Source organism: Robiginitalea marina (assembly GCF_024006985.1).
Classification (GTDB): Bacteria; Bacteroidota; Bacteroidia; order Flavobacteriales; family Flavobacteriaceae; genus Robiginitalea; species Robiginitalea marina.
In genome coordinates this window covers 226,927-272,794 of record NZ_JAMXIB010000005.1, presented here as the reverse complement: position 1 = coordinate 272,794, position 45,868 = coordinate 226,927, and the positions used below count along the sequence as shown (strand labels likewise).

General features: G+C 55.5%; 42 protein-coding genes, 5 tRNA genes and 1 pseudogene (1 of these 48 cut by a window edge). 17 read left to right on the top strand and 31 right to left on the bottom strand.

Annotation, left to right across the window (positions count from 1 at the left end):
• A pseudogene (locus NG653_RS08610) lies at window positions 1-1,172 on the bottom strand (hypothetical protein); the annotation flags it as partial.
• A 420-nt stretch (window positions 1,173-1,592) separates the two neighbouring features.
• Between NG653_RS08610 and NG653_RS08605 the strand changes: the two are divergent.
• Window positions 1,593-3,182 (top strand): peptide chain release factor 3, encoded by a 1,590-nt coding sequence (locus NG653_RS08605; RefSeq protein ID WP_252741284.1) that lies wholly within the window; start codon window positions 1,593-1,595, stop codon window positions 3,180-3,182.
• 136 nt (window positions 3,183-3,318) lie between these two features.
• Here the strand turns inward: NG653_RS08605 and NG653_RS08600 are convergent, their stop codons facing one another.
• The 25 genes from NG653_RS08600 to NG653_RS08480 form a co-directional block, all read right to left on the bottom strand.
• On the bottom strand, window positions 3,319-4,461 hold the full coding sequence (locus tag NG653_RS08600; protein ID WP_252741283.1) for a porin: 1,143 nt from the start codon (window positions 4,459-4,461) through the stop codon (window positions 3,319-3,321).
• A 244-nt stretch (window positions 4,462-4,705) separates the two neighbouring features.
• The gene (locus NG653_RS08595) at window positions 4,706-5,020 is read right to left on the bottom strand and encodes a DUF3467 domain-containing protein (RefSeq protein WP_252741282.1); all 315 of its coding nucleotides are present in this window, start codon (window positions 5,018-5,020) and stop codon (window positions 4,706-4,708) included.
• 57 nt (window positions 5,021-5,077) lie between these two features.
• Complete coding sequence (rpoC, locus tag NG653_RS08590; protein ID WP_252741281.1) at window positions 5,078-9,376, bottom strand: DNA-directed RNA polymerase subunit beta'; 4,299 nt, start codon at window positions 9,374-9,376, stop codon at window positions 5,078-5,080.
• A gap of 39 nt (window positions 9,377-9,415) precedes the next feature.
• Window positions 9,416-13,225 (bottom strand): DNA-directed RNA polymerase subunit beta, encoded by a 3,810-nt coding sequence (gene rpoB, locus NG653_RS08585; protein ID WP_252741280.1) that lies wholly within the window; start codon window positions 13,223-13,225, stop codon window positions 9,416-9,418.
• Window positions 13,226-13,354: 129 nt separating this feature from the next.
• The gene (rplL, locus tag NG653_RS08580; RefSeq protein ID WP_252741279.1) at window positions 13,355-13,735 is read right to left on the bottom strand and encodes a 50S ribosomal protein L7/L12; all 381 of its coding nucleotides are present in this window, start codon (window positions 13,733-13,735) and stop codon (window positions 13,355-13,357) included.
• Between the two features lie 59 nt (window positions 13,736-13,794).
• Window positions 13,795-14,310 (bottom strand): 50S ribosomal protein L10, encoded by a 516-nt coding sequence (gene rplJ / locus NG653_RS08575; RefSeq protein ID WP_252741278.1) that lies wholly within the window; start codon window positions 14,308-14,310, stop codon window positions 13,795-13,797.
• 15 nt (window positions 14,311-14,325) lie between these two features.
• Window positions 14,326-15,015 (bottom strand): 50S ribosomal protein L1, encoded by a 690-nt coding sequence (rplA, locus tag NG653_RS08570; protein WP_252741277.1) that lies wholly within the window; start codon window positions 15,013-15,015, stop codon window positions 14,326-14,328.
• 22 nt (window positions 15,016-15,037) lie between these two features.
• Complete coding sequence (rplK, locus tag NG653_RS08565) at window positions 15,038-15,475, bottom strand: 50S ribosomal protein L11 (protein WP_252741276.1); 438 nt, start codon at window positions 15,473-15,475, stop codon at window positions 15,038-15,040.
• A 138-nt stretch (window positions 15,476-15,613) separates the two neighbouring features.
• Window positions 15,614-16,165: a transcription termination/antitermination protein NusG gene (nusG, locus tag NG653_RS08560; protein ID WP_252741275.1), complete on the bottom strand. Its 552-nt coding sequence runs from the start codon at window positions 16,163-16,165 to the stop codon at window positions 15,614-15,616.
• A gap of 9 nt (window positions 16,166-16,174) precedes the next feature.
• On the bottom strand, window positions 16,175-16,363 hold the full coding sequence (secE, locus tag NG653_RS08555) for a preprotein translocase subunit SecE (protein WP_252741274.1): 189 nt from the start codon (window positions 16,361-16,363) through the stop codon (window positions 16,175-16,177).
• A 152-nt stretch (window positions 16,364-16,515) separates the two neighbouring features.
• Window positions 16,516-16,588 (bottom strand) — tRNA-Trp (locus NG653_RS08550).
• Between the two features lie 76 nt (window positions 16,589-16,664).
• Window positions 16,665-17,852, bottom strand: coding sequence for an elongation factor Tu (tuf, locus tag NG653_RS08545; RefSeq protein WP_252741273.1), 1,188 nt, complete (start codon window positions 17,850-17,852; stop codon window positions 16,665-16,667).
• A gap of 231 nt (window positions 17,853-18,083) precedes the next feature.
• Window positions 18,084-18,155: transfer RNA gene (locus NG653_RS08540), tRNA-Thr, on the bottom strand.
• Between the two features lie 88 nt (window positions 18,156-18,243).
• Window positions 18,244-18,316: transfer RNA gene (locus NG653_RS08535), tRNA-Gly, on the bottom strand.
• A gap of 407 nt (window positions 18,317-18,723) precedes the next feature.
• A tRNA-Tyr gene (locus NG653_RS08530) sits at window positions 18,724-18,806 on the bottom strand.
• 27 nt (window positions 18,807-18,833) lie between these two features.
• A tRNA-Thr gene (locus tag NG653_RS08525) sits at window positions 18,834-18,907 on the bottom strand.
• 86 nt (window positions 18,908-18,993) lie between these two features.
• Window positions 18,994-19,311 carry a ribosome hibernation-promoting factor, HPF/YfiA family gene (gene hpf, locus NG653_RS08520; RefSeq protein WP_252741272.1) on the bottom strand — a complete coding sequence of 106 codons (318 nt, stop codon included), beginning with the start codon at window positions 19,309-19,311 and terminating at the stop codon, window positions 18,994-18,996.
• A 22-nt stretch (window positions 19,312-19,333) separates the two neighbouring features.
• Entirely contained in the window at window positions 19,334-20,236 is a 903-nt protein-coding gene (locus NG653_RS08515; protein WP_252741271.1) for a tyrosine-type recombinase/integrase, read from the bottom strand.
• An 81-nt stretch (window positions 20,237-20,317) separates the two neighbouring features.
• Window positions 20,318-20,512, bottom strand: a complete 195-nt coding sequence (rpsU, locus tag NG653_RS08510; protein WP_252741270.1) for a 30S ribosomal protein S21 — start codon at window positions 20,510-20,512, stop codon at window positions 20,318-20,320.
• A gap of 64 nt (window positions 20,513-20,576) precedes the next feature.
• Window positions 20,577-21,743 carry an acyl-CoA dehydrogenase family protein gene (locus NG653_RS08505; RefSeq protein WP_252741269.1) on the bottom strand — a complete coding sequence of 389 codons (1,167 nt, stop codon included), beginning with the start codon at window positions 21,741-21,743 and terminating at the stop codon, window positions 20,577-20,579.
• A gap of 10 nt (window positions 21,744-21,753) precedes the next feature.
• Window positions 21,754-22,593 (bottom strand): ComEA family DNA-binding protein, encoded by an 840-nt coding sequence (locus tag NG653_RS08500; protein ID WP_252741268.1) that lies wholly within the window; start codon window positions 22,591-22,593, stop codon window positions 21,754-21,756.
• Window positions 22,594-22,621: 28 nt separating this feature from the next.
• The gene (locus NG653_RS08495; protein WP_252741267.1) at window positions 22,622-24,688 is read right to left on the bottom strand and encodes an amino acid carrier protein; all 2,067 of its coding nucleotides are present in this window, start codon (window positions 24,686-24,688) and stop codon (window positions 22,622-22,624) included.
• A gap of 178 nt (window positions 24,689-24,866) precedes the next feature.
• The gene (locus NG653_RS08490) at window positions 24,867-25,874 is read right to left on the bottom strand and encodes a potassium channel family protein (protein ID WP_252741266.1); all 1,008 of its coding nucleotides are present in this window, start codon (window positions 25,872-25,874) and stop codon (window positions 24,867-24,869) included.
• 3 nt (window positions 25,875-25,877) lie between these two features.
• On the bottom strand, window positions 25,878-26,099 hold the full coding sequence (locus NG653_RS08485) for a PspC domain-containing protein (protein ID WP_252741293.1): 222 nt from the start codon (window positions 26,097-26,099) through the stop codon (window positions 25,878-25,880).
• Window positions 26,100-26,154: 55 nt separating this feature from the next.
• A complete protein-coding gene (locus NG653_RS08480) occupies window positions 26,155-26,466 on the bottom strand; it encodes a rhodanese-like domain-containing protein (RefSeq protein ID WP_252741265.1) in 312 nt (103 codons plus the stop codon).
• A gap of 219 nt (window positions 26,467-26,685) precedes the next feature.
• Here NG653_RS08480 and NG653_RS08475 point away from each other — a divergent pair, with 219 nt between their 5' ends.
• The 12 genes from NG653_RS08475 to NG653_RS08420 all read left to right on the top strand — a co-directional run bounded on the left by NG653_RS08475 (window position 26,686) and on the right by NG653_RS08420 (window position 36,834).
• A complete protein-coding gene (locus NG653_RS08475; RefSeq protein ID WP_252741264.1) occupies window positions 26,686-27,135 on the top strand; it encodes a MarR family winged helix-turn-helix transcriptional regulator in 450 nt (149 codons plus the stop codon).
• Between the two features lie 8 nt (window positions 27,136-27,143).
• The gene (locus NG653_RS08470; protein ID WP_252741263.1) at window positions 27,144-27,791 is read left to right on the top strand and encodes an NAD(P)H-dependent oxidoreductase; all 648 of its coding nucleotides are present in this window, start codon (window positions 27,144-27,146) and stop codon (window positions 27,789-27,791) included.
• Between the two features lie 41 nt (window positions 27,792-27,832).
• Window positions 27,833-28,408 (top strand): YceI family protein, encoded by a 576-nt coding sequence (locus NG653_RS08465; RefSeq protein WP_252741262.1) that lies wholly within the window; start codon window positions 27,833-27,835, stop codon window positions 28,406-28,408.
• 228 nt (window positions 28,409-28,636) lie between these two features.
• Entirely contained in the window at window positions 28,637-30,034 is a 1,398-nt protein-coding gene (locus NG653_RS08460) for an anthranilate synthase component I family protein (protein ID WP_252741261.1), read from the top strand.
• Window positions 30,035-30,036: 2 nt separating this feature from the next.
• Entirely contained in the window at window positions 30,037-30,606 is a 570-nt protein-coding gene (locus NG653_RS08455; protein ID WP_252741260.1) for an anthranilate synthase component II, read from the top strand.
• On the top strand, window positions 30,603-31,604 hold the full coding sequence (trpD, locus tag NG653_RS08450; RefSeq protein ID WP_252741259.1) for an anthranilate phosphoribosyltransferase: 1,002 nt from the start codon (window positions 30,603-30,605) through the stop codon (window positions 31,602-31,604). The genes NG653_RS08455 and trpD overlap by 4 nt, the downstream gene beginning before the upstream one ends.
• A 10-nt stretch (window positions 31,605-31,614) precedes the next feature.
• Window positions 31,615-32,400, top strand: coding sequence for an indole-3-glycerol phosphate synthase TrpC (gene trpC, locus NG653_RS08445; RefSeq protein ID WP_252741258.1), 786 nt, complete (start codon window positions 31,615-31,617; stop codon window positions 32,398-32,400).
• Complete coding sequence (locus NG653_RS08440) at window positions 32,397-33,068, top strand: phosphoribosylanthranilate isomerase (RefSeq protein ID WP_252741257.1); 672 nt, start codon at window positions 32,397-32,399, stop codon at window positions 33,066-33,068. Before trpC ends, NG653_RS08440 begins: the two co-directional genes overlap by 4 nt.
• Window positions 33,065-34,249 (top strand): tryptophan synthase subunit beta, encoded by a 1,185-nt coding sequence (trpB, locus tag NG653_RS08435; protein WP_252741256.1) that lies wholly within the window; start codon window positions 33,065-33,067, stop codon window positions 34,247-34,249. The genes NG653_RS08440 and trpB overlap by 4 nt, the downstream gene beginning before the upstream one ends.
• 3 nt (window positions 34,250-34,252) lie before the next feature.
• Window positions 34,253-35,044, top strand: a complete 792-nt coding sequence (gene trpA, locus NG653_RS08430) for a tryptophan synthase subunit alpha (RefSeq protein WP_252741255.1) — start codon at window positions 34,253-34,255, stop codon at window positions 35,042-35,044.
• A complete protein-coding gene (locus NG653_RS08425; protein WP_252741254.1) occupies window positions 35,041-35,262 on the top strand; it encodes a hypothetical protein in 222 nt (73 codons plus the stop codon). Before trpA ends, NG653_RS08425 begins: the two co-directional genes overlap by 4 nt.
• Window positions 35,263-35,334: 72 nt before the next feature.
• Entirely contained in the window at window positions 35,335-36,834 is a 1,500-nt protein-coding gene (locus NG653_RS08420) for a M20/M25/M40 family metallo-hydrolase (protein WP_252741253.1), read from the top strand.
• Between the two features lie 66 nt (window positions 36,835-36,900).
• On the opposite strand, the gene NG653_RS08415 is transcribed toward NG653_RS08420, so the two are convergent.
• A complete protein-coding gene (locus NG653_RS08415; RefSeq protein ID WP_252741252.1) occupies window positions 36,901-39,447 on the bottom strand; it encodes a phosphoenolpyruvate carboxylase in 2,547 nt (848 codons plus the stop codon).
• A gap of 136 nt (window positions 39,448-39,583) precedes the next feature.
• A complete protein-coding gene (locus NG653_RS08410) occupies window positions 39,584-40,255 on the bottom strand; it encodes a uracil-DNA glycosylase family protein (RefSeq protein WP_252741251.1) in 672 nt (223 codons plus the stop codon).
• 301 nt (window positions 40,256-40,556) lie between these two features.
• Between NG653_RS08410 and NG653_RS08405 the strand changes: the two genes are divergently transcribed.
• Window positions 40,557-40,685 (top strand): 30S ribosomal protein THX, encoded by a 129-nt coding sequence (locus NG653_RS08405; RefSeq protein ID WP_252741250.1) that lies wholly within the window; start codon window positions 40,557-40,559, stop codon window positions 40,683-40,685.
• A 53-nt stretch (window positions 40,686-40,738) separates the two neighbouring features.
• Here the strand turns inward: NG653_RS08405 and yaaA are convergent, their stop codons facing one another.
• The 3 genes from yaaA to NG653_RS08390 all read right to left on the bottom strand — a co-directional run bounded on the left by yaaA (window position 40,739) and on the right by NG653_RS08390 (window position 43,243).
• Window positions 40,739-41,500 (bottom strand): peroxide stress protein YaaA, encoded by a 762-nt coding sequence (gene yaaA / locus NG653_RS08400; RefSeq protein WP_252741249.1) that lies wholly within the window; start codon window positions 41,498-41,500, stop codon window positions 40,739-40,741.
• Window positions 41,501-41,615: 115 nt separating this feature from the next.
• Window positions 41,616-42,656 (bottom strand): RluA family pseudouridine synthase, encoded by a 1,041-nt coding sequence (locus NG653_RS08395; protein ID WP_252741248.1) that lies wholly within the window; start codon window positions 42,654-42,656, stop codon window positions 41,616-41,618.
• Window positions 42,653-43,243, bottom strand: coding sequence for a PASTA domain-containing protein (locus NG653_RS08390; protein ID WP_252741247.1), 591 nt, complete (start codon window positions 43,241-43,243; stop codon window positions 42,653-42,655). Before NG653_RS08390 ends, NG653_RS08395 begins: the two co-directional genes overlap by 4 nt.
• Before the next feature lie 98 nt (window positions 43,244-43,341).
• On the opposite strand from NG653_RS08390, the gene NG653_RS08385 reads away from it, so the two are divergent.
• The 3 genes from NG653_RS08385 to NG653_RS08375 all read left to right on the top strand — a co-directional run.
• The gene (locus NG653_RS08385) at window positions 43,342-44,325 is read left to right on the top strand and encodes a D-alanine--D-alanine ligase (RefSeq protein WP_252741292.1); all 984 of its coding nucleotides are present in this window, start codon (window positions 43,342-43,344) and stop codon (window positions 44,323-44,325) included.
• A gap of 24 nt (window positions 44,326-44,349) precedes the next feature.
• Complete coding sequence (coaD, locus tag NG653_RS08380; protein ID WP_252741246.1) at window positions 44,350-44,802, top strand: pantetheine-phosphate adenylyltransferase; 453 nt, start codon at window positions 44,350-44,352, stop codon at window positions 44,800-44,802.
• Window positions 44,803-44,955: 153 nt separating this feature from the next.
• Window positions 44,956-45,868, top strand: partial view of a PAS domain-containing sensor histidine kinase gene (locus NG653_RS08375; protein ID WP_252741245.1) — the 5' portion only. 941 nt of this gene lie beyond the right edge of the window; the window shows 913 of its 1,854 coding nt (coding positions 1-913); the start codon lies at window positions 44,956-44,958; the stop codon falls past the right edge of the window.

Below are 45,868 nucleotides of genomic sequence, written 5' to 3'. Positions count from 1 at the left end.
GTGCCATCGGTGTTCTCGGGGGTAATCCCTTCCGCACCGGTGCCTTCATACGCATCATCCAGGCCATTGCCGTCCGTGTCCGTACCGGTGGGCGGCACATACCCGTCCGTGGGCTGGCCTTCCAAGTTGTCGGGGATGCCGTCGTTGTCGGAGTCGATGTCTCTGAAATCAGGTTGTAAGTCCCCGTCAGTATTAAGCGGATAATTACCCTCTCCGGAACCCGGATGGGACTCAAAATGGTCATCTAAACCGTTGTGGTCACTATCTATACCGCAGGGTTCCTGAAACGTACTGCTATCCTGTGCTTCCACAACATCCAGGATTCCGTCATTATCCGAATCAATGTCCCTAAAATCGGGCTGGCAATCCCCATCGGTATTCCATGGACCTAGTCCACCCGTAAAGGGGGTGATGGCCTGGTTGCAGGGCCCCACGGTGTCTCCGTGGTCGAGGTGGGCCTGTACAGCGGCAGGTGCCACACTGATCTGGTGGTATCGAAACTTTCCCCCCGGGTTTTTGTTCTCCCGGTGGCACAGGATGACCTTATCAGTTCCCTGATAGCGGGTATCGCGACTATTGAAATCGCAAATTTCATCGCCGGTTTCCTCATAGACATCGTCGAGGCCGTTCTGATTCAGGTCCTGCCCGGAAGGTGGGGTGAAGTTACCTGTCGACTGGGCCTCCCGGTTGTCGAGAATCCCATCATTATCGGAATCAATGTCCAGATAATCGGGTACCCCATCCTGATCGGTATCTACTGGTATCAAGCCTCCGCAGCTGCCGGGAGATTCCTCATAGGCATCATCCAGGCCATTGCCATCTGAATCGACCCCTGAAGGTGCAATATAAACCCCTGGTGCCTGGGCTTCCAAATTATCCAATATGCCATCGTTATCAGAATCCAGATCCAGGTAATCAGGAATCCCATCCCCATCTGTATCCGTTGGGTTGGTATAGGGGTTGGAATCCCCATCGGAGTTCGCATCTTCAATGGAATCCACGATGCCATCGTTATCAGAATCGATATCGGTACCATCAGGCACGCCGTCACGGTCGGTGTCTTCGTGCGGGTTTGACAGAAAAGGATTTGGCGGATTGAGTGCCCAGGGAGTTTCCTCCCCGCGGGCACCTGATAAGGCCAAGCTAAGAAGCAATAAAATAATGTACTTCATCGGGTAATGATTTGGGGTCATTCTTCCTTGTGTTTGCCGGAAAGGACCTCATTCAAGGATTTTTCCATGCGCCAAGCAGGTTACTTGGCAACAACGCTAAGGCTGTCTAACCGTAAAATTACGGCAACCTAACCTCGGGGCTCCGTGATACCGGAACCATTACTCTTTTTTTGGCCCAACGGAAGATATTTTTCGCTGAATGAACAGAATAGATTCGCACTGAAACCGTTCATCGATAAAATATCCATTTCCAAATCCGGGCGAAAATACGGGAAATCCGGCGATTGTGCCGTTTACCGATCAGCCCCTGTGGATATTAAGCAGGCAATTGTTGATAAATTCTCAGAGCGTGGTTTTGTCGGGGGGTCCGACATAGCAGCGGACCGGGTTTTTTTGGTACTTTTGCACAAATTTTTCAGCGTGACCTTTACCGAGGAAATAAAACGCCGCCGGACCTTTGGGATCATCTCCCACCCGGATGCGGGAAAGACCACCCTAACCGAAAAACTCCTCCTCTTTGGGGGGGCAATACAGGAAGCCGGGGCGGTGAAAAGCAATAAAATCAAAAAGGGGGCTACCAGCGATTTCATGGAAATCGAACGGCAACGCGGGATTTCCGTGGCAACTTCCGTTCTGGCCTTTCACTATAAAGACAAGAAAATCAATATCCTGGACACCCCGGGCCACAAAGACTTCGCCGAAGACACGTTTCGAACCCTTACCGCCGTCGACAGCGTTATCGTGGTCATCGACGTGGCCAAGGGGGTGGAGGAGCAGACCGAGAAACTGGTAGAGGTCTGCCGGATGCGCCAAATCCCTATGATCGTCTTTATCAATAAGATGGACCGGGAGGGTAAGGACGCCTTTGACCTGTTGGACGAGGTGGAACAAAAACTGGGCCTGCAGGTGACCCCCCTGAGTTTCCCTATCGGGATGGGATACGATTTTAAGGGGATTTACAACATTTACGAGAAAAACATCAACCTCTTCACCGGCGACAGCAAGAGAAACATCGAAGAAACCATCGCCTTCGAAGACCTGTCGAGCCCCGAGTTGGAACGCCTGATCGGCGCGAAGGCAGCATCCACCCTGCGCGAAAACCTCGAGCTGGTGGAGGGGGTATACCCGTCTTTTGACCGGGAGGCCTACCTTACCGGGGGGCAGCAACCCGTGTTCTTCGGATCGGCATTGAATAATTTCGGGGTGTGGGAACTGCTGGACTGCTTTGTGGAAATCGCCCCGCCACCACGTCCTAAAAAGGCCGAAGAACGGGTTGTGGAACCCTCGGAGCGGCAGATGACGGGCTTTGTCTTTAAAATCCACGCCAACATGGACCCCAAGCACCGCGACCGCCTGGCCTTTGTAAAAATTGTTTCGGGGACCTTTGAGCGCAACAAACCCTATCTTCACGTGCGCCTGGACAAGACCCTGAAATTCTCGAGCCCCAATGCCTTTTTTGCCGAAAAGAAAGAGGTGGTCGACCAGTCGTTCCCCGGAGACATTGTGGGCCTACACGACACCGGGAATTTCAAGATCGGGGATACCCTTACGGAAGGCGAGGTACTGCACTACAAGGGGATTCCGTCCTTTTCGCCCGAGCACTTCCGCTACATCAACAATGCCGACCCCATGAAGGCCAAACAACTCGCCAAAGGCGTGGACCAGCTGATGGACGAAGGGGTGGCGCAACTTTTTACCCTTGAGTTGAACGGCCGGAAAGTTATCGGCACCGTGGGGGCCCTGCAGTACGAAGTCATCCAGTACCGCCTCGAACATGAATACGGGGCAAAGTGCACCTACGAACCTTTTAATGTCCACAAAGCCTGCTGGGTGGAGCCCTCAGACCCAAACAATCCTGAATTCAAGGAGTTTCTGAGGGTCAAGCAGAAATTCCTGGCCAAGGACAAGCGGGGCCAGCTCGTCTTCCTGGCCGATTCGGCCTTTTCCCTTCAGATGGCCCAGCAAAAGTACCCGTCCATAAAACTGCATTTCACCTCGGAATTCGAATAATGCCAGGGGGGTGCAGGGTTGGGAGGTATTTTGGGTACGGGGCTTGTTCTTACTGATTGATGCTTTCAGTCCCCAGGCTTAGCTTACACCTGGGGGGTGGGGGCTTAGCCCCCCATCTCAAAACTACTCCCGCTCCCTAGTGATCATTCCGGGCCCCTCCCCCGAGTTGCCGGTCCAACTTCACCGCCAGGGAGGCACCCAGAAAAAAATTATCATCCACCAGGCCGCTATTTGCCCGGAACACCGGGTCGCGACTGTCCATCAATCGGGCCTCCAGCCGGCATGCCAAAAAAGGGGTCGGGCTGTAATCCAGGTTCCATGACAGCCCAATGGTGCGAAAGCCGTTTGGGGTTCCGGTGTCGATAATGACCCCCTGGGCATCCTGGTAATACTCCAAACGGATGGCCGTTTTCCAGCGGTCCTCCAGGGCATACTGGCCAATGAGCGTTGGGGTGAACCAAAGGTCATAGGTGGTGCTCCCTCTGCTTTCCTGCTGGAATCCAAGGTCAAACCCGGCCAGCAGGCCAATTTTTTCAGTAATCCTGAATTGCCCGTAGAGATTGCTGAAATACCGCATCCTTCGGGTTTCGTCGGGGTCGTCCGTTCCGATAAAGGTGCTCCAGTTCATGGAAAACGCCTTTGACGGGGTATGCCTTACCTGGGTGCCGAATGAAGGCATTGAATTCCCCTCCAGGCGTTGTATCCGTTGCCAACCGTTGACAACCAGGGCTGCGAATTCCCAGGTGTCGGAGGGCTGGTACGAAAACCGGACCCCGGTGAGAAAGTACGGGGAGTTTTCCGCAGACAGCGAGCGGGTAAGGGTCGGGTTCTCAATGGAGATGGCACTTTCAAACCCCAAATGCGAGGGCATTACCCCGGCATCTACCCACAAAGTATTCTCCCGGTTCAGCGCCAGGCCCGCCCAGGCTTCAAACAGGTTCTTCAGAACCCCGGGTTCCGCCGCGTAGTTGTCATTGGCATAGGTGCCTGTCTGCAGGGTAATTCGAGCTCTGTACTTTGGGTGCTCCAAATGAATCCCCAAAAGCCCCAGGTTCAGGTTGAATTCGTTATGCCGGTTGTGGTTATACAGGAAATCCTGCCTGAAGGACCCCTCCGGGGTATTGAAGTCGTAGACATAGTACACATCGGCAAACCCGTGGATCCCGATGGAAGGCGGGGCCTGCCAGGGGTCTTCGCTTTGGGCCGGGAGTATATGGAAAGTAATCGCCGCAAACAGGAACGCCAGGAGATGGGGGCGTCGGGTCACAGGACTGTTCATTTTTCACCTTGAGGTTTTTCTTACTGGCAAAATAAGGGTATTTGGGGAAATATGTCCAAAACCTCCAGGACTTTCGCCGTATCCGGTTTCGTGAACCAGTCGTGGTTCTACCCCTGCCCTTTAAACGCCCTGAAAGCGTTATTATGTCTTCCCGGATAAATGCATTGCTGAGAGGCATTTGCTGCGCGCTGCCAGTGCCTCAAATGGAAAAAAAACTGCGCCCAAAGGCGCAGTTCTTTATTTTCTAGGCTTCCCCCGTCGGGCCAAAATTCAGTGGGATAGGTGGTTGCTCATAATCCTTGATGGGGCCATGGGCCTGTTCGAAACGCTGCACATTATCGGAGAGCGCTTTAAGGAACTTCTTGGCGTGCTGTGGGGTAAGGATAATGCGGCTTTTGACCTTCCCCTTCGGCCGTCCCGGCATCACGGAGATAAAGTCGATCACAAATTCGGACACCGAATGGTTGATGATCGCCAGGTTCGAATAGGTACCCTCGGCGGTTTGTTCGTCGAGCTCGATATTGAGCTGCTTCTGGGGCTCTTTTTCCTTTTCTGACATTGGGTTTGAAATAAAAACCCCCGGCCTTTCGGCCAGGGGTGGTATTGGGTATTCCGATTAAAACTTCAGCTCCTCTTTCCGGGCCATAATTTCGTCGTATTCCTCCTTGGAACCGACAATAATGTTCTCGTAATCGCGCATACCCGTACCGGCCGGGATGCGGTGGCCTACGATCACATTTTCCTTCAGGCCCTCGAGGGCATCCACCTTGCCGCTTACTGCAGCCTCGTTCAATACCTTGGTGGTCTCCTGGAAGGAAGCCGCCGAGATAAAGGACTTGGTCTGCAGGGAAGCGCGGGTGATCCCCTGGAGAATAGGCGTGGCCGTTGCCGCCACGGCGTCCCGGGCTGTAACCAGGGCCTTGTCGGCCCGTTTCAGCAGGGAATTCTCGTCGCGCAGTTCGCGAAGGGTTACCATCTGGCCAGGTTTCAGATTTTCCGAATCGCCGGCATCCTCGACGATCTTCTTGCCGAAAATCTCATCGTTTTCGATCATGAAGTCGTCTTTGTGCACCAGTTGCCCTTCGAGGAACGTGGTATCTCCCGGGTCTTCGATCTCGACCTTGCGCATCATTTGGCGTACGACCACCTCGAAGTGCTTGTCGTTGATCTTCACCCCTTGCAAACGGTATACCTCCTGTACTTCGTTGACCAGGTACTGCTGTACGGCAGAGGGGCCCTTAATGCGCAGGATGTCTTCAGGGGTAATGGAACCGTCAGACAGCGGCATGCCGGCACGGACGTAGTCATTTTCCTGTACCAGGATCTGGTTGCTGAGTTTCACCAGGTACTTCTTCACCTCGCCCAACTTGGACTCGATGACGATTTCCCGGTTACCCCGTTTTATCTTGCCAAAGGAAACGACTCCGTCTATCTCGGTAACCACGGCGGGGTTCGAGGGGTTACGCGCTTCGAAAAGCTCGGTAACCCGGGGCAGACCCCCTGTAATATCCCCTGCCTTGGCCGATTTCCGCGGGATTTTCACCAGGATCTTTCCTTCCTTGATCTTTTCCCCGTCATTGACCATCAGGTGGGAGCCCAACGGCAGGTTATAGGAGCGCAATATCGTACCCTTGGTATCCTTGATATGCAGGGTCGGGATCAGGCGCTTGTTCCGCGATTCGGAAATTACCTTTTCCTGGAAGCCGGTCTGTTCGTCGATCTCCACCTGGAAGGTAACCCCCTGTTCGATGTTTTCGTAAGCAATCTGCCCCGGGAATTCCGAAACGATCACCCCGTTGTAGGGGTCCCACTGGCAAATAACATCGCCTTTTTTAACCTTGGCCCCGTTCTTGACAAAGAGCTGGGATCCGTAGGGGATGTTATTGGTGCTCAGGGTAATACCCGTTTTGGCATCCGCAAGTTTAATTTCAGAGGTACGGGAAATGACCACATCGACTGGCTTGCCTTCGCTGTCCTGTCCCTGTACAACCCTGAGGTCTTCGATTTCGGCGATTCCGTCAAAACGAGCCTCCAGCTTGCTTTCTTCAGAGATGTTCCCTGCAATACCCCCCACGTGGAAGGTCCTCAGGGTCAGCTGGGTTCCCGGCTCCCCAATGGATTGGGCAGCCACCACCCCAACGGCCTCGCCCCGCTGTACCATTTTATTGGTGGCCAGGTTGCGGCCGTAGCACTTGGCGCAGATCCCATGGGTCGCCTCACAGGTCAGGGGCGAGCGCACCTCCACCTTGTCGATGGGGGATTCCTCGATCCGCTGGATGTCAGCCTCGAGGATTTCCTGGCCGGCCCTGAGCAACTGCTCTTCGGTGATCGGGTGATAAACGTCTTGCAGGGCCACCCGTCCGAGGATACGCTCCCCGAGGGTTTCCACTACTTCTTCATTCTTCTTGAGGGCCTCGACCTCAATGCCGCGCAGGGTTTCGCAATCTTCGCTGTTGATGATCACGTCCTGGGACACGTCCACCAGGCGTCGGGTCAGGTATCCGGCATCGGCCGTTTTAAGGGCCGTATCGGCCAGACCCTTCCGGGCGCCGTGGGTGGAGATAAAGTATTCCAAAATCGAAAGGCCTTCCTTGAAGTTCGAAAGGATGGGGTTCTCGATAATTTCACCGCCTCCGGCCGTGGATTTCTTCGGCTTGGCCATCAGGCCCCGCATCCCGGTAAGCTGGCGGATTTGCTCTTTAGAGCCCCGCGCCCCCGAATCGAGCATCATAAACACGGAGTTGAAGCCCTGCTGGTCTTCCCGGATCCGACGCATGGCCATCTCGGTGAGCAGCGCATTGGTAGAGGTCCAAACATCGATCACCTGGTTATAGCGCTCGTTGTTGGTAATAAGCCCCATGTTGTAGTTCATCATGATATTGTCGACCTGCTCATTGGCGTCGGCAATCATCTCAACCTTTTCCTCAGGGATGATGATATCGCCCAGGCTGAAGGAAAGTCCCCCGCGGAAGGCGAAATTGTACCCCATGGTCTTGATCTTGTCGAGGAAATCCGCCGTTGTGGGCACATCGGTCAGGGAGAGGATCTTCCCAATGATGTCTCGGAGCGACTTCTTGTTCAGCACCTCATTTACAAACCCGGCCTTTTCAGGCACCACGGAGTTGAACAATACCCGGCCCACAGTGGTTTCCAGGATCTTGTAAACCAGTTCGCCCTTTTCGTTCAGGTCCTTCACCCGCACCTTGATGCCGGCGTTCAGGTTTACCTTGTTCTCGTTATAGGCGATTTCCACCTCTTCCGGGCTGTAGAAGGTAAGCCCTTCCCCGGCCACCGGGAATTCTTTTGTGGAATTGCGCTGCTTGGTCATGTAATACAACCCCAGTACCATGTCCTGTGAGGGAACGGTAATTGGCGATCCATTGGCCGGGTTCAGGATATTGTGCGAGGCCAGCATCAGCAGCTGGGCCTCCAGGATAGCCTCCGGGCCAAGGGGCAGGTGTACCGCCATCTGGTCCCCGTCAAAGTCGGCGTTGAAGGCCGTACATACCAGGGGGTGCAGGCGGATGGCCTTGCCCTCTATCAGGCGGGGCTGGAAGGCCTGGATCCCCAGACGGTGCAGGGTGGGGGCCCGGTTCAGGAGCACCGGATGCCCTTTCAGCACGTTTTCCAGGATGTCCCATACCACGGGTTCCTTTTTGTCGATAATCTTTTTAGCCGATTTGACCGTCTTTACAATGCCCCGCTCGATGAGCTTGCGGATCACAAAAGGCTTGTAAAGTTCGGCAGCCATGTCTTTGGGAAGACCACATTCGTACAGCTTCATTTCAGGGCCAACCACAATAACCGATCGGGCGGAGTAATCTACCCGCTTCCCTAGCAGGTTCTGGCGGAAACGCCCCTGCTTGCCTTTAAGGGAATCGGAAAGGGATTTCAGCGGACGGTTCGATTCGGTCTTCACGGCCGAGGCCTTCCGGGTGTTGTCGAACAGGGAATCCACAGCCTCCTGCAGCATCCGCTTCTCGTTCCTCAAAATCACTTCAGGGGCCTTGATCTCCATCAGCCGCTTAAGGCGGTTGTTGCGGATGATCACCCGTCGGTACAGGTCGTTGAGGTCGGAGGTGGCAAAACGCCCTCCATCGAGGGGTACCAGGGGACGGAGCTCAGGCGGGATCACGGGGATGACCTTCATGATCATCCACTCCGGGTTGTTTTCCCGGTTGTCCTGGGACTCCCTGAAGGCTTCCACAACCTGCAGGCGCTTAAGCGCCTCTGTCTTCCGCTGTTTGGACGTTTCGTGGTGGGCCTTGTGGCGCAGCTCATACGAAAGCTCTTTCAGGTTCAACCTGGAAAGCAAATCGATGAGGCAATCTGCCCCCATCTTTGCGATGAATTTGTTCGGGTCGTTCTCGTCGAGGTACTGGTTCTCCGGCGGGAGGGATTCCAGGATGTTCAGGTACTCCTCCTCAGTGAGGAAATCCATTTTTTGCAATTCCTCCCCATCGGGGCCCTTGGCAATACCGGGCTGGATGACCACATACCGCTCATAGTAGATGATCATATCGAGCTTCTTGGATGGAAGCCCCAGGAGGTAGCCGATTTTGTTCGGCAGTGAACGGAAATACCAGATGTGTGCCACGGGGACCACCAGGTTGATGTGCCCCACGCGGTCGCGGCGCACCTTCTTTTCGGTCACCTCCACGCCGCACCGGTCGCAGACGATGCCGCGGTAGCGGATACGCTTGTACTTCCCGCAGGCGCATTCGTAATCCTTTACGGGTCCGAAGATGCGCTCGCAGAACAGGCCGTCCCGCTCCGGTTTATGGGTGCGGTAGTTGATGGTTTCGGGCTTAAGGACTTCCCCCCTGGACTCCGCCAGGATGGCTTCCGGGGAAGCCAGGCCGATGGAAATCTTGTTAAACCGCTTTACTGTCGTGGTATCATTTAGTCGAGCCATTATGCTATGCTGCTAAAATTAGTTGAAATACAATGGGGTTTACTCCTCCAGACGGATGTCGAGGCCCAATCCCTTGAGCTCGTGCATCAGTACGTTGAAAGATTCCGGCAATCCGGGTTCCGGCATGCTCTCGCCCTTGACGATGGCCTCATAGGTCTTCGCGCGGCCGATCACGTCATCCGACTTCACGGTAAGGATCTCCCTCAGGGTGGCAGAGGCTCCATAGGCCTCCAGGGCCCAGACCTCCATTTCCCCGAAGCGCTGGCCTCCGAACTGCGCCTTCCCGCCCAGGGGTTGCTGGGTGATCAGGGAGTACGGCCCAATGGAACGGGCGTGCATCTTGTCGTCGACCATGTGGCCCAGTTTGAGCATATAGATCACCCCTACGGTAGCCTTTTGGTGGAAACGCTGCCCCGAGCCCCCGTCGTAAAGGTAGGTATGCCCGAACCTCGGGATTCCTGCCTCGTCGGTGTACTTGTTGATCTGGTCCAGAGAAGCCCCGTCAAAGATCGGCGTGGCAAACTTCCTGCCGAGTTTCAGTCCGGCCCACCCGAGTACGGTTTCGTAAATCTGCCCGATGTTCATCCGGGAAGGTACCCCCAGGGGGTTCAGTACAATATCCACAGGGGTACCGTCTTCCAGGAACGGCATGTCTTCCTGACGCACGATCCGGGCCACGATTCCCTTGTTTCCGTGGCGACCAGCCATTTTGTCGCCCACCTTGAGCTTGCGCTTTTTGGCGATGTAGACCTTGGCCAGCTTCATGATGCCCGCCGGCAACTCATCCCCCACCGAAATGGTGAATTTGTCGCGCCTCAGGTTCCCCTGCAGGTCATTGAGCTTGATCTTGTAATTGTGCAACAGGTCGGCCACCAAACGGTTGGTGTCCTTGTCCGTGGTCCAGCTGCCCCCTACCAGGTGGGCAAAATCGTCTACGGCATTGAGCATTTTAAGGGTGTATTTCTTACCCCTTGGGAGCACTTCCTCGCCCAGGTCGTTCATCACGCCCTGGGAGGTTTTCCCGTTGACCAACTGGAATAGTTTATCGACCAGCACATCCTTGAGCTGCTGGAATTTCACTTCGTATTCCAGCTCTAGCTTGGCGATGGCCTCTTTGTCCTCGTTGCGCTTGCGCTTATCCTTGATAGACCGCGAGAACAACTTTTTGTCGATCACCACGCCGCTAAGGGAAGGCGGTGCCTTCAGGGAGGCATCCTTTACATCCCCGGCCTTGTCGCCAAAGATGGCGCGCAGGAGTTTTTCCTCCGGGGTGGGGTCCGATTCCCCTTTGGGGGTAATCTTCCCGATGAGGATATCGCCGGGCTTCACCTCGGCCCCAATGCGGATCATCCCATATTCATCCAGGTCCTTGGTAGCCTCCTCGGAAACGTTCGGGATGTCGTTGGTAAGCTCTTCAGCCCCCAACTTGGTATCCCGGACCTCCAGGGCGTATTCATCGATATGGATTGAGGTGAAGATATCTTCCCGCACCACTTTTTCGGAGATCACGATAGCATCCTCGAAGTTGTATCCTTTCCAGGGCATGAACGCTACCAGGAGGTTGCGCCCCAGGGCGAGTTCCCCGCTCTCGGTGGCATACCCCTCGCAAAGTACCTGCCCCTTTTTCACCTTGTCGCCTTTGCGGACGATAGGTTTCAGGTTGATGGAGGTACCCTGGTTGGTTTTGCGGAACTTGACCAGTTCGTAGGTCTTGGAATCCTCGTCAAAGCTTACTTTACGGGCTTCGTCACTGCGCTGGTACTTGATGGTGATTTTCTGCGAATCCACATATTCCACCACCCCGTCACCCTCGGCGTTGATCAGCACCCGGGAATCGGTGGCCACCTGCCGCTCCAGCCCGGTACCCACGATGGGGGAATCGGGTTTAAGCAGGGGTACAGCCTGCCGCATCATGTTCGATCCCATCAGCGCCCGGTTCGCATCATCGTGCTCCAGGAAGGGGATCAGCGAGGCGGAAATGGAAGCGATCTGGTTGGGCGCCACATCGGTGTAGTTGATCTCTTTGGGGTCAACCACCGGGTAGTCTGCCTCCAGGCGGGCGATAACCTTATCGGTATCGATGGTACCGTCCTTCTTCAGGGGGATATTCGCCTGGGCAATTTTCATCCCCTCTTCCTCCTCGGCACTTAAAAAGATATAATTCTGGGTATCGACTTTCCCATCCGCCACCTTGCGGTAAGGGGTCTCCAAAAAGCCCATCTGGTTCACCTTGGCGAACACGGACAGGGACGAGATCAGACCGATATTGGGGCCTTCAGGGGTTTCAATCGGACACAGGCGCCCGTAATGGGTAAAGTGGACGTCCCGAACCTCGAATCCGGCGCGCTCCCGGGAAAGTCCCCCGGGCCCGAGGGCAGATAACCTGCGCTTGTGGGTGATTTCTGCCAGGGGGTTGGTCTGGTCCATAAACTGGGACAATTGGTTAGTCCCGAAAAAGGAATTGATCACCGAAGACAGGGTCTTGGCGTTGATCAGGTCGATAGGCGTAAACACCTCGTTGTCGCGGACATTCATCCGTTCACGGATCGTCCGGGCCATCCGGGCAAGCCCAACCCCGAACTGGCCGGAAAGCTGTTCCCCGACGGTCCGAACCCTCCGGTTGGAGAGGTGGTCAATGTCATCGATCTCCGCCTTGGAGTTGATCAGCTCGATCAGGTATTTGATGATGGTAATGATATCTTCGCGGGTAAGGACCTGTTTGTCCATCCCGATATCGAGTCCCAGTTTCTTGTTCATCCGGTACCGTCCCACTTCGCCCAGGTTATAGCGCTGGTCGGAGAAGAAAAGTTTGTCGATGATGCCGCGGGCCGTTTCCTCATCGGGCGGCTCAGCATTCCGCAACTGGCGGTAGATATGTTCCACTGCTTCTTTTTCCGAGTTGGTCGGATCTTTCTGCAGGGTATTGTAGATGATGGCGTAATCGCTTTGGGTGCTGTTCTCCTTGTGCAAGAGGATGGTTTTTACATCCGTCTCCACAATCATGTCCACATGTTCCTTCTCCAGCACGGTATCCCGATCCAGTATGATCTCGTTCCGTTCGATGGAGACTACCTCGCCGGTATCCTCATCCACAAAGTCCTCATGCCAGGTTTTCAATACCCGGGCTGCCAACTTGCGGCCAAGGATTTTCTTAAGCCCGGCCTTGGAAACCTTCACTTCCTCCGAAAGGTCAAAAATCTCCAGGATATCCTTGTCGCGTTCAAACCCGATCGCGCGGAACAGGGTGGTCACCGGCAATTTCTTTTTCCGGTCGATGTAGGCGTACATGACGCTATTGATATCGGTGGCGAACTCGATCCAGGAGCCCTTGAAGGGGATTACCCGGGCCGAGTAGAGCTTAGTCCCGTTGGCGTGGAAAGACTGTCCGAAGAATACCCCGGGGGAGCGGTGCAGCTGCGAAACCACCACGCGCTCTGCCCCATTGATCACAAAGGTCCCGCTGGGGGTCATGTAGGGGATGGTACCCAGGTACACATCCTGTACAATGGTTTCAAAATCCTCGTGTTCGGGGTCGGTACAGTACAGCTTCAGGCGTGCCTTCAGGGGTACGCTATAGGTAAGCCCGCGCTCAATACATTCCTGAATCGTATACCGGGGCGGATCTATAAAGTAATCCAGGAATTCCAGAACAAACTGGTTCCGGGTATCAGTGATGGGGAAGTTCTCCATGAAGGTCTTGTACAGGCCCTCATTCTCCCTTTCGTCAGATTTTGTTTCAAGCTGGAAAAAATCTTGAAAGGATTTTATCTGAATGTCCAAGAAATCCGGGTATTCCGGTATGTTCTTAGCGGATGCGAAGTTTACTCTTTCAGTCTGTGTAGTGAACATCTATGGACAAAATTTTGATCGTGAATACTCCATGGGCGGCATATGGCTTTATATGCCCTGTATAAAAGGGTTTAGGTCTAGCCGCCCTGAGGCGGAAAGACCTAAACCTAAACCCTGTGGTTGGCGCTTTTATTTAAGCTCAACTTCAGCTCCGGCTTCTTCCAGTGAATTTTTGATCCCTTCAGCTTCGTCTTTGGAGATTCCTTCCTTAACCGCCTTGGGAGCGCTGTCTACGATCTCCTTGGCTTCTTTAAGGCCGAGTCCGGTAAGTTCCTTAACCAGTTTTACAACGGCCAGTTTAGAACCTCCTGCTGCTTTAAGGATTACATCGAATTCGGTTTTTTCCTCAACGGCTTCCGCGCCATCGCCTCCGGCCGGACCGGCAGCTACAGCTACTGCAGCAGCGGCAGGCTCGATGCCGTATTCTTCTTTCAAAATATTAGCCAGTTCGTTTACCTCTTTTACGGTAAGGTTTACCAACTGTTCTGCGAATTCTTTTAAATCTGCCATTTTTCTATCGTTTTAAAATAGGTTTGAAAATTTATACTTAGGTTTTAGTGCGTACACGGTTATTTTTCGGAAAGGGTCTTCAGGATACCCGCCAGTTTGCCGCCTCCGGACTTCAGTCCTGAAATGACATTCTTGGCAGGGGATTGCAGCAGGGCCACAATATCCGCGATTACCTCTTCCTTCGATTTGATGTTCACCAGGGCATCCAGTTTGTCGTCCCCGATGAAGATGGCTTCCTCGATGAAAGCGCCTTTGAGCAGCGGACGATTCGACTTTTTGCGAAAGGTCTTGATCAGCTTGGCGGGCGCATTCCCCGTATCGGAAATCATCAGTGAGGTGCTTCCCTTGAGGACTTCCGGCAAATCGCCGAATTCCTTGTCTGAAGCCTCCATGGCTTTGGCCAGCAGGGTGTTTTTCACCACCGCCAGTTTAATATTTGCTTTAAAGCAGGCCCGGCGAAGATCTGAAGTGGTACCGGCATCCAGACCGGAAATATCGGTCAGATAGATCGTGGTCCCCTCCGCCAGCTGGGCGGTCAGATCTTCAATTACAGTTGCTTTTTCTTCTCTGGTCATCTTCCCTGTTTTTTGTTAGACCGCTTTCGGGTCGAGTTGAACACTGGGACTCATGGTGCTGGAAAGGTAGATGCTCTTCATGTACACCCCTTTTGCAGCGGCCGGCTTAAGCTTCACCAGGGTATCGATCAGTTCCTTGGCATTTCCCGCGATCTTATCAGCCGGGAAAGATACCTTTCCGATGGCTGCGTGGACAATCCCGGTTTTATCTACCTTGAAATCGATCTTTCCTGCTTTTACTTCGGCTACAGCCTTGGCCACATCCATGGTCACGGTACCTGTCTTGGGGTTCGGCATAAGCCCGCGGGGCCCCAGGATCCGCCCAAGCGGCCCCAGTTTCCCCATCACGCTGGGCATGGTGATGATCACATCCACATCCGTCCAGCCACCCTTGATTTTTTCCAGGTACTCGTCCAGGCCGACAAAATCGGCTCCGGCTGCCTCAGCTTCCTGCGCTTTGTCAGGGGTTACCAGTGCAAGGACTTTCACATCCTTTCCGGTTCCATGGGGGAGGGTTACCACCCCGCGTACCATCTGGTTGGCCTTTCGGGGATCTACCCCAAGGCGAACCGCGATATCCACGGAAGCATCGAATTTTACATTGGTAATGTCCTTGACGAGCTGAGAAGCTTCCTGCAGGGAATAGAGCTTGTCGCGGTCGACTTTCGCGCGCGCTTCTTTTTGCTTCTTCGTTAATTTTGACATCCTAAAAGTGCTTTTGCAATGATTAAAAAGGGCGCTTACCGGCTACCTTGATCCCCATGGAACGGGCAGTACCCGCCACCATGCTCATGGCAGATTCGGTTGTGAAGGCATTCAGGTCAACCATCTTGTCTTCCGCAATCTGCCGAATCTGATCCCAGGTAACGCTACCTGTCTTGGCGCGGTTCGGTTCTCCGGACCCTTTTTTAATTTTGGCCGCTTCCAATAGCTGAACAGCTGCAGGTGGGGTTTTTACGACAAAGTCGAAAGACTTGTCCCCATAGACGGTGATAACAACAGGCAATACCTTGCCCTGTTTGTCCTGCGTACGCGCATTGAACTGCTTGCAGAACTCCATGATGTTAACGCCGGCAGCACCTAAAGCGGGTCCAACCGGTGGCGACGGGTTCGCAGCACCTCCCCTAACTTGTAGTTTAACTACTTTACTTACTTCTTTTGCCATTGTTCAATTAATTTACAACTTCGACCGGCTTCACCCGGTCCTGGTCTCCCCCGCCGGCCACATTGAACGGCCTGCGGGAAAAGGTAAAAGTGTGTTTGAATTGGAAGCAACTACACTTTTAAGCGTAACAATTTATTTTCAGACTTTCTCTACTTGCATATAGCTCAGTTCCAGCGGCGTTTTCCGGCCAAAGATCTTCACCATCACTTCGAGCTTGCGCTTCTCCTCATTGATCTTTTCCACCGTGCCGTTGAACCCGTTAAACGGGCCGTCGATTACCTTGATGGTTTCCCCGATGATAAAGGGGATAGCCACCGAATCGGAGGTAATAGCCAATTCATCGACCTTCCCAAGCATTCGGTTCACCTCCGATTTCCGCAGGGGAACCGGGTCGCCCCCCTTGGTCTCCCCGAGGAATCCGATCACGTTGGTAATGGAGCGGATTACGTGAACCATCTCGCCCGTCAGGTGGGCCTTTACCATAATATATCCCGGGTAGTACACCCGTTCCTTGTTTATTTTCTTTCCGTTGCGGATCTGCACCACCTTTTCAGTGGGGACGAGAACCTCTTCCAGGTAGTCGCCGAAACCGTGGCGCTCTACCTCACTCTCAATATATCCCTTGATCTTGTTCTCCTGTCCGCTAACGGCGCGCACTACATACCACTTCTTCTCCAGTTCTTCCGCCATAGCCACTCCTTAACCGATTAATGCATTAAAATACAGCTGAATAAGTTTGGAAAACAAAGAATCCACCCCCCAGGTTGCCAGGGCAAAGACAATGGAAAACACTGCCACAATCACCATGAGGTTCGAGGCCTCGGCCCGGCTGGGCAGGGTGACGTGATTCTTGAGTTCCTCATAGGATTCCTTGAAATAGGTCAACATGGTTCGCTGCTATTAATTTTAGAAGGAAGTTGCAATTCCCCTGGAAAATATCCGGTTTTATCTTGTGCGGGTGGTTGAGTCGATCCACAGTGCCAAAAGCCAACGGATCGCAATTCATTCAATCCAACGCGCACATTCCTTTAATCATTCAGCACGGGAGGAGAGACTCGAACTCCCGACACCTGGTTTTGGAGACCAGTGCTCTACCAACTGAGCTACACCCGTATTTACAGTGAAAGGGTTCCCTCCCGATACGGATCAGGACGGGACCCCTCACTGCCTTGGCTAAGCTTTTGTACGCTTAATCAAGAATCTTGGTTACCTGGCCGGCACCTACCGTACGACCTCCTTCGCGAATCGCGAAACGCAGACCTACGTTAAGGGCGATAGGCTGGAGAAGATCCACGGTAATGGTCAGGTTGTCCCCCGGCATCACCATCTCTACCCCATCGGGCAGGACAATGGTACCAGTTACGTCCGTTGTACGCACGTAGAACTGGGGACGATAGTTATTGTGGAAAGGGGTATGGCGACCACCTTCTTCTTTTTTCAGGATATACACCTCAGCCTCAAATTTGGCATGGGGCTTAACAGATCCGGGCTTGCAGATTACCATTCCGCGCTTGATATCTTTTTTCTCGATACCGCGCAGCAGGATTCCAACGTTGTCACCAGCCTCACCCCGGTCGAGAATCTTACGGAACATTTCCACCCCGGTAATGGTAGAGGTCAGTTTTTCAGCACCCATACCGATGATTTCAACGGGGTCACCTGTCTTGGCCACTCCGGTTTCGATACGGCCGGTGGCAACCGTTCCACGTCCGGTAATGGTGAAGACGTCTTCAACAGGCATAAGGAATTCCTTGTCCACATCGCGCTGCGGAAGTTCGATCCACTCGTCAACGGCAGCCATCAGATCCCTAACGGTCTGTACCCATTTATCCTCCCCGTTCAGGGCACCCAGGGCAGAACCGGAAATCACCGGGCTGTTATCGCCATCGTACTCGTAGAAAGAAAGCAGTTCGCGCACTTCCATTTCCACCAGTTCCAGCAGCTCTTCATCGTCTACCATGTCAACCTTGTTCAGGAACACCACCAGGCGCGGGATACCAACCTGGCGTCCGAGCAGGATGTGCTCGCGGGTTTGTGGCATGGGTCCGTCGGTAGCGGCCACTACCAGGATCGCACCATCCATCTGGGCAGCACCGGTAACCATGTTCTTCACATAGTCGGCGTGACCCGGACAGTCCACGTGGGCATAGTGGCGGTTGGCCGTTTGGTACTCCACGTGAGAGGTGTTGATGGTGATACCCCTTTCTTTTTCCTCGGGAGCGTTGTCGATAGAATCGAAGCTCCGGGTTTCAGAGAGCCCGTCTGCAGCCAGCACGGAAGTGATGGCGGCGGTCAGGGTAGTCTTACCGTGATCGACGTGTCCAATAGTACCAATATTTAAGTGTGGTTTGGAACGATCAAAAGTTGCCTTAGCCATTTTAAGTGATTTTAATCTTAGTTTATATTAGTGTACAAGTTTACTTCCAGAGCCGACGACGGATCCCGAAAACTCCCGGGAAAACCCCAGCCTCCCGGGGAGGTTGGAATCCGAAGCCCGTTGTAGACTTCTTGCTTTCGAGCCAACTACGGGCCCCGATGGCTATCGGGGGAACACGTGACCTCTAAAAGAGGTTCAGGTTCGAAGCCCGTTGGTGACTTCATACTTTCGAGCCAACGACGGGAATTGAACCCGTGACCTCTTCCTTACCAAGGAAACGCTCTACCCCTGAGCTACGTCGGCTTTATGGGCAATGGGTACCAGGCGGCCCGAGGACCATCCGGGTTAACCCCCAAGCATGCGATACTGCCAACTATGCCCAAGGTCTTTGAGCGGGAGACCGGGTTCGAACCGGCGACATTCAGCTTGGAAGGCTGACGCTCTACCAACTGAGCTACTCCCGCATTTATAGAAATTCCAATATTTCAAATTCCGGACCAGACGTCCGCAAGGGACTTACGAAAGCAAGCTTTCGACGTTCGGAAATTATTCTTCAATGAACATCCTTCCCTAGGCAGATTACCTCCCCTCCCGATAATTATCGGGACTATCGGGGTCGGTGATCCGGACCGAGCGCCCGAAAAAGGTCCGGTGGACCTTTTTCAGCGAGGGGCCAGCTGGTGCGCCGGCGTCCTGTCCGAATCTTATTTAGTCACTGCCTTTTAGGCGATTTAAAACTCAATGAACTTCCGAAACCAGTGGATTACCTCACTTCGCTCGGTGATCCTGGTTCGGGGAACCTGGATCAAAGAAAATTTCTCCGTGGTCTTACAAGAGCGAGCTCTTGACACCCACTTGGAAATTTTCTTTGTGGGGAGAGCAGGATTCGAACCTGCGAAGGTGAAAACCAACAGATTTACAGTCTGTCCTCGTTGGCCGCTTGAGTATCTCCCCGAACCCTTTATTTCCTAAGAACTTGAGAGCCGATGGAGGGACTCGAACCCACGACCCCGAGATTACAAATCACGTGCTCTAGCCAGCTGAGCTACATCGGCTTTGTGGGCCTTTTTATAGCATAAAAAAGTCCGCTATTTCTAACGGACTGCAAATGTAGATAATTATTTATTTAATCAAAATATTTTTAGAAAAATTTTAGGGCGTTCACTACCTTCGGTTTCCTTTTCTTTTTAACCAGTTTTCGCTCCAGGGAGCCGCAGGCAGAGTCCACTGCCTCCTCGAAAGATTTGCACTGTTTTTTGACTATAAACACATCTTTTGGGACATGGAGTTTTACTTCAGCCGTTTTGTTGTCCTTGGCACTGGTGTTCTCCACTTTCAGGAAGACTTCGGCACTGGTGACCCGATCGTAGAACAGGTCGAGTTTATCAAGCCGCTTCTGGATATAATCGAGGAGTTTTTCATCGGCATTGAAGTTGACAGATTGGGTGTTTACCTTCATAAGCTGCTAGGTTTGAGGGTTACTAAATGGTATCCCGCTTTTTGTTCCTCGGGTGGGATTCCAGGTGGATTCGCTTTAATTCGGCAATGCTGTTATGGGTATACACCTGTGTGGAGGCCAGAGAAGCGTGTCCGAGCAATTCCTTGACCGAATTCATGTCGGCTCCCTGGTTGAGCAAGTGGGTCGCAAAAGTATGCCGAAGAACATGAGGGCTCCTTTTAGCCTTCTGGGATACCTTACTAAGGTATTTATTTATAATCCTATAAACAAGGGCTTCATACATTTTATTGCCTGAAGCAGAGAGAAAAAGATAAGGGGTATCTGCCTGGGGAAATTCCGCTTCCCGGACCTTAAGGTAGCTTTGGAAAAGCGGGGTCAGCCCGGTGAGCAGCGGCAGGACCCGTTCTTTATTGCGTTTACCCAGCACCCTGAGGGTTCCCGCGTCCAGATCGAGGTCGGCCAGCCGTATCCCGATCAGTTCGGCCCTCCGGATGCCCGTAGTGTAGAGCAGGTCCACCAGGAGGCGATCGCGCAGGCTTTCATAACCCGGCTCTTCAGGCCATTGGGTAAGCAGTTCCCGCATCTCCCCGACCGAAAATGGAATTTCCACCTTTTTTTCAGACTTAAGGGGCCGATGGGACGCCAGGGGGCTCGTGGGGATCCGGCCCATGCGTACCAGATACTTGTAATACGCCTTAAGGGAAGCCACCTTCCGGTTGACGCTTCGGTTGGTGCACCCCCCTTCGATCTGTGCTATGATCCAACTGCGGACCACGCTGTAGGGCATCTCCTCAAGGGGTTCTTCACCGTGTTCGCCTGCACAAAAGACCCGGAACTGTTCCAAATCGCGGAGGTAGGCCTCCACGGTGTGGGCCGAGTACTTTTTCTCCAGGGCCATATAGTTGCGGAACTGCTGTAGCGACATCGCCTAAAGATACGAAAGCGGCAAAAAAAAACCCGGAATCCCTAAAGGGAATCCGGGTGTTATCGCAAAATGGCGACCTGACTAGATCTCTTCCTGATCCCTCAGGCGCTGGATATACTGAGCTTTGAGGTTCTGCTGGCGTTTTTCCACAGAGGGCTTGGTGAACTGCTGCCGTTTGCGCAGCTGACGCATCGTGCCGGTCTTGTCGAATTTACGCTTAAAGCGCTTCAACGCTCTGTCGATGTTTTCTCCTTCTTTAACAGGTATAATTAACATAGGCTACCACCTCCTTTCATTTGGCATTCGGGCTGCAAATATAGTGGCATTCTTTCGAATTGCCCTAATCTTTCAAAATATTTTTTGCAATGACCACCTTCTGGATTTCCGTGGTCCCCTCCCCTATGGTGCACAATTTGGAGTCGCGGTAGAATTTCTCCACCGGAAAATCCTTGGTATACCCGTACCCACCGTGGATCTGAACCGCTTCGCTGGCTACCCGCACGCAAACCTCAGAGGCATACATCTTGGCCATCGCGCTCAGCTGGGTCACTGGCTTGCCGCTATTTTTTAGGAAGGCGGCCTTATGTACCAGAAGTTCTGCGGCCTCGATTTCAGTGGCCATTTCAGCGAGCTTAAAGGAGATGCCCTGAAACTGGCTGATGGGCTTGCCAAACTGCACGCGTTCTTTAGAGTATTTCAGGGCGGCTTCATAGGCCCCTTTGGCAATCCCCAGGGAAAGTGCCCCGATAGAAATCCGTCCACCGTCAAGGATTTTCATGGACTGGATAAAGCCCTCCCCTACCGGCCCAAGGCGATTGGCATCGGGGATCCTGCACTGGTCAAACACGAGTTCAGCGGTTTCACTGGCCCGCATGCCCAACTTGTTTTCCTTTTTCCCGCTGCTGAAGCCCGGGGTGCCCTTTTCCACCACAAATGCGGTCATTCCGCGGCTGTCACCCTTTTCACCGGTACGGGCGATCACTACCGCAACATTTCCGCTGCGGCCATGGGTGATGAAGTTCTTTGCCCCGTTAAGGATCCAGGTGTCCCCGTCCTTTTTGGCCGTGGTATTCATCCCCCCGGCATCTGAACCGGTATTGTGCTCGGTGAGGCCCCAGGCCCCGATCCATTCCCCGGAGGCCAGCCTCGGGATCCAGCGCTCTTTTTGCGATTCGTCCCCGAACATCAGGATGTGGTTCGTACAAAGGGAATTATGGGCCGCCACGGAAAGTCCGATGGAGGGATCCACCCTGGAGATCTCCTCCAAAATGGCGATGTATTCGTGGTATCCCAGGCCGGAACCGCCGAGCGATTGGGGGACCAAAATCCCCATAAAGCCCATTTCCCCGGCTTTCCGCAAGACGTCCACCGGCAGGGTCTGAGCCTCGTCCCACTCCATTACATGCGGCTGTATGTACTGCTGGGCAAAGCTCCGGGCAGCCTCCGCAACCATGCGCTGGGTCTCGGGGTACTCAAAATTTACGGGAGTTGATGTTTCCGTTATCATGGCAATTTTTTTAGAGCCCCAAATATAACTCAATTCTCTCAATTTTGTCGGCGGGGAACCCGGGCACCTGCAGCAACTCCTCCAGATTGCTATAGGGCCCCTGCCGATCCCTTCGGGACACGATGGCAGCGGCCAGAGTCCGGTTGAGGTAGACCAGGGAAGCGAGTTCCTCCACCGTGGCTTCATTCAGCGGAATTTTCCGAACGTGGGGTGGGTCACCCAGGGGAAAGGCCCGGCTGACCTCCCGGGCGACGGAAGCATCCAAACCGTAGACGTCCAGGAGTTGGGATTCGTGCAAAAACCCGCCCAGGGCCTCCCGGAATTTTACAATCCGCCTGGAAAGCACCGGGCCAATGCCCCGAACGGCCTCAAGTTCCGGGGCTGTTACCCGGTTCAGGTCAGTCCTGCCCGCCCGAAGGGGCGGGTGCGACTTTGTACGGGGGAAGCGAAGGTATGGAGCCAGTCGGCTTACAGTGCTGTCAGGCAGGCCGCTCACCCGGCGGAAAGCCTCCAGGTTGTCCAGGGTCCCCCCCTGCTCCCGGAAAGCGTAAAGACGGTCCAGTGCCGGCGGCGGTATCCCGAGGAGGTAGCCCCGGTACTCGTTGATGCGGTTTGCCTCATAGGCTCCTGGCGTCCCGGTTTTTTGTTCCGATACCTGTTGGTGCCTGAGCGAATCCAGGCGCCGCTGCCAGAGCGTATCCACCACCAGGCCGGAGCGGCGCCCCCGCGACCGGTTCAGGTTTGAAACCCCATAACCCACCGCCTGCAACAGTGCGGTGAGCAGGAGGAAATAAAAAACCCCACTTCGCACTCCCGGGTGTTGCGCAAAGTGGGGTCCTGGTCGCCTCATGGCCCAAAAGTAGGGCCCGGGGCTGTGGTTATCTTGCAGTCTGCTTCCTGAACAGCTGGTTGCTCTTCAGGCGCTTCAGGTAATCATCAAGGTCTTTCCGAACCTCCCCGGACATGATATAAAGTCCGATGATATTGGGGAAGGACATGGCCAGGATCATCATGTCGGAGAAATCCAGGACAGCGCCAAGGCTCACGGACGCCCCGATGACCACAAAGATGAGGAAGAGCATTTTATAAACCATTTCGGAACGCCTGCTTTTGCCGAAGAGGTAGGTCCAGGCGCGCATGCCGTAATAGGACCAGGAAATCATGGTGGAAAAGGCGAACAGGAAAACGGCAACCCCAAGCACATAGGGGAACCAGGAGATAACGCTTCCAAAGGCATCTGAGGTTAACTGTGCCCCGGCCATCCCTTCCACTTCGTGCATCCCGGTAAAAATCAGCACCAGGGCCGTTAAGGTACACACGACCACCGTATCGATAAACGGTTCCAGCAGGGCCACAAACCCTTCCGAAGGGGGGTTGTGGGTTTTTGCCGTACTGTGCGCAATAGCCGCGGAACCCACCCCGGCCTCATTGGAAAAGGCCGCGCGCTGGAATCCGACCACCAGTACCCCGATGATGCCGCCCTTAAGCGCCCCCGGGTTGAAAGCCCCTTCCAGGATTGCGGAAAAAGCGGGTCCTATATTCTGGATGTTCATGATAATCACAGCAAGGGCGGCGATGATGTAAATGGAAGCCATCAGGGGCACTACGCGGCCGGTAACGTTGGCAATGCTGCGGATCCCCCCGATAATTACCACCCCCACCAGGATAGCGGTAACCACCCCGAACCAGAACCCATTGCCCTGGAGCACATGGAACTGCCCGGCCAGTTGTTCAAAGGACTGGTTGGCCTGGAACATATTGCCTCCCCCAAAGGAAGCCCCAACACACAAAACGGCAAACACCCCGGCAAGGACCTTGCCGAGACCCTTCATATTGCGCTTTTCCAACCCATAGCGCAGGTAATTCATCGGCCCCCCGAAAACCCTGCCGTCAGGGAGGATGTCGCGGTATTTCACCCCCAGGGTACATTCCACAAATTTTGAGGACATCCCGAGCAGGCCGCAAACGATCATCCAGAACGTAGCCCCGGCCCCGCCAAGGGATACGGCTACAGCCACCCCGGCGATGTTCCCGAGCCCTACCGTCCCCGAAACCGCCGTGGCCAGGGCCTGGAAATGGGTCACCTGCCCGGGGGCTTCAGGGTCGTCGTATTTCCCCTTGGCCAGGTCTATGGAATGGCGGAACCCCCGGAGGTTGATAAAGCCCATCCGGAGGGTAAAGAAGGTGGCCCCGAGCACCAGCCAGATCACGATGAAGGGGATCCCGTTGGAAATGGGGTCCCCATTGGGGTGGGTCAGGACTATTGGCTCGTCATAGACAATATCTGCCAGGTAATGGGCCCCCTGCTCAATGACGTGTTCCAAATTTTCTGAATTGTAGACCACTCCCCCTTCTTTGACCAGGTGCCGGAGGGTACCCCCGGCCAGGGCGGTTACGGTCAGGTCTGCCCCGCCGTCACGGGAAATGGTGGCAATCGGGTCGCCTTTGCTAATGGCAGCCCCGTCGGGACGGATCCATTTTTTCAGCACAAACCGGTCCTTCACCTCAGGGGACCAACCCGGGATGGGAATCCGCTTCTGGTCGGCATACACCTGGGGGTCATAAAGTCCGGAAGCCGCAAAAGGGTCCCAGAACAGGATAGCCCCCAGGGCCCCAACCGCCGGGGTCATGGCCCCGTTGAACACCTCAGCGATGGCCTCTGTGGGCACCGTGTTTACCCGGGTCACGGTATTTCCCATGGCATCGGTAATCACTGCTGTATAAGGGATTCCCTCGGTAAGGCCGGTCGCCCGTCCGGAGCTTAAGGGGGTGCTTTGGTTGCTCCATTTAAAGGTATAGGGGGGCCTTCCCCCGGAAACCTCCAAATGGATCACCCCATCGTTGATATTACGCGAAGGGTTGCTGATGGTTTCCCTGACCTTCAGCTCCTGGGCGGCAGTGGCCAGGCACAGGAAACTAAACAGGAGGACAAATGCATGCTTCATATGGGTGGTTTGAGTTAGATTGTTCTGGTCTTAGGATGGGGCAATATCCTAAAAAAAAATTACCCCATCAAATTCTAACCCCTTTAAAGCAGACCGGGGAGATGGCCGGTGCCTTCAGGACAAAATTGCCCGCGCCGGGATCCTGCCGTGGGGCCCCGCGATCATGGTTCCCCGGGGGCTAGCCGATCCGGAACATTTCGTTCAGTATACGGATCTGATCGGGCCTCCCCAGGACGATAACCTTGCTGCGGGGTTGCAGGGGCATATCTGCCTCCGGGTTAATGATATAGGTGCCGTCGGGGGTAACATATCCGATAATGGTGCACCCGGTTTTGCGGCGCAGGTCAAGGTCGCGAAGGGTATTGCATTCCAGTTGACTGGTAAAGTCTTCGATGTGGACTTCCTCGAGGTTCGTCGTATGCTCCCCTTCCATGGATAGCTTATCCATAAAGGTGATCAGGTCGGGGAGGACCACCAGGGACGCCATATGGTCGCCGCCAATCTTATCGGGCATAATGACCTTATCGGCCCCGGCGAGCTGTAATTTTTTCTGTGAGCTGATCTGGGAGGCCCTGCTGATGATGAAGAGGTCGGGGTTGAGCTGCCGGGCCGAAAGCACCACAAAGAGGTTGGCGGCATCATCGGGCAGGGTGGCAATCAGGCTGCTGGCCCTTTGGACCCCGGCGGCGAGGAGGATGTCGTCTTCCACGGTATCCCCTTCCAGGAAAAGGATGTCATCCCTATGTTTCTCAATAATATCCCGGTCCTTTTCAATGACAACAAAGGGTTTTTTGTAGGCCTTCAGGCGTGCCACGGCCTGGGACCCGTTCCGCCCGAACCCGCAAACGATGACGTGGTTATCCAATCGGTCGATCTGCTGTTTCACTTTTTTCTTTTTTAATAGTTCCATGGAGTTCCTGCTGAGCAGGTATTCGGTAATCACCGAAAGGGCAAAGGCAAAAATAAAGACGCTTGAGGCGATCAGTACAATGGTAAAGAGCTGCTCCGAGGCACTCAGGGGGCGGATTTCGCGAAAACCCACTGTAGTTACCGTAATTACGGTCATGTACAGGGCATCGATCCAGGAGAAGTCGGAAATATACCGGTATCCGAGCACCCCCATGATGAGGACCGCGCCCATCAGGAAGAGCGCGAGGTAGAATCTGGATCGGAACAGGCGAAACATGGGCTAAAGGTCAAAAACGGAAGTCCGCTTCGTATAAATCAGGTCTTTGATACGCAGCCAGAATGCGAGGAACAGGTAAAGGGCAAACCCGAAACCAAGGGTCACGAAAGTGAGGTAGATAAAAGTGGTCCGCACCACCCGGGTACGGATCCCAAGCCGCTCGGCAATCCGGCGGGATACTTCAAAACCCCGTTTCTGGAAATAATACAGGATGCGGTAAAACAGGTTAAGGGACCTGGAGTTATCGGGGTCCTGCCAGGTTGTACCTGTGCCTGTACGCCTAGAAGGTAACATCCCCTTCCCATTCAATCATACCCCCCATGAGGTTGAAGGCAGCGGAGAACCCGCGGGAAGTCATCAGGGCGCAGGCCTGCCCGCTCCGGTTACCCGAACGGCAATACACGTAGTAGTGTTTCGATTTGTCCAGGGCGTCGAGGCCCTCCAGGAATTCCTGGGGCTGGTAAATATCGAGGTGGATGGCCCCGGGAATATACCCCTCTTCCATCTCTTCGCTGGTGCGCACATCCAGGATGACGGCGTTTTCGTCATGCTCCAGGCGGGAGCGCCATTCTTCTTGTGTCAGGTCAGCCATAGGTACAACAGTTTTGGCAAAAATACACAATCCTGCCTTACCGTAACACCCGCCAGGGACCCCGGCCTATATCCATTCCCGGGATTGCCCGGGCCCCTGGGGGCCCCCTTTTGGGTATTTCGGGCGCAACAAAAGCGATTTAACAAAAAATTAGGGGCAGGGCCCTTGGAAAAGCAATTATAAATAATATACATTTGTATATACAATAGTTGTATTGGTATGAATGTAGAGGCATATATAAAAACCGGGGGTCCGCTTCCCCTGGAACGGCGCACCATCATCCACCTGGTGCTGGTGCACAACCACCTCCAGGACCAGCTGACGCAAGCCCTGAAACCTTTTGATATCAGCCTACAGCAATTCAACGTAATGCGCATCCTCCGGGGGCAGAAAGGAAATCCTGCCAACCTGAGCACCATCAATGAACGCATGGTCAGCCGCATGAGCAACACCACCCGGCTGGTCGACAAACTAATCGCCAAGCACTATGCCGAGCGGAAAACCTGCCCGGAAAACCGGCGGAAGGTCGAAATCAGGCTTACGCCAAAAGGACAGGAAATCCTGACAGAAATGGACCGGGCCGTGGATGCCGTGGAACGGGAAGTGCTGAAACCCCTGGACGAGGGACAAATGAAAGAACTAAACCACCTGTTGGACCTTATTTTTTAACCCTTACTATGATAAAGACTGTTGTAAACGAATACCTCGAAGCACTGAACTGGCGGTACGCCACCAAAAAATTTGACGCTGGCCGGACCCTGTCTGAGGACCAGGTGGAGCAGCTGTTGGAAGCCGTTAGGTTAAGCGCCTCTTCCTATGGCCTGCAGCCCTATAAGGTGTTGTTGGTGCGCGACCCGGAAATCAGGGCCCGCCTCCAACCCGCCTGCTGGAATCAGCCTCAGGTAACCCAGGCTTCCCACCTGTTTGTACTGGCCAGCCCCACCGATTTTGGGGGGGAACTCATCGACACCTATCTGGACGAAGTTGCCGGTTCGCGCGGAATCCCCAGGGAAGGCCTGAGCGGCTATGGCGATTTCATGAAATCAAAACTTCTGGGCCTTTCCGCGCAGGAGAAGTCGGAATGGGCGGCCAGGCAGGCCTACATTGCCCTTGGGAACCTCCTTGCGGCAGCGGCCTTCCTTCAAATCGACACCTGCCCGATGGAAGGCTTCGTCCCGCAACAGGTAGACGAAATCCTCGGGTTGCCGGAAAAGGGCCTGACCGCCACGCTGATCATCCCGGCGGGCTACCGTTCCGGGGAAGACGCTACCCAGCATGCCCGCAAGGTGCGCCGGCCTGCCGCTGAGATGTTCATATCTGTTTAATTATCCATAACCCTAACACTTTTAATTTAATCCATTTGACTATGAAACGTTCTATTTTTACCATTGCATTTGCCCTTGTGGCCTCCGGCGTATCCGCTACTGAACCCGTTGAGGTGGAAAGGAAGGAAGTAAAGGCCGGCGAAAGCACCGTAACATGGAAAGCCTACAAAGTGACCGGTTCCCACACGGGTACCGTGGCCCTGAAGTCGGGGGCGCTGCTTTTCGAAGAAGGCCAGCTTACCGGCGGGGAATTCGAGGTGGACATGACCACCCTGATTGCTACCGACCTGGAAGGGGAATCCCGCCAAAAACTGGAAGGACACCTGAAATCCGATGATTTCTTCTCCGTGGAATCGCACCCCTCCTCTACCCTGGTCTTCACCAGTGTGAAGGCTACCGGCAAGAACTCCTACGAAGTCACCGGAGACCTGACCATCAAGGGAATCACCAAGCCCATCACCTTCGATGTTTCCGTGTACGGAAGCAAGGCAACCGCCACGGTAAAGGTGGACCGCGCCCAGTACAATGTGCGTTACGGGTCGGGAAGCTTTTTTGAAAACCTGGGTGACAAAACCATCTACGATGAGTTCGACCTTGTAGTGGACCTCGAATTCTAGTAGGATTGCACAGTCTTGAAAACACCGGGAATTCCCGGTGTTTTTTTATGCCCTGTTGTTGCGCGGAGGTTTTTTCCTTCCTATATTTGGACCGCAATGAATACAACAACCCATACTAGCTGGTGGTGGAATTCAGGACCCCTACGGTCGTGACCTAAGCCCAGTTTGTATCTGATATAAAAGGCTTGTCTGTCACGACAAGCCTTTTCTTATTTAACACCCACAGCCATGAGCTACGCCCTTAGGACCCGATATAAGAAAATCCTGGCCGACACCATCACGCCGGTAAGCGTCTACCTGCGCGTGCGCGACCGGTTCCCTGGCAGCATTTTGCTGGAGAGCAGCGACTACCACGCCAACGACAATTCCTTTTCCTATATCTGCTGCAACCCCATTGCCTCCATCCGAGTGCATTGCGATACCCTTGTGGAAGCCTTTCCCGACGGCCGGTCCGAAACCCGGGCCCTTGGGCCGGGGACCGACCTGGCCATGGAAATCGACCGCTTTGCGGGGAACTTCCGCGTAGAGGACCACGGGTTCAAATTCATCAACAACGGGCTCTTCGGATACCTGTCGTATGATGCCGTACGCTATTTCGAGGACATTGCCATCGGAAAAAAGCCCGGTTCCCCGGAGATCCCGGACCTGATTTATGCAGTCTACCAAAACGTCATCGCCATCGACCACTTCAAAAATGAGGCCTACCTCTTTTCCCACAGCTACGATGGGCTCGATAACCTTACCGAACTGGAGCAGCTGCTTGCGGTGCAGACGTTTGCCACCTACAGGTTCCAAAGGGAGGGAGCCCGGGAGTCTAACCTGGAGGATGCCGATTTCCTCGCCCAGGTGGAACTGGCCAAAAAACACTGCGCCCGGGGGGACGTCTTCCAACTGGTCCTTTCACGGCGGTTTTCACAGCAATTCAGGGGCGACGATTTCAATGTCTACAGGGCCCTTCGGTCGATCAACCCCTCCCCCTACCTGTTCTATTTCGATTACGGGGATTTCAGGATCTTCGGCAGCTCCCCGGAAGCCCAGCTGGTTGTCAAAAAAGGGAAGGCCGAAATCCATCCCATCGCCGGGACCTTCCGGCGCACCGGCAACGATGAGGAAGACGCCGAACTGGCCCGAAGGCTCGCGGCCGACCGGAAAGAAAACAGCGAACACGTCATGCTGGTCGACCTGGCTCGCAATGACCTGAGCCGCAACGGGAACATGGTGCAGGTGGAAACTTTCCGGGAAGTGCAGTACTTCTCCCATGTGATCCACCTGGTCTCCAAAGTTACCGGGCAGGTCAAGGAAGGGGTGCCCACCATGAAAGTGGTGGCCGACACCTTCCCTGCGGGAACCCTGAGCGGGGCCCCGAAGCACCGGGCCATGCAGCTGATCGAACAATACGAAAAAACCAGCCGCAACTATTACGGGGGGGCCATTGGCTTCATGGCGTTTGACGGCGATTTCAACCATGCCATCATGATCAGGACCTTCCTGAGCAAAAACCACCGGCTATTCTACCAGGCCGGTGCCGGCCTGGTAGCCGCCTCGGACCCTGAAGCGGAATTGCAGGAGACCTACAACAAATTGGGGGCCCTTAACAAGGCCCTGGAAATCGCCGAATCCCTCTGATCATGAAAAAGGTCCTGGTCATCGACAATTACGACAGTTTTACGTACAACCTGGTCCACCTTCTGGAGGAACTGGGGGCTGGGGTAACCGTCCGCCGGAATGACCGGATCGGCCTGGAGGAGGTGGCCGGCTTCGACCACCTTGTACTGTCACCCGGCCCGGGAATCCCAGATGAAGCCGGGCTGCTGAAGGAAATCATCAGGAAGTTTGCCCCGGATAAACGGATTTTCGGGGTCTGCCTGGGCCAACAGGCTATCGCCGAGGTCTTCGGTGGGCGCCTGGTGAACCTGCAACAGGTCTACCACGGGGTGGCCACCCAAATCCGGCTCTTAGGGGATGAGGTCCTGTACCGCGGGCTGCCCGAAGAAATCGAGGTGGGTCGTTACCATTCCTGGGTAGTGCATCCCGATCTGCCCCCCTGCCTGGAGGTTACGGCCCGTGACAGGCAAGGGGAGGTCATGTCGCTCCGCCACCGGGATTACAATGTGCATGCCGTGCAGTACCATCCCGAATCAGTACTGACCCCCCAGGGAAAACAAATCCTTTCCAACTGGCTAAACGAAACGGAATGAAAGATATCCTGAACAAACTGATCGGCCACCAGTTGCTCAGCCGGGAAGAGTCCCGGCAGGTCATGATCCGGATGGCTACCGGGAGCTATAACCCCAGCGAGATGGCTGCCTTCCTGACCGTATATATGATGCGCAGCGTGGCCACCGGGGAACTGGAAGGCTTCCGGGATGCCCTCCTGGAGCTCTGCCACGCCGTGGACCTTTCGGAATTCGACCCCATTGACCTTTGCGGGACCGGGGGGGATGGCAAAAACACCTTCAATATTTCCACCCTTGCCTCCTTTGTCTGTGCCGGGGCCGGCGTGCCCGTGGCCAAGCACGGAAATTACGGGGTTTCTTCCGCCTGCGGCAGCAGCAATGTACTGGAGTTCCTGGGAATCCGGTTTTCCGCAGAGGCAGATTTTTTAAAACGCTGCCTCGACCGGGCCGGCATCTGCGTCCTGCACGCCCCCCTTTTCCACCCGGCCATGAAACAGGTGGCCCCGATACGGCGCGAGCTCGGGGTGAAAACCTTCTTCAACATGCTGGGCCCCATGGTGAACCCTGCCTTTCCGAGGCTGCAAATGGTTGGGGTCTTTAACCTGGAACTGGCGCGCATGTACGGATACCTCTACCAGAATACGGACAAGACCTACAGCATCCTCCACGGGCTGGACGGGTACGACGAAATCTCCCTCACCGGGCCTACCAAAGTTTTCGGGAATTCCCTGGAGGCGGTGCTGCACCCGGAGGATTTCGGGCTGCAGGCCCTGGAACCTGCTGCCATTTACGGGGGGGAGAGCGTGGAGGAAGCCGCCCGAATTTTCCTTTCGGTACTCCAGGGCAGGGGGACAGAGGCTCAACAGGCGGTGGTGTGCGCCAACGCAGGCATGGCCATTTCGACCGCCACGGGGTGCCCGGCCAGGGAAGGGGCCGACAGGGCCCGGGAAGCCCTGGCCAGTGGCCGGGCCCTTGCGGCATTCCGGGAGTTGCAAACCCTCAGTACCGACAACCCTTAAAAAACAACCCATGAACATCCTGGAACAAATCATCAGGGACAAAAGGGCAGAGGTGGCGCTCAGGAAGGCAGTGGTCCCGACGGGGCAACTGGAGGCCTGCCGGTTGATGGAGCGCAACCCGCGCTCCCTGGTCGCCTCCCTCGGCCAGAGGCCATCGGGGATTATTGCGGAACACAAGCGGCGTTCGCCTTCCCGGGCGGTGATCAACCAGGGCTGCAGCGTGGAAACCGTGGTAAAAGGGTACGAGCGGGGTGGCGCTGCAGCCATTTCCGTGCTGACGGACGGAAAATATTTCGGGGGGTCCCTCGACGATCTCCTCCTTGCCCGCGCCAGTACCGAGCTTCCGCTGCTGCGCAAGGAATTCATCATCAACCCGTATCAGGTCCTGGAAGCCAGGGCTTATGGGGCAGATGCCATCCTGCTGATCGCGGCGGTCCTCGACCCGGGACAAATCCGGGAACTCTGCGGGGAAGCGCACGCCCTGGGGATGGAAGTACTGCTCGAAGTGCATGACCGGGAAGAGCTCGAGCGATCCCTCGAAGGGGGCGCCGACCTGATCGGGGTGAACAACCGCAACCTGAAGACCTTTGAAGTAAGCCTCGACACCAGCCGGGAGCTGATTTCCCTGATCCCCGCGGAAGTGGGCAGGGTTTCCGAAAGTGGCCTGGGCCACCCGGCCCAGCTTCGGGAATTGCAGCAGCTCGGCTACCAGGGCTTCCTGATGGGGGAATCGTTTATGAAGCAGCCCGACCCCGGGGCTGCTTTGGCTGAATTCGTCAAAACCCTGGAACCGTGAAACTGAAAGTCTGTGGCATGAAACACAACACGGCCCAGGTGGCGGCCCTGGGACCCGACTACCTGGGCTTTATCCTTTGGGAAGGCAGTGCCCGGTATTTCGGGGCGTCCTCCCTGCCACAACTGCCCGAAGGGATCCGGCGCGTTGGGGTTTTTGTGGATGCACCCCCGGCGACCCTCCTGGAGCGGACCGCTGCCCTGGAGCTGGATGCCGTGCAGCTCCATGGGGAAGAATCGCCCGAATATTGCAACACCCTGAAGCTAAGGCTTGGGGAAAAGGAACTGATCAAGGCTTTCGCCCTGGGGCCGGGCTTCGATTTCGCCCCCCTGGAGGCCTACCTGCCCTGCTGCGATTTTTTCCTCTTCGACACCCGGGGTCCCCTGCCCGGGGGCAATGGGGTGGCTTTTGACTGGGGGTTGCTGGAAGCGTATCCCTTTGAAAAGCTTTTTTTCCTGAGCGGGGGTATCGGATTGTCTGACACCGCCAAACTTGGGGAATTCCTGCGGCACCCCGCTGGGCGTTATTGCCATGCCGTGGACGTGAACAGCCGCTTTGAGATCCGGCCCGGGGAGAAGGACCCCGAAACCCTGAGGGCCTTTATGGAAAGTCCTTTTTGGACCTCCGGGCCCGGGGAGGACACAACAACGAAATACAAAAAAAAGCTATGAAAACGTACCAAGTGGATGAAAACGGGTTTTACGGCGCCTTCGGGGGGGCCTTTATCCCTGAAATGCTTTACCCCAATGTGGAGGAACTCAGAAACTGCTATCTGGAGATTATGGCCGATCCCGGTTTTAGTGAGGAATTCCATCACCTGCTCCGCGATTACGTGGGGCGGCCCACCCCCCTTTACTTTGCCGGCAGGCTGTCGGAACGCTTCGGGTGCCGGATTTACCTGAAACGGGAAGATCTCTGCCATACCGGGGCCCATAAGGTGAATAACACCATTGGCCAGATCCTGCTGGCCCGCAGGCTGGGCAAAAAGCGGATCATCGCGGAAACCGGAGCCGGGCAGCACGGGGTGGCCACTGCTACCGTTTGTGCGCTGATGGGCCTGCCCTGCGTGGTCTATATGGGGGAAGTTGACATAGCGCGCCAGGCCCCCAACGTGGCCCGGATGAAACTCCTCGGGGCTGAGGTGCGCCCCGCCCGGTCGGGCAGCCGCACCCTGAAGGATGCCACCAACGAAGCCATCCGCGACTGGATCAACAACCCCGAAGACACCCATTACATCATTGGCTCGGTAGTGGGGCCCCATCCCTACCCCGACATGGTGGCGCGGTTCCAGGCCGTCATTTCGGAAGAAATCGGGGCACAACTGCTTGAAAAGGAAGGCCGGGATGCCCCCGACTACCTGATCGCCTGTGTGGGGGGCGGCAGCAATGCGGCCGGGGCATATTACCACTACCTGGACCGGGAAGAAGTGGGGATTATCGCAGTGGAGGCTGCCGGGAAAGGGGTGCATACCGGGGAAAGCGCGGCCACCTCGGCCCTGGGCCGGGTGGGGATCATCCACGGGAGCAAAACCCTGCTGATGCAGACCGCTGACGGGCAAATCACCGAACCCTATTCGATTTCGGCCGGGCTGGATTATCCGGGAATTGGCCCCATGCACGCCCACCTCTACGCTTCCGGAAGGGGGGAATTCCACTCCATCACCGATGCCGAGGCTATGGAAGCAGGGCGGCGCCTGGCCGCCCTGGAAGGAATCATCCCGGCTATTGAGACCTCCCACGCCTTTGCCGTACTGGAGAAGCGGCCCTTCGGCCCGCAGGACGTGGTGGTGATCAACCTCTCGGGCCGGGGCGACAAGGATTTACAAACCTACATCGACTATTTCAACCTGTAAGCCATGGCAAACCAAACCACTACCCGCGGCACGGACCGGATCAAAGGAGCCCTCGGCAAGGAAGGGCCCCTGCTATCCATTTATTTCACGGCGGGGTATCCGGCCCTGGAAGATACGCTTCCCGTCCTGCGCCGATTACAGGAAAGCGGGGTCGACATGATCGAGATCGGCCTGCCCTTCAGCGACCCCCTGGCCGACGGCCCCACCATACAGGAAAGCTCCACGGCTGCCCTGAAAAATGGCATGACGACCGCCCGCCTTTTTGAACAACTCAAAGGGGTACGCAGGGAAATCCACGTGCCCCTGATCCTGATGGGTTATTTCAACCCCGTGTTGCAGTACGGGGTCGAAGCCTTCTGTAAACAATGTGCCGAAACGGGGATCGACGGGCTGATCCTGCCCGACCTCCCCCTGGAAATCTACCAGCGGGAATACCGCGAAATCCTGGAACGGTACGGGCTGAAAATGATTTTCCTGATCACCCCCCAAACCTCCCAGGCGCGGATCCGGCAAATCGATGACGCCTCGGATGCCTTTATCTACATGGTCAGCAGTGCCAGTACCACCGGGGCCCGGGAAGGTTTTGACCCGGCCCAGCAGGAGTACTTCCGGCGCATTGCGGCCATGGACCTCAAAAACCCCAGGATCGTGGGGTTTGGCATCAGCAACGCCCATACCTTTGGCCAGGCAACCGCCCATGCAAAAGGGGCCATCATCGGTTCGGCCTTCATCAGGGAGCTTTCCGCCCACGGGGTAGCAGCGATCCCATCCTTTATTAAAAAAATCCGCCCATGAAATCCGTAATCGATGACTGGAGGATCGTGATTTTCCTCTGCCTCACCCTGGGGCTGGCCCCCTACTTCCCGGAACCCCACTTATGGGGCAAATTGCGCTGGATCCTGGGCGGGGCCCGGGGCATGGGGGTTATGGACTGGTTCGATGTGGCGTTCCACGGGCTGCCCTGGATCTTGCTGCTGCGCCTGCTGGGGAAGAAGCTCGGGGCCAGCCGTTAAGGGGCAAAGGACATTCCCCCACAGCGGTTTTATGCGGGAAATTCTTTAGCTTTAGCCGACAAAAGCCAGCCCATGCGCAATTTCCTTTTTTTCTTCCTGCTGTTTTCCGGCACCCTGGTCAAAGCCCAGGAGGACGCCATTTTTACCGCCCAGGTGCGCCACACCATTGATGAACTGGTCGAGTTCGTGGCCCTGCCCAACGATGCCCTGGTGTCCTCGGATATTGAGCGAAACCTGCGCTGGCTCACTGCGAAGTTCAGCGAAAGGGGGTTCAATACCTCGGTACTCCCCACCGAGGGCCAACCCCTGTTTTTTGCGGCCCTGCCCCTAAAGGAGGGAAAACCCACCCTGCTGTTCTACATGCACTTCGACGGCCAGTCGGTGGACCCTTCCAAATGGGACCAGCCAGATCCGTACAAGGCAGTCCTGAAGGCCCCGCGGGACGGGCGCTGGGAAACCCTCCCCTTTTCGGCCCTGAACGATTCCATCCCCGCCCACTGGAGGCTTTACGGGCGTTCCACCTCCGACGATAAGGGCCCTATCGTGATGTTCCTCAACACCATCGACCTGCTCCGCAAAACGGGGAAAGAGCTCTCCTACAACATAAAGGTGATCCTTGACGGGGAAGAGGAAAAAAGCAGCAAACCCCTGCCCAAAGCGGTACAGCAATACCGGGAATTGCTGGAGGCCGATTACCTCCTGATTTCCGACGGCCCGGTCCATGTCTCCGGCCTGCCCACCGTGGTGTACGGATGCCGGGGGATTACCAGCATGACCCTGACCACCTACGGGCCCGTAAGGCCCCAGCATAGCGGTCACTACGGGAACTACGCCCCCAACCCCGCCTTCAGGCTGGCCACCCTGCTGGCCAGTATGAAGGACGAAGATGGGAAGGTGGTTATCCCCGGCTATTACGACGGCATTGCCCTTTCAGAGTCGGACCGGGAGGTGCTGCGCGCCGTCCCGGACGACCCGGCAGCGATACATGCCATGCTCCAGATAAGGCAACCAGAGCGGGTGGGGGCCTTCTACCAGGAAGCGCTCCAGTACCCCTCCCTGAACATCCGCGGCCTGGGTTCCGCCTGGATTGGCCCTGAGGCGCGGACCATCGTCCCGGCCACGGCCACGGCCGAACTCGACCTCAGGCTGGTGCCCGAAACCGACGGGACGCGGCTTAAAAACCTGGTGAGAAAACATATCGAGGCACAGGGGTACCGCATCGCGGATTCCATCCCCACCCCGGAAATGCGCGCCGCTTATGATAAGTGGATCACGGTGGAAGAAGGCAGCGTTACCGACGCCTTCCGAACCCCCCTGGACAACCCCTTCGGGCAACACCTGGTACGTACCCTCAACGGCACCTTCGAAACCCCTGTGGTACAGATACGGATCATGGGGGGCACCGTTCCCATCGCCCCATTCATCAATGCCCTGAAGATCCCGGCCTTTATCCTCCCGCTGGTTAACCCCGACAACAACCAGCACAGCCCGAATGAAAACCTGGAACTCGGGCAGGTTGCCTACGGCCTCAATGCCCTTAAGGCCATCCTGACGACCCCCATGGGCGGGTAGTCTCCGGAGGGAGGCCTCAATACTTCAGGCCGGAAATCGGCCCCAACAAAAAATCGGCCAAGGGGCTCAGGCAGAGTTCCGGCTGGCATTGATGTTCCCGTAGAGGGAGCGGGTCACGATTTTTTCGTAGAGTCCGGCAAATTCGCTGCCCCGGGCGATTTTCTGCAGGGCGTATTGCTGGATCACCAGCAGGGGCAGCACGATGTTTTCCCGGATCCGGACCGATTCCCGGGATACGGTTTCGTCTTCCATAAGCACCTTATAGCCCGAGATTTGCAACAGCATCTTCCGCGACAGGAGGTATTCCCTGTAGAGGATCTTCCAAAAATCCCCGAATTCCGGGTCATCCTTCATATAACTGGTCAGTTCAAAATAACTCTTGGCGAGCGACATCATGCTGTTCAGCATCAGGGTTTTGAAAAAAGGCACTTCCCGGTACATCCGTTTCAGGTCGGAGAGGCGGCCCTGTTTGGCCAGGGCTTCAAGGGCCGTGCCGATGCCGAAATACCCGGGGACATTCTGCTTGAGCTGGCTCCAGGACCCCACAAAGGAAATGGCCCGCAGGTCGGAAAGCTCCAGCTTTGCCTTGGTACCCCGTTTGCCGGGCCGGCTTCCGATATTGGCCTTCTGGTAGAATTTCAGGGTACTGCGATGCTCGAGGTAGGGGATGAACTTGTCGTGCCGTTTCAGGGCGTCGTATTTCTCAAAGCTGATTTGCGAAAGTTGTTCCATCAGGTCGCGGTAGGATGACGAAATATCATTTTCCTTCCCGAAAATGGTATTGGAAAGACCGGCCGTAAGCAATTGCTCGCTATTGTGCATGAATTGCTCGCGGGTCCCATAGGTACTTGTGATGGTCTGCCCCTGTATCGTGAGCTGGATCTCGTGATTCGCTATAGACCGGGTATGGGAGGCATAGAACCGGTGGGTCTTGCCGCCCCCGCGCGCAGGGGGGCCGCCCCGCCCGTCAAAGAAAATCGCCCGGATTTTATTTTTCCGGCACACCCTGGAGAGCGCCTCTTTGGTTTTGAAAATAGACCAGTTTGCCTTCAGGTAGCCGCCATCCTTGGTGCCGTCGGAAAAGCCCAGCATCATGGTTTGCTCCCCGCCCCTTCCCTGCAGGTGGGCCCGGTATTCCGGCAGGTCGAAAAGGGCCTGCATGATGGCTTCGGCCCGTTCCATCCCCTTCATCGTTTCAAAGAGCGGGATGATGTCAAAGGGAATTGCGTCCCCCGGCCAGCCGCACCACCGGAAAAGGCCGTAGACAAACAATACGGAGTACACATCTTCGGAATTGCTGATGATATAACGGTTACAGCCGTCCTCTCCGTTTTTGGCCTGCAGTTCCCCCAGTTGGGCAATGTTGACCAGGGTATCCCGCACCACAGGGTCGTCATACTCGCCTGGCACCGCCCGGAGATCGCCCCGTAACAGGAGCCCGGTAAGGGCCTCGGGGGCCAGTTCGTCAAGGGATTCCTGTACCTTCCCGTGGCGCCTTAGGATGTCCTCCACCGTTTTTTTGTGCACCCGGTGGTCCTGACGGATATCGAGGGTGGCAAAATGTGTCCTGAACAGGCGCACCTGGTCGGTAAACCGGTCCAGTTCCCTTAAGTACAGGCCATGGTACTGTTCCACCAGGGTCTTCCGCATCTCGAGCAGGGGGGAGAGGATTTCCTCATAGGCGAGGGTTTTGCGCTTATCGAACATGGCGACATAGAGCTTATCCATCAACTGCTGCAACGGGCCCTGGACCCCCCGGAAAGAAAGTTTTCGGTGCAGGGCTTTCAGGTCGTTGTAGTAGCACTTCATCAGGGTGGTCCGCAGCTCGTCGGCCACATCGCGGGTGATGTCGGCCGTGACATAGGGGTTCCCGTCCCGGTCGCCCCCGGGCCAGAACCCCAGCTTGATAATGTCCGGGTTGTTATAGGCTTCATTCCCGATGCTTCCCCGGATGTGCTCATACAAATCGCCAACGGCGTGGTAATAGACATGCCGGAGCATATGGATGATGTTCCGGGCCTCGTCCAGGGGGGTGGGTTTGGTGCGGTTGATCAGGGAAGTCAGGCCCAGTTGCTGCAGGGCGAGGTCGATCTGGTCGATCTTATTCTCCAGGATCAGCGTCCGGAGTTCGGCGATGATATCCAGCACGGCCGGGGTGTAAAACTGGGTCGGGTGGGCCGTCAGGACGATGCGCGCGCTGAAGGTGTCGAGTTTTTTGGAAACCTTGTCCCAGCGGTTGTTCTTTCGTGCGATCTGGAAATAATCGCGGATCGAGAGGGAATCGGTATGCAGGTGCAGCCGGGGGAAGGCTGCATCTTCCACGCTGTCGTAAAGCACCACCTGGCGTTCCACGTACTGGATGATGCGGAACATCAGGTCGATCTGCTCCTTTTCCGTCCCGGCCTGGGTGAAATCGGCAAAAAAGGCGTCGAGGATCTCCTTCGGGTTCCGGCCCGATTTCAGGCCCCGGTCGGCCTTTTGGAACAACAGGGGGATCAGGATCCCCACATTCTCGCCCTCCGTATAGGGGAGACTCAAAAACAGGCTGTTGTAGACGTTGAACTTGTTGCGTACCGATCTTTGGAATTCCTTTAGTCGTTCGACCTGGCTCATAGGTGGTTGATGATTATGTTGGTCTTGTGGGGCAAGCCCCAAAACTTCCCCTAAGTTCAGGAATATCGCCGTCTCTGGGAAGCGATGCAGCGGGTTTAACAAATTAAGGCGCACACGGGCAAAAAACCAACAGCCTTCACCGGAAAAACTGCCTGTACTGCTCTACCCTGAAATCCATGACCGTATGGCCCGGGTCTTTTTCTTTGCGGGCTTTGTATTCAGGCAGGCTGCCTACGGCGCGATTCGCGGAACCGGACGGGGCCGTAAGGGAAACCGTGGTGATTTCCCGCAGCGTTCCCCTTTCACACGGCAAATAGAACCGGTGGATCCGGGGAACCTCATGGGATACAGGCTCGAGCTTCAGCCCTTCAGTGCGCAAAAGTCTTCGGAACAGGTATTCCGGCCCGTTTTTACTGTTCCCCCCCGTAAAAAGGAGGGTCTCCACCCTGGGGTACTTCCGGAGCAGGCCCGGAAGGTCGCGCAACTCGATTTGTTGCATCCCAAGGTCTGAGGCGTCCACCCGCTGCCGCGTTGCGCGCTCCACCACGTCGCAGATGCCAATCTTTTGTTCCCGGAGGAATTGCCTCCGCTGGGCAATGGCCTCCTGCGTGGTTTCATACACCAGGCCCAACCCGAAAATGCGGTCCAGGATGGGCCAGAGCAGCCCGTCGCGGCTGCCGTAGCAAAAATCCACATCGCCCGGCCTGAGCAGCCCCTGGCTAAAGCGGGGCGGTGGGAGCGTGCCGACAATAAGGCGGGTGGCCTTTGGGAAAATAAAGGGCGGGTAAGGGTGCTGATGGATGAACATGGGAGGGCAGAACTTGCCCGTAAAAATAGCATTTTCCGGGTGCCCGCCAGGCCGGGGGAAACCTCCCGGTGCTCAAAAAAGGGGAAATCCCCCAAAATCCCCGGCGTAAAATTATGCGATATCCCCGCACCGTAAAATCAGGATTAAAAAAGCCTGGCATCCCTTTCGCGCCCCCATCCCCGCGGTCCAAACAGGTAGGTCAGCAATACCCCCCGGGGGCAAATGCCCATTTCACCTGGAACCCTAACCCCTGGGCATCCCTGATTTTTTTTGTACCTTAAGGGGTCAAAACCATCAGATAATGGGCAAAGGAGACAAAAAAAGCAAGAGGGGAAAAATTGCCAATAAATCCTATGGAGTGAGGCGTCCCCGCAAAATCAGGAAAAGGACCCCTGTTGAGGAAAAAATAAATATTAAGGGAAAAAGCTGACCCGCTTCCCGGGGAAGGGTACCCCCGGGCGCTGGCAGACGGTTCATGCTTTGTTACCGGATGAAAACCGGCTGGTTGGCCTTTACGGTGTGCTCGCGGCTGTACTGGTATCCATCGGCATCAAAGGCTTTTAACTCTTCGAGGTTCCTTACCCCGTGGTCGAGGATATACCGCACCATGGCCCCCCGGGCCTTCTTCGCATAAAAACTGATGACCTTCAGCGTATCGCGGCTCCAATCCTTGAATACCGGGGTGATTACGGGTACTTTGAGTTTTTTTTCATCCAATACGCTGAAATACTCGTTGCTGGCCAGGTTTACGAACAACTCCCCTTCATCCAGTTCCGAGTTAAGCTGGTCGGTCAGCGTTTGCCCCCAGAACTCGTAAAGGTTTTTCTTTTTGCCCACGGCAAGCCGGGTACCCATTTCCAGGCGGTAGGGCTGTATCAGGTCCAGGGGCCTGAGCAGGCCATAAAGGCCCGACAGGATGCGCAGGGAATCTTGCAGGGGATCCCACTGGGCTTCTTCCAGGGTATAGGCGTCCAGGCCCTGGTAGACGTCCCCGTTAAAGGCAAATACCGCTGGCCGTGCATTTTCGGGGGTAAAGGGAGTGGAAAATTCCTGGTTGCGTTCCCAGTTCAGTTCGGCCAGCTGGCTGGAAATGCCCATGAGTTCGGAAAGGGCCGCAGGTTTCTTTCGGGCCAGTACTTTGTTGAGGGTAGCCGCCTTGTCGAGGAAAAGGGGCTGGGAATAGCGCGCTGTGGGCAGGGGGCTTTCGAAATCCAGGGATTTGGCCGGGGAAATGACGATTTTCATGGGGAGATGCTTCCGATTTGGTTTTCCTACCTCAAAAATACAATGCTTCGGCCTTTTATCCCACCCAGGGCGAAAAGTCTTTCCAATTGCTGTATCGATACCGCTTATTGCTGCATCATTCCTCCGCCTGGTGCTGGGTGTAATGTCGCCATTTTTCGATGCACGCGGCCATATCTTCCGGGATGGCTGCCTCAAAAAAGAGGCGTTCCCCGGTCGCCGGGTGGGTAAAGCCCAGGGTCCGGGCATGCAGGGCCTGTCGGGGCAGGATTTTAAAGGCATTTTCCACGAACTGCCTATACTTGGTGAAGGTGGTCCCTTTCAGGATACGGTCTCCCCCGTAGCGCTCATCATTGAACAGCGGGTGGCCGATGTATTTCATATGGACCCGGATCTGGTGGGTACGGCCAGTCTCGAGGCGACAGGAAACCAGGGTAACATACCGGAAGCGCTCCAGGACCCGGTAATGCGTCCTGGCGGGTTTGCCCTGTTCCCCTTCCGGAAAAACCTGCATTTGGAGCCGGTTTTTGGGGTTGCGGCCGATTGCCCCCTCTATAGTGCCCTCTTCGGCCTCCGGGTTGCCCCAAACCAGGGCAAGGTATTCGCGTTCGGTGGTCCGGTCGAAAAACTGCCGGGCCAGGTGCACCATGGCCTGTTCGGTCTTGGCGATGACCAGCAGGCCGGAGGTGTCTTTGTCGATGCGGTGTACCAGCCCGGGGCGGTTATCGGAATTCATCGGCATTTGACCCAGGTGGTTGGCCAGGGCATTGATCAGGGTGCCTGTGTAATTTCCATGGCCGGGGTGCACGACCATGCCGGGGGGTTTGTCGACTACCAGGAGGCTGTCGTCTTCATAAACGATATTCAGGGGGATGTCTTCCGGCTGGATCAGGTGTTCGTAGGGAGGGTGCTCAAAAAGGACCCGAATGGTGTCGCCGGGTTTTACCCGGTAATTTTGCCTAACGACCTGGTCATTTACGCGGATGTTGCCGTCCCGGGCAGCCTTTTGTATTTTGTTCCGGGTGGCATTGCGCACAAGGTTCATCAGGAATTTATCGATCCTGAGGGGCTTTTGCCCTGAATCGGCCGTAAAGCTGTAATGCTCAAATAATTCCTCCTCTTCAAAGGGGTCTTCCCTCCCCTGTTCTTCTTCCATCATTCTTCCGACTGGGCTTTGATGCGGGCCTCTTCAGGCACCGTCCCGTTCCCGCAAACCAGTTCGATGAGGGAAGTCCTGGGAATCCGGTCTCCCGGATTGATAAACTTGCCCTGGTAGCGGATCCGGTAGACCATATCCTTTCCCAGTTCATCCACATAGGTTACCCTACCCACTTCAAGGCCCACGGCCCGAAGCATGGACGTCGCGTTGCGTCGGGTCACCTGTATGATTTCAGGTACCGTAACCTTTTTATAGCCAGAAGGATTCACCGTTACATAGACCTTGCGGTTGGGCTTGACCTGGCTCAGGGCCGGGGGGTCCTGTTCGGTGATCGAAAACCTGGGGAAATCCGGGTTGTAATTGGCAGAGTCCACCACCTGGTACCGCAATCCGGCCTTCTCGAGCAGCCCGCGGGCCTCGGTAACCGAACGGCGGGACAGGTCGGGCACCTGGACGAAATCCCCATGGTGCGTGGAGCCTTTCAACCATTGCATCAGCCCGAAAACGAGCAGGGCCGTGACCCCAAGGGCCAGGCCCACCTGTATCAGGAAAACCCTGGAACCCAAAAATCTGAGGAAGTTTCGCATACCTGCTTCAATATACGGGCAAATATAGGAAACGGACTTCTTTTTTAGTTACTTTGGGGCGTTTATCGCCCCTTTTTGAAGCCCGGGGAGGCCATATGATGAGAAAAAAAATCGCCATCGTCATGGGGGGGTATTCCAGTGAATACCCTATCTCGATTAAAAGCGGAAACGCTGTCTACAATTCCCTCGACCGAAACCACTATGAGCCCTACCGGGTGGTTATAGAACCCGGGAAATGGGTCGTACTCGGGGAAAACGGGCAGGAGTACCCGGTAGACCGACATGACTTCTCGGCAAGGCCAGACGGGCAGCACCTGCATTTCGACTGTGTTTTCAATGCCATCCACGGGACCCCCGGGGAAGACGGCCTCCTCGCCGCCTATTTTGAGCTGCTGGGCATCCCGTTTACCTCATGCGGGTCTTACCAGGCCGCCCTCACCTTCAACAAGCGCGACCTGTTGAGCGTGCTCAAGCCCCGGGGGGTGCATTGTGCGACCTCGTACCTGCTGGACCGGGGACAGGAAATCAGGCCACAGGAGATCTTCGCGCGGGTGGGCCTCCCCTGTTTTGTCAAAGCCAACCGGGCGGGGAGCAGTTTCGGGGTGACCCTGGTCAAAAACCCCGATGGCCTGGACCAGGCCCTGGAGGCCGCTTTTCGCGAAGATGATGAAGTCCTCATCGAATCAGCCCTGAAGGGGACCGAAGTTTCGGTAGGGGTGATCCGCCTCGGAGGTGAAGTAAAGGTTTTGCCCATTACAGAAATCGTCCCCGATAATGAATTTTTCGATTATGAGGCGAAATACCTGGGCAAATCGCAGGAAATCACACCGGCCAGGCTGGATCCGCGAACCCGGGAAACCGTGGAAAAAACCGCGCGCTTTATCTATGAAACCCTGAAAATGAAAGGGTTTAGCAGGAGTGAATTCATCCTGGTGGAGGGCGTCCCCCATTTCCTGGAAATGAACACCACCCCGGGCCTCACGGAAGCCAGCATCCTGCCCCAACAGGCGCAGGCCGCAGGGATTTCCCTGCAGGAGCTCTTTGGGGGCGCCATCGGGGATGCTTTGGATAAAAAACCCTAATTTAGGGGCAAAGCTATCGCACAGATGAAACGGGCCATCTTCCCCGGGTCCTTCGACCCCATCACCTTAGGGCATTACGATATCATCCAGAGGGGGATATCCCTTTTCGACGAATTGATTATCGCCATTGGGGAAAATGCCGACAAAAAATACATGTTCCCCCTGGAGCAGCGGATGCAATTCATTACAGAGGCGTTCCGGGGGGAGTCCCGCATACGCGTGGCAACCTACCAGGGACTGACCGTGGACTTTTGCCGCGAGGTGGGGGCCGAGTTTATCCTGAGGGGCCTGCGAAACCCGGCCGACTTCGAATTCGAGAAAGCGATTGCCCACACAAACCGGAAACTATCGGAGATCGAAACGGTATTCCTGCTTACCTCTTCCGGAAAATCGTTTATAAGTTCTTCCATCGTCCGAGATGTGATTCGCAACGGGGGCGACTACACCTGCCTGGTCCCGGACACCGTGCGCTTTTAGCACCACGTATTTGTAGGTTTTTTCTTATTTATTGTATAATTTTGATCCTACAACAGATCAAATCGGGGTACTCACCCACACATTCCGGACATACACAACATTCCTTCTTCGCTGATGCCTTTTTCCGATACTTTGGTAGGAAAATACATCATAATGCGCCAGCAGACCGACCTAAACCTACAGGGATACCTGATCAAACAACTCCCGGTTCCAACCGCTTTTCTGGACCGGGAGCTTCGGGTGGTACTGGCCTCGGATTCCTGGGTCAGCACCTTCGGCTGGTCCCGTGCCGAAGTGATCGGGAGGACATTCCGGCAGTTGTTTCCCGACGCACCCAAAGCCCTTGTGCGTGAACTGAGGGATTGCCTTTCCGGGAGTCCCGGGGCACGGGAAATAGTACGCCACGAGCCCGGCCCTGCGAAGGATACCTGCCTGGAATGGCACGGGTACCCATGGTTCGACCGGCATGAGAACATCGCCGGGGTGATCCTGCAAACCCGGGAAGCCACCAGGGAAGTCCGCATGGAACTGGAATACGAAAAAATGAAGCAATTGCTGGAGGTCACCTCTGAAGTATCCCGGATTGGAAGCTGGGAATACCTGACCCGGGAGGACTACCTGCACTGGAGCCCCATGACCCGGAAAATCCACGACGTGGGGGATGATTTCACCCCTAGCTTACAGGACGCAATCAACTTCTACAAAGAGGGATACTCGCGCAATGCCATTTCGATGGCGGTTTACCGGGCTATGGAAACCGGGCAGCCCTGGAGGGAAAAACTGCAGTTGATTACCGCTGCCGGGAAGGAAATCTGGGTAATTGCCGCCGGCAAAGCCCTTTTCCGGGAAGGCACATGCATCGGCCTGATCGGAACCTTCCAGGATGTGACCGAAGCCACCCTGGCTGAGATGAAGATACGGGAAAGTGAACTGTTGCTGAGCACGCTGGTCGACAACCTACCCCTAAATGTGTATATCAAGGATCTGGAGTCGCGCAAGGTGCTGGTAAACAAAGCAGAGTGCCAGTTCCTGGGGGCCCGGACAGCCGCGGAGCTCATAGGAAAAT

What these genes read in the sequence shown, in the direction of transcription:
- NG653_RS08490 (WP_252741266.1), bottom strand. Translation starts at nt 25,874, where the DNA reads ATGTTTCGCCTGTTCCGATCCAGATTCTACCTCGCGCTCTTCCTGATG.
- NG653_RS08455 (WP_252741260.1), top strand. Translation starts at nt 30,037, where the DNA reads ATGAAAAAGGTCCTGGTCATCGACAATTACGACAGTTTTACGTACAAC.
- rplK (WP_252741276.1), bottom strand. Translation starts at nt 15,475, where the DNA reads ATGGCAAAAGAAGTAAGTAAAGTAGTTAAACTACAAGTTAGGGGAGGT.
- NG653_RS08595 (WP_252741282.1), bottom strand. Translation starts at nt 5,020, where the DNA reads ATGTCAGAAAAGGAAAAAGAGCCCCAGAAGCAGCTCAATATCGAGCTC.
- NG653_RS08395 (WP_252741248.1), bottom strand. Translation starts at nt 42,656, where the DNA reads ATGATGGAAGAAGAACAGGGGAGGGAAGACCCCTTTGAAGAGGAGGAA.
- NG653_RS08420 (WP_252741253.1), top strand. Translation starts at nt 35,335, where the DNA reads ATGCGCAATTTCCTTTTTTTCTTCCTGCTGTTTTCCGGCACCCTGGTC.
- NG653_RS08425 (WP_252741254.1), top strand. Translation starts at nt 35,041, where the DNA reads ATGAAATCCGTAATCGATGACTGGAGGATCGTGATTTTCCTCTGCCTC.
- NG653_RS08505 (WP_252741269.1), bottom strand. Translation starts at nt 21,743, where the DNA reads ATGATAACGGAAACATCAACTCCCGTAAATTTTGAGTACCCCGAGACC.
- rpoC (WP_252741281.1), bottom strand. Translation starts at nt 9,376, where the DNA reads ATGGCTCGACTAAATGATACCACGACAGTAAAGCGGTTTAACAAGATT.
- trpB (WP_252741256.1), top strand. Translation starts at nt 33,065, where the DNA reads ATGAAAACGTACCAAGTGGATGAAAACGGGTTTTACGGCGCCTTCGGG.
- rpsU (WP_252741270.1), bottom strand. Translation starts at nt 20,512, where the DNA reads ATGTTAATTATACCTGTTAAAGAAGGAGAAAACATCGACAGAGCGTTG.
- NG653_RS08475 (WP_252741264.1), top strand. Translation starts at nt 26,686, where the DNA reads ATGAATGTAGAGGCATATATAAAAACCGGGGGTCCGCTTCCCCTGGAA.
- NG653_RS08385 (WP_252741292.1), top strand. Translation starts at nt 43,342, where the DNA reads ATGAGAAAAAAAATCGCCATCGTCATGGGGGGGTATTCCAGTGAATAC.
- hpf (WP_252741272.1), bottom strand. Translation starts at nt 19,311, where the DNA reads ATGAAGGTAAACACCCAATCTGTCAACTTCAATGCCGATGAAAAACTC.
- NG653_RS08480 (WP_252741265.1), bottom strand. Translation starts at nt 26,466, where the DNA reads ATGGCTGACCTGACACAAGAAGAATGGCGCTCCCGCCTGGAGCATGAC.
- rplL (WP_252741279.1), bottom strand. Translation starts at nt 13,735, where the DNA reads ATGGCAGATTTAAAAGAATTCGCAGAACAGTTGGTAAACCTTACCGTA.
- NG653_RS08390 (WP_252741247.1), bottom strand. Translation starts at nt 43,243, where the DNA reads ATGCGAAACTTCCTCAGATTTTTGGGTTCCAGGGTTTTCCTGATACAG.
- NG653_RS08500 (WP_252741268.1), bottom strand. Translation starts at nt 22,593, where the DNA reads ATGAGGCGACCAGGACCCCACTTTGCGCAACACCCGGGAGTGCGAAGT.
- rpoB (WP_252741280.1), bottom strand. Translation starts at nt 13,225, where the DNA reads ATGTTCACTACACAGACTGAAAGAGTAAACTTCGCATCCGCTAAGAAC.
- nusG (WP_252741275.1), bottom strand. Translation starts at nt 16,165, where the DNA reads ATGGCGGAAGAACTGGAGAAGAAGTGGTATGTAGTGCGCGCCGTTAGC.
- NG653_RS08460 (WP_252741261.1), top strand. Translation starts at nt 28,637, where the DNA reads ATGAGCTACGCCCTTAGGACCCGATATAAGAAAATCCTGGCCGACACC.
- NG653_RS08415 (WP_252741252.1), bottom strand. Translation starts at nt 39,447, where the DNA reads ATGAGCCAGGTCGAACGACTAAAGGAATTCCAAAGATCGGTACGCAAC.
- NG653_RS08410 (WP_252741251.1), bottom strand. Translation starts at nt 40,255, where the DNA reads ATGTTCATCCATCAGCACCCTTACCCGCCCTTTATTTTCCCAAAGGCC.
- NG653_RS08515 (WP_252741271.1), bottom strand. Translation starts at nt 20,236, where the DNA reads ATGTCGCTACAGCAGTTCCGCAACTATATGGCCCTGGAGAAAAAGTAC.
- trpA (WP_252741255.1), top strand. Translation starts at nt 34,253, where the DNA reads ATGGCAAACCAAACCACTACCCGCGGCACGGACCGGATCAAAGGAGCC.
- NG653_RS08470 (WP_252741263.1), top strand. Translation starts at nt 27,144, where the DNA reads ATGATAAAGACTGTTGTAAACGAATACCTCGAAGCACTGAACTGGCGG.
- secE (WP_252741274.1), bottom strand. Translation starts at nt 16,363, where the DNA reads ATGTTGACCTATTTCAAGGAATCCTATGAGGAACTCAAGAATCACGTC.
- rplJ (WP_252741278.1), bottom strand. Translation starts at nt 14,310, where the DNA reads ATGACCAGAGAAGAAAAAGCAACTGTAATTGAAGATCTGACCGCCCAG.
- NG653_RS08405 (WP_252741250.1), top strand. Translation starts at nt 40,557, where the DNA reads ATGGGCAAAGGAGACAAAAAAAGCAAGAGGGGAAAAATTGCCAATAAA.
- tuf (WP_252741273.1), bottom strand. Translation starts at nt 17,852, where the DNA reads ATGGCTAAGGCAACTTTTGATCGTTCCAAACCACACTTAAATATTGGT.
- trpC (WP_252741258.1), top strand. Translation starts at nt 31,615, where the DNA reads ATGAACATCCTGGAACAAATCATCAGGGACAAAAGGGCAGAGGTGGCG.
- NG653_RS08600 (WP_252741283.1), bottom strand. Translation starts at nt 4,461, where the DNA reads ATGAACAGTCCTGTGACCCGACGCCCCCATCTCCTGGCGTTCCTGTTT.
- yaaA (WP_252741249.1), bottom strand. Translation starts at nt 41,500, where the DNA reads ATGAAAATCGTCATTTCCCCGGCCAAATCCCTGGATTTCGAAAGCCCC.
- trpD (WP_252741259.1), top strand. Translation starts at nt 30,603, where the DNA reads ATGAAAGATATCCTGAACAAACTGATCGGCCACCAGTTGCTCAGCCGG.
- rplA (WP_252741277.1), bottom strand. Translation starts at nt 15,015, where the DNA reads ATGTCAAAATTAACGAAGAAGCAAAAAGAAGCGCGCGCGAAAGTCGAC.
- coaD (WP_252741246.1), top strand. Translation starts at nt 44,350, where the DNA reads ATGAAACGGGCCATCTTCCCCGGGTCCTTCGACCCCATCACCTTAGGG.
- NG653_RS08495 (WP_252741267.1), bottom strand. Translation starts at nt 24,688, where the DNA reads ATGAAGCATGCATTTGTCCTCCTGTTTAGTTTCCTGTGCCTGGCCACT.
- NG653_RS08465 (WP_252741262.1), top strand. Translation starts at nt 27,833, where the DNA reads ATGAAACGTTCTATTTTTACCATTGCATTTGCCCTTGTGGCCTCCGGC.